Source organism: Aeromonas sp. s6, assembly GCF_040907815.1.
GTDB classification, from domain to species: Bacteria; Pseudomonadota; Gammaproteobacteria; order Enterobacterales; family Aeromonadaceae; genus Aeromonas; species Aeromonas caviae.
In genome coordinates, this window is the sequence record NZ_JBFOCN010000054.1 from 1 (window position 1) to 57,671 (window position 57,671).

At 64.7% G+C, this 57,671-nt stretch carries 42 protein-coding genes (1 of these 42 running past the window's edge); 27 read left to right on the forward strand and 15 right to left on the reverse strand.

The genetic code is table 11. The features are described 5' to 3' along the window. Positions 1 to 772 precede the first annotated feature (772 nt). The 9 genes from recR to AB5Y50_RS08485 all read left to right on the forward strand — a co-directional run bounded on the left by recR (position 773) and on the right by AB5Y50_RS08485 (position 10,662). A complete protein-coding gene (gene recR / locus AB5Y50_RS08445) occupies positions 773 to 1,375 on the forward strand; it encodes a recombination mediator RecR (protein WP_043156411.1) in 603 nt (200 codons plus the stop codon). A gap of 539 nt (positions 1,376 to 1,914) precedes the next feature. Then, on the forward strand, positions 1,915 to 3,828 hold the full coding sequence (gene htpG, locus AB5Y50_RS08450) for a molecular chaperone HtpG (protein ID WP_201926969.1): 1,914 nt from the start codon (positions 1,915 to 1,917) through the stop codon (positions 3,826 to 3,828). Positions 3,829 to 4,066: 238 nt separating this feature from the next. Beyond that, the gene (adk, locus tag AB5Y50_RS08455; protein WP_010674422.1) at positions 4,067 to 4,711 is read left to right on the forward strand and encodes an adenylate kinase; all 645 of its coding nucleotides are present in this window, start codon (positions 4,067 to 4,069) and stop codon (positions 4,709 to 4,711) included. A gap of 119 nt (positions 4,712 to 4,830) precedes the next feature. Beyond that, positions 4,831 to 5,805 (forward strand): ferrochelatase, encoded by a 975-nt coding sequence (hemH, locus tag AB5Y50_RS08460; RefSeq protein WP_010674423.1) that lies wholly within the window; start codon positions 4,831 to 4,833, stop codon positions 5,803 to 5,805. A gap of 64 nt (positions 5,806 to 5,869) precedes the next feature. Further along, on the forward strand, positions 5,870 to 6,262 hold the full coding sequence (locus tag AB5Y50_RS08465; protein WP_010674424.1) for an MAPEG family protein: 393 nt from the start codon (positions 5,870 to 5,872) through the stop codon (positions 6,260 to 6,262). Between the two features lie 175 nt (positions 6,263 to 6,437). Continuing rightward, a complete protein-coding gene (locus AB5Y50_RS08470) occupies positions 6,438 to 7,742 on the forward strand; it encodes an inosine/guanosine kinase (RefSeq protein WP_010674425.1) in 1,305 nt (434 codons plus the stop codon). 162 nt (positions 7,743 to 7,904) lie between these two features. Then, positions 7,905 to 9,533: a methyl-accepting chemotaxis protein gene (locus tag AB5Y50_RS08475; RefSeq protein WP_039038910.1), complete on the forward strand. Its 1,629-nt coding sequence runs from the start codon at positions 7,905 to 7,907 to the stop codon at positions 9,531 to 9,533. 123 nt (positions 9,534 to 9,656) lie between these two features. After that, a complete protein-coding gene (locus AB5Y50_RS08480; protein ID WP_010674427.1) occupies positions 9,657 to 10,019 on the forward strand; it encodes a DUF2750 domain-containing protein in 363 nt (120 codons plus the stop codon). A 148-nt stretch (positions 10,020 to 10,167) separates the two neighbouring features. Further along, positions 10,168 to 10,662: a hypothetical protein gene (locus AB5Y50_RS08485; RefSeq protein ID WP_103243286.1), complete on the forward strand. Its 495-nt coding sequence runs from the start codon at positions 10,168 to 10,170 to the stop codon at positions 10,660 to 10,662. Here the strand turns inward: AB5Y50_RS08485 and AB5Y50_RS08490 are convergent. Beyond that, positions 10,625 to 12,262 (reverse strand): EAL domain-containing protein, encoded by a 1,638-nt coding sequence (locus tag AB5Y50_RS08490; RefSeq protein WP_041212924.1) that lies wholly within the window; start codon positions 12,260 to 12,262, stop codon positions 10,625 to 10,627. The two genes, AB5Y50_RS08485 and AB5Y50_RS08490, sit on opposite strands and share 38 nt — an antisense overlap. Positions 12,263 to 12,450: 188 nt before the next feature. Here AB5Y50_RS08490 and glgC point away from each other — a divergent pair, with 188 nt between their 5' ends. Beyond that, positions 12,451 to 13,725: a glucose-1-phosphate adenylyltransferase gene (gene glgC, locus AB5Y50_RS08495; RefSeq protein ID WP_039038908.1), complete on the forward strand. Its 1,275-nt coding sequence runs from the start codon at positions 12,451 to 12,453 to the stop codon at positions 13,723 to 13,725. 58 nt (positions 13,726 to 13,783) lie between these two features. On the opposite strand, the gene AB5Y50_RS08500 is transcribed toward glgC, so the two are convergent. Next, positions 13,784 to 15,784 carry a hypothetical protein gene (locus tag AB5Y50_RS08500; RefSeq protein WP_041212925.1) on the reverse strand — a complete coding sequence of 667 codons (2,001 nt, stop codon included), beginning with the start codon at positions 15,782 to 15,784 and terminating at the stop codon, positions 13,784 to 13,786. A gap of 146 nt (positions 15,785 to 15,930) precedes the next feature. Beyond that, the gene (locus tag AB5Y50_RS08505) at positions 15,931 to 16,482 is read right to left on the reverse strand and encodes a lipoprotein (RefSeq protein ID WP_039038906.1); all 552 of its coding nucleotides are present in this window, start codon (positions 16,480 to 16,482) and stop codon (positions 15,931 to 15,933) included. Between the two features lie 320 nt (positions 16,483 to 16,802). Between AB5Y50_RS08505 and AB5Y50_RS08510 the strand changes: the two genes are divergently transcribed. From AB5Y50_RS08510 to amoH, 7 genes are read left to right on the forward strand one after another with little or no spacing between them, the layout of a single operon-like run. Further along, positions 16,803 to 17,990 (forward strand): isochorismate synthase MenF, encoded by a 1,188-nt coding sequence (locus AB5Y50_RS08510; RefSeq protein ID WP_043156422.1) that lies wholly within the window; start codon positions 16,803 to 16,805, stop codon positions 17,988 to 17,990. After that, positions 17,987 to 19,654: an amonabactin biosynthesis (2,3-dihydroxybenzoyl)adenylate synthase AmoE gene (gene amoE, locus AB5Y50_RS08515; RefSeq protein ID WP_043156424.1), complete on the forward strand. Its 1,668-nt coding sequence runs from the start codon at positions 17,987 to 17,989 to the stop codon at positions 19,652 to 19,654. Before AB5Y50_RS08510 ends, amoE begins: the two co-directional genes overlap by 4 nt. Positions 19,655 to 19,677: 23 nt before the next feature. Beyond that, complete coding sequence (gene amoB / locus AB5Y50_RS08520; RefSeq protein ID WP_043156426.1) at positions 19,678 to 20,586, forward strand: amonabactin biosynthesis bifunctional protein AmoB; 909 nt, start codon at positions 19,678 to 19,680, stop codon at positions 20,584 to 20,586. Beyond that, positions 20,583 to 23,684 (forward strand): amonabactin biosynthesis non-ribosomal peptide synthetase AmoF, encoded by a 3,102-nt coding sequence (gene amoF / locus AB5Y50_RS08525; protein ID WP_053288503.1) that lies wholly within the window; start codon positions 20,583 to 20,585, stop codon positions 23,682 to 23,684. The genes amoB and amoF overlap by 4 nt, the downstream gene beginning before the upstream one ends. Before the next feature lie 20 nt (positions 23,685 to 23,704). After that, positions 23,705 to 24,454 carry an amonabactin biosynthesis protein AmoA gene (gene amoA / locus AB5Y50_RS08530; RefSeq protein ID WP_043155884.1) on the forward strand — a complete coding sequence of 250 codons (750 nt, stop codon included), beginning with the start codon at positions 23,705 to 23,707 and terminating at the stop codon, positions 24,452 to 24,454. Between the two features lie 14 nt (positions 24,455 to 24,468). Beyond that, on the forward strand, positions 24,469 to 30,732 hold the full coding sequence (gene amoG / locus AB5Y50_RS08535) for an amonabactin biosynthesis non-ribosomal peptide synthetase AmoG (protein WP_043155883.1): 6,264 nt from the start codon (positions 24,469 to 24,471) through the stop codon (positions 30,730 to 30,732). Then, positions 30,729 to 32,273 carry an amonabactin biosynthesis glycine adenylation protein AmoH gene (amoH, locus tag AB5Y50_RS08540; RefSeq protein WP_043155882.1) on the forward strand — a complete coding sequence of 515 codons (1,545 nt, stop codon included), beginning with the start codon at positions 30,729 to 30,731 and terminating at the stop codon, positions 32,271 to 32,273. The genes amoG and amoH overlap by 4 nt, the downstream gene beginning before the upstream one ends. Positions 32,274 to 32,358: 85 nt before the next feature. Here the strand turns inward: amoH and AB5Y50_RS08545 are convergent, their stop codons facing one another. Next, positions 32,359 to 33,297, reverse strand: coding sequence for an iron-siderophore ABC transporter substrate-binding protein (locus AB5Y50_RS08545; protein WP_043155881.1), 939 nt, complete (start codon positions 33,295 to 33,297; stop codon positions 32,359 to 32,361). 207 nt (positions 33,298 to 33,504) lie between these two features. Here AB5Y50_RS08545 and AB5Y50_RS08550 point away from each other — a divergent pair, with 207 nt between their 5' ends. Further along, a complete protein-coding gene (locus tag AB5Y50_RS08550) occupies positions 33,505 to 34,236 on the forward strand; it encodes a 4'-phosphopantetheinyl transferase (protein ID WP_043155880.1) in 732 nt (243 codons plus the stop codon). Between the two features lie 90 nt (positions 34,237 to 34,326). Here the strand turns inward: AB5Y50_RS08550 and AB5Y50_RS08555 are convergent, their stop codons facing one another. From AB5Y50_RS08555 to AB5Y50_RS08575, 5 genes are all read right to left on the reverse strand, one after another. Further along, positions 34,327 to 35,145: an amonabactin ABC transporter ATP-binding protein gene (locus AB5Y50_RS08555; protein ID WP_010674442.1), complete on the reverse strand. Its 819-nt coding sequence runs from the start codon at positions 35,143 to 35,145 to the stop codon at positions 34,327 to 34,329. 43 nt (positions 35,146 to 35,188) lie between these two features. After that, entirely contained in the window at positions 35,189 to 36,238 is a 1,050-nt protein-coding gene (locus AB5Y50_RS08560; RefSeq protein WP_043155877.1) for an amonabactin ABC transporter permease subunit 1, read from the reverse strand. A 12-nt stretch (positions 36,239 to 36,250) separates the two neighbouring features. Then, the gene (locus AB5Y50_RS08565) at positions 36,251 to 37,267 is read right to left on the reverse strand and encodes an amonabactin ABC transporter permease subunit 2 (protein WP_043155876.1); all 1,017 of its coding nucleotides are present in this window, start codon (positions 37,265 to 37,267) and stop codon (positions 36,251 to 36,253) included. Between the two features lie 78 nt (positions 37,268 to 37,345). Beyond that, positions 37,346 to 39,319 (reverse strand): siderophore amonabactin TonB-dependent receptor, encoded by a 1,974-nt coding sequence (locus AB5Y50_RS08570; protein WP_053288501.1) that lies wholly within the window; start codon positions 39,317 to 39,319, stop codon positions 37,346 to 37,348. 60 nt (positions 39,320 to 39,379) lie between these two features. Beyond that, positions 39,380 to 40,615 carry an MFS transporter gene (locus tag AB5Y50_RS08575; RefSeq protein ID WP_043155872.1) on the reverse strand — a complete coding sequence of 412 codons (1,236 nt, stop codon included), beginning with the start codon at positions 40,613 to 40,615 and terminating at the stop codon, positions 39,380 to 39,382. A 215-nt stretch (positions 40,616 to 40,830) separates the two neighbouring features. Between AB5Y50_RS08575 and AB5Y50_RS08580 the strand changes: the two genes are divergently transcribed. Next, the gene (locus AB5Y50_RS08580) at positions 40,831 to 41,580 is read left to right on the forward strand and encodes a hypothetical protein (RefSeq protein WP_041215335.1); all 750 of its coding nucleotides are present in this window, start codon (positions 40,831 to 40,833) and stop codon (positions 41,578 to 41,580) included. Positions 41,581 to 41,589: 9 nt separating this feature from the next. Here AB5Y50_RS08580 and AB5Y50_RS08585 read toward each other — a convergent pair whose 3' ends face one another. From AB5Y50_RS08585 to AB5Y50_RS08595, 3 genes are all read right to left on the reverse strand, one after another. Further along, positions 41,590 to 42,051 carry a DUF2919 domain-containing protein gene (locus AB5Y50_RS08585; protein ID WP_043155869.1) on the reverse strand — a complete coding sequence of 154 codons (462 nt, stop codon included), beginning with the start codon at positions 42,049 to 42,051 and terminating at the stop codon, positions 41,590 to 41,592. Between the two features lie 144 nt (positions 42,052 to 42,195). Next, positions 42,196 to 43,143, reverse strand: coding sequence for a magnesium/cobalt transporter CorA (gene corA, locus AB5Y50_RS08590; protein ID WP_005301617.1), 948 nt, complete (start codon positions 43,141 to 43,143; stop codon positions 42,196 to 42,198). A 415-nt stretch (positions 43,144 to 43,558) separates the two neighbouring features. After that, positions 43,559 to 45,202 carry an electron transfer flavoprotein-ubiquinone oxidoreductase gene (locus AB5Y50_RS08595; protein ID WP_042017253.1) on the reverse strand — a complete coding sequence of 548 codons (1,644 nt, stop codon included), beginning with the start codon at positions 45,200 to 45,202 and terminating at the stop codon, positions 43,559 to 43,561. Between the two features lie 126 nt (positions 45,203 to 45,328). Between AB5Y50_RS08595 and AB5Y50_RS08600 the strand changes: the two genes are divergently transcribed. From AB5Y50_RS08600 to aroG, 5 genes are all read left to right on the forward strand, one after another. Then, on the forward strand, positions 45,329 to 46,078 hold the full coding sequence (locus AB5Y50_RS08600) for an electron transfer flavoprotein subunit beta/FixA family protein (RefSeq protein WP_053288941.1): 750 nt from the start codon (positions 45,329 to 45,331) through the stop codon (positions 46,076 to 46,078). Positions 46,079 to 46,181: 103 nt separating this feature from the next. Then, positions 46,182 to 47,111, forward strand: coding sequence for an electron transfer flavoprotein subunit alpha/FixB family protein (locus tag AB5Y50_RS08605; protein ID WP_010674451.1), 930 nt, complete (start codon positions 46,182 to 46,184; stop codon positions 47,109 to 47,111). Positions 47,112 to 47,335: 224 nt separating this feature from the next. Then, positions 47,336 to 48,424, forward strand: coding sequence for a 3-phosphoserine/phosphohydroxythreonine transaminase (gene serC, locus AB5Y50_RS08610; protein WP_010674452.1), 1,089 nt, complete (start codon positions 47,336 to 47,338; stop codon positions 48,422 to 48,424). Positions 48,425 to 48,594: 170 nt separating this feature from the next. Continuing rightward, positions 48,595 to 49,875, forward strand: a complete 1,281-nt coding sequence (gene aroA / locus AB5Y50_RS08615) for a 3-phosphoshikimate 1-carboxyvinyltransferase (protein WP_010674453.1) — start codon at positions 48,595 to 48,597, stop codon at positions 49,873 to 49,875. Between the two features lie 196 nt (positions 49,876 to 50,071). After that, positions 50,072 to 51,127 (forward strand): 3-deoxy-7-phosphoheptulonate synthase AroG, encoded by a 1,056-nt coding sequence (gene aroG / locus AB5Y50_RS08620; protein ID WP_010674454.1) that lies wholly within the window; start codon positions 50,072 to 50,074, stop codon positions 51,125 to 51,127. 86 nt (positions 51,128 to 51,213) lie between these two features. On the opposite strand, the gene AB5Y50_RS08625 is transcribed toward aroG, so the two are convergent. Further along, entirely contained in the window at positions 51,214 to 51,936 is a 723-nt protein-coding gene (locus AB5Y50_RS08625; RefSeq protein WP_010674455.1) for a TerC family protein, read from the reverse strand. Positions 51,937 to 52,052: 116 nt separating this feature from the next. Between AB5Y50_RS08625 and AB5Y50_RS08630 the strand changes: the two genes are divergently transcribed. The 3 genes from AB5Y50_RS08630 to AB5Y50_RS08640 all read left to right on the forward strand — a co-directional run bounded on the left by AB5Y50_RS08630 (position 52,053) and on the right by AB5Y50_RS08640 (position 55,318). Next, on the forward strand, positions 52,053 to 53,168 hold the full coding sequence (locus AB5Y50_RS08630; RefSeq protein ID WP_010674456.1) for an ATP-NAD kinase family protein: 1,116 nt from the start codon (positions 52,053 to 52,055) through the stop codon (positions 53,166 to 53,168). Positions 53,169 to 53,275: 107 nt separating this feature from the next. Then, positions 53,276 to 53,554, forward strand: coding sequence for a YfcL family protein (locus AB5Y50_RS08635; protein WP_010674457.1), 279 nt, complete (start codon positions 53,276 to 53,278; stop codon positions 53,552 to 53,554). 99 nt (positions 53,555 to 53,653) lie between these two features. Continuing rightward, a complete protein-coding gene (locus AB5Y50_RS08640; RefSeq protein WP_102948329.1) occupies positions 53,654 to 55,318 on the forward strand; it encodes an AMP-binding protein in 1,665 nt (554 codons plus the stop codon). A 605-nt stretch (positions 55,319 to 55,923) separates the two neighbouring features. On the opposite strand, the gene cdd is transcribed toward AB5Y50_RS08640, so the two are convergent. Both cdd and AB5Y50_RS08650 read right to left on the reverse strand, forming a co-directional pair. Further along, entirely contained in the window at positions 55,924 to 56,805 is an 882-nt protein-coding gene (gene cdd, locus AB5Y50_RS08645) for a cytidine deaminase (protein WP_010674459.1), read from the reverse strand. Between the two features lie 226 nt (positions 56,806 to 57,031). Beyond that, positions 57,032 to 57,671: the 3' portion of an LrgB family protein gene (locus AB5Y50_RS08650; RefSeq protein ID WP_041212945.1), read on the reverse strand. It continues 47 nt past the right edge of the window; only the last 640 of its 687 coding nucleotides appear in the window; its start codon lies off the right edge, out of view — the gene reads right to left on this strand; it ends in the stop codon at positions 57,032 to 57,034.

Below are 57,671 nucleotides of genomic sequence, written 5' to 3' on the forward strand. Positions count from 1 at the left end.
CGCCTTGGGATACCGTTCACCACGGGAATTTCTGCGCAGTCGGGTATCACAACCCTAAGCGGGAAAAAGTGTCTGGACCTATGGGGTCAAATCCAGGGATCACTTTTGGCCGCTATGGTAAACGGGTAAGGGAAGGTGCGAATAAGTCATATGGCACGAGAGCATTTACTGGTAACCCATTGATATTAAATGACTAAAATTTTCATTTTTTGTTCGTGGGATACTTGTTCGCACTTTCCCTAGCTCTCACCGTGCCCTAGTAACGGCCTCAACGGAGCTGGTTGTCGCGTGAGTCATACTAATCGGCCGGTGAAAAAACAGAAGGGGGAGCCGTTGAAAACCGGCGCAACGTCATAAATCGGGACCTCAAGAGGGCATTTATTGTTTGGTTTTGCTAAACGATAACTGATTGTCGAATAGAAAAACCAAACAATGTGGGCCTGGTTTCTGGCCGTGCTGGCTTGTCTGGAGGCTGGTGGGGAGTGAGTTGGGGCAATCTGGGAGGGTTTCCCGGTTTCCCCGGAATTGGTTTGGCAATCATGGCGTGATCTGGGTTGTGGGGAGAGGGGAAGGGGAGGTTGCCGCTCAGTGCTGCGCCCCGACCGGGGTGATGTTGGGCCGTCAGGCACTGTGGCGGGATCCGGCCATTGGCGCCCGGGGCCGGCTCGGGTATAGTCCTGCGCCAACAAGATAGGTTCGGATGGAGGCGTCGGCACCGCTTCAGGCAAGCGGGCCGAATCACTCCTTCGGCGCGGCTTTAAAGGATATCCCCATGAAATTCAGTCCCCTGCTCGATGAGATGATGAAGGCGCTGCAGGTCTTGCCGGGCGTGGGCCCGAAATCGGCCCAGCGCATGGCGTTCACCCTGCTGGAGCGCGAGCGCAGCGGCGGCCTGCGTCTGGCCTCCCTGCTCAATCGGGCGCTCACCGAAATCGGTCATTGCAGCCACTGCCGCACCTTTACCGAGAACGATCGCTGCGATATTTGCGCCAATCCCAAGCGCGAGGAGAACGGCCTGCTCTGTGTGGTGGAGAGCCCGGCGGACGTGGCCGCCATCGAGCAGACCGGCCAGTTCTCCGGCCGTTACTTCGTGCTGATGGGGCACCTGTCGCCCCTTGACGGCATCGGCCCCGAGGAGCTGGGGCTCGATATCCTGGAGCGCCGCCTCAAGGAGGAGCAGATCAAGGAGCTGATCCTCGCCACCAACCCCACCATCGAGGGGGATGCCACCGCCTGGTACATCGCCGACATGGCCCGCTCCGCCGGGGTGGAGGTGAGCCGCATCGCCCACGGTGTGCCGGTGGGCGGGGAGCTGGAGCTGGTGGATGGCACCACGCTCTCCCACTCCCTGATGGGGCGCCAGCGCCTGAGCTAAAGACACCACGGACCCCACCCCGGCCCTCCCCTTGGCAGGGGAGGGAGCAATGGATCTTGCCCCACTCCTCTCTTTGGCAGGGGAGAAAGCAACGAACCCCACCCCGGCCCTCCCCTTGATAGGGGAGGGAGCAATGGATCTTGCCCCACTCCTCCCTTTGGCAGGGAAGAAAGCAACGGAGCCCGCCCCATGCCCCCTTTGGCAGGGGAGGGGGCAACGGATCCCACCTCATGCTTCCCCTTGGCAGAGGAGGGAGCAACGCACCCCACCCCAGCCCTCCCTTTGGCAGGGGAGAGCAAGGCTGACCCCGCTATATGTCACCCCTCTCGATTCCAGTCTGACCCCTTCGCCAGACAGGGGACGACGGTGCACCTCCCCCTTGTGAAGGGGGAGGCCGGGAGGGGGTTGCCTGTGTGGGCCAAGCGAGGGGCCGGTGTGCAAATTTGCTCTCAAGTTTGCACGCAAGCCCCTTGATATTTGAAAGGCCAACCCCATCTAGCTTGGGAATCTGTTCAACCCGACGTTTTGAGGACTGGTCGATGACCCAAAGTGTTCACGCCGAAACCCACGGCTTTCAGACTGAAGTCAAACAACTGCTGAGCCTGATGGCTCACAGCCTCTACTCCAACAAAGAAGTATTCCTGCGCGAGCTGATTTCCAACGCCTCCGATGCGGCGGACAAGCTGCGCTTCAAGGCGCTTTCCGATGCCTCTTTGTTCGAAAACGACGGCCAGTTGCGCGTGCGCCTGGTGGTGGACAAAGAGAACAAGACCCTGACCATTTCGGACAACGGCATCGGCATGACCCGTGACCAGGTGATCGAGCACCTGGGCACCATCGCCAAGTCCGGCACCGCCGAGTTCTTCAAGAACCTCTCCGGTGACCAGGGCAAGGATTCCCAGCTGATCGGTCAGTTCGGGGTGGGCTTCTACTCAGCCTTCATCGTGGCCGACAAGGTGACCGTGGTCTCCCGCGCCGCCGGCACCGCGCCGGAGCAGGGCGTGCAGTGGGAATCACAAGGGGAAGGCTCCTTCACCGTGGCTGACGTGACCAAAGTCGGTCGCGGCACCGACGTCATCCTGCACCTGCGCAGCGATGAAGAGGAGTTCCTGGACGACTGGCGCCTGCGCTCCGTGGTCAGCAAATATTCCGACCACATCAGCGTGCCGGTGGAGATGTTCAAGGAGGGCACTCCGGATCGGGAAGAAGACGGTGAAACCATCGTCGGCACCCCGGGGGAGTGGGAGCAGGTCAACCGCGCCACCGCGCTCTGGACCCGCAACCCGAAGGACATCAAGGACGAGGAGTACCAGGAGTTCTACAAGCACGTCGCCCACGACTTCGAAGATCCGCTCCTGTGGGGTCACAACCGGGTGGAAGGGGCCCAGGAGTACACCAGCCTGCTCTACATCCCGGCCCGCGCGCCGTTCGATCTCTACAACCGCGAACAGAAGCACGGCCTGAAACTCTATGTGCAGCGCGTCTTCATCATGGACGACGCCGAGCAGTTCATGCCGACCTACCTGCGCTTCGTGAAAGGGGTGCTGGACTCCAACGATCTGCCGCTCAACGTCAGCCGTGAAATCCTGCAGGACAACAAGGTGACCGCCTCCCTGCGCAAGGCCTGCTCCAAGCGCGTGCTCACCATGCTCAACAAGCTGGCGAAAGAGGATGGCGAGAAGTACGCCAAGTTCTGGAGCGAGTTCGGCAATGTGCTCAAAGAGGGCCCGGCCGAGGATTACGCCAACCGGGAAGAGATCGCGAAGCTCTTGCGCTTTGCCAGCACCGCCGGCGAGGGCGAAGCCCAGACCGTGTCGCTCGAGGATTACGTTGGCCGCATGAAGGAAGGTCAGCAGAAGATTTACTACATCACCGCCGACTCTTATGCCGCTGCCAAGAACAGCCCGCACCTCGAGATCTTCCGCAAGAAGGGCGTCGAAGTGCTGCTGATGTGGGAGCGGGTGGACGAGTGGCTGATGAGCCACCTGACCGAGTTCGACGGCAAGCAGCTGGTCTCCGTCACCCGTGGCGAACTGGATCTCGGGGATCTGGAAGACGACGCCTCCAAGCAGGCGCAGGAGGAGGCCGAAAAAGCCAACGCCGGTCTGGTGGAGCGGGTCAAGAAGAGCCTCGGGGAGGCGGTGAAAGAGGTGCGCGTCACCCACCGTCTGACCGACTCGCCGTCCTGCATCGTCACCGACGCCCACGGCATGAGCACCCAGATGATCAAGCTGATGCGCGCCGCCGGTCAGCCGGTGCCGGAGCAGAAGTACATCCTGGAGCTCAACCCCGACCATGCCCTGGTGAAGAAGCTCGGCACCATCGAGGATGAGAGCCTGTTTGGCGAGTGGGTCTCCCTCCTGCACGAGCAGGCCCAGCTGGCGGAGCAGGGTGGCCTCAATGATCCGGCGAGCTTCGTCTCCCGTATCAACCGTCTGCTACTCCAGGCGTGATGTGATTGTGATTGGCCCACTGCATGACAGTGGGCTTTTTTTTGGCCGTTCCCCTCTGGTGCGCTGCTGCATTTTCAATCATTTTTCGTGGTCGTCGTCTGCGTCTTTGGTCGCAGAGACGGGGCGGGAGTGTGGTGATAATCTGGCCACTCACACGGGGCGAGCTTGTTAATACGGGCGAAAACGTGTAGTTTTTTGCCTTCTCAAGAATTGAATAACCAATCAACTAGGAGCGTGTATGCGCATTGTTCTGTTGGGAGCTCCGGGCGCCGGCAAGGGTACCCAGGCTCAGTTCATCATGGAAAAACACGGTATTCCGCAGATCTCCACCGGCGACATGCTGCGTGCGGCGATCAAGGCGGGTACCGAGCTGGGCCTCAAGGCCAAAGCCGTGATGGACGCAGGTCAGCTCGTCTCCGACGACATCATCATCGGCCTGGTCAAAGAACGCATCGCGCAACCGGATTGCGCCAACGGCTTCCTGCTGGACGGCTTCCCCCGCACCATTCCCCAGGCGCAAGCCATGAAGGATGCCGGTGTGACCGTGGACTTCGTGCTGGAATTCGACGTGCCGGACGAAGAGATCGTCAAGCGCATGAGCGGCCGCCGCGTGCACTCCGGCTCCGGCCGTACCTACCACGTGGTGTTCAACCCGCCGAAAGTGGAAGGCAAGGATGACGTGACCGGCGAGGATCTGGTGATCCGTGCCGACGACGAAGAGACCACAGTGCGCAAGCGTCTGGATGTCTACCATCAGCAGACCGCGCCGCTCATCGGTTTCTACGGCAAGGAAGCGGAAGCGGGCAACACCCGTTACGTCAAGATCGACGGCACCCAGCCGGTGGATCTGGTCAGCCAGCAACTGGCCGCCATTCTCGGTTAAGCCATTCTGGGCCGGCAGGACGCAGCCGTTCGCCGGCTGGCTACGAGAGTGAGAAAAGGGTCCATACCGGGCCCTTTCTTGCATTCCATTCCCACGACACAGAACGACAGGATGCTAACGTGACCACGAAAACCGGGATCTTGCTGGTCAATCTGGGTACCCCGGCCGCGCCGACCACGGCGGCGGTCAAGGCGTTTCTCAGCCAGTTTCTGCACGATCAGCGGGTCGTCGACCTGCCGCGCTACCTCTGGTGCCCCCTGCTTCACTTCATTATCCTGCCGACCCGCTCCCCCAAGGTGGCCAAGCTCTATCAGCAGGTGTGGACCGAGCAGGGCTCCCCCCTGATGGTCATCAGCCAGCAGCAGCGCGCGGCCCTGGAGCACGAGCTCAAGCGGGAAGGGGTCGAGGTGCCGGTGGCGCTCGCCATGACCTATGGCGCCCCGTCGTTGGCCGATGGCTGGCAGGCTCTCAAGGCCCAGGGGGTCAACCGGGTGATCCTGCTGCCGCTCTATCCCCAGTATTCGGTCAGTACCACCGCCTCGGTATTCGACGCCTGGGCCAGGGCGATGAAAACCGAGCGCAATCTGCCGGTGGTGCGGCTCATCCGCGATTACCATGCCCACCCGGAGTACATCCAGGCGCTGGCCATGAGCGTGCGTCGCCACTGGGAGCAGCACGGCCAGGGGGAGCATCTGCTGATGTCCTTCCACGGCATTCCCGAGCGCTACGAGCGGGAAGGGGATCCCTATGGTCATCAGTGCAGGCGCACCGCCGCTCTGCTGGCGGAGGCGCTGGGGCTGGCCCCGGAGCAGTGGACCGCGAGCTTCCAGTCCCGCTTTGGCAAGGAGGAGTGGCTCAAGCCCTACACGGACCTGACCGTGGCCGACTTGCCCTCTCGCGGCGTCAAGCGGCTCGATGTCATCTGCCCGGCCTTCTCGGCGGATTGCCTCGAGACCCTGGAGGAGATCCAGGTGCAGAACCGGGAGATCTTCATGGCCGCCGGTGGCGAGCAGTTTGAATACATCCCGGCCCTCAACAGCGATCAGGCCCATATCCGCATGATGGTTTCCCTCATCTGTCGCGAGCTGGCATGATGGCCGTTCTCATCCGGTGCCCGACGTGGCGGACGTTCGGATTCAACGATAAAGGAGTGTCCTGATGATGCATATCACGCTGATTTACGCCGGCCTGCTCGGGCTCTTGTTCCTGCTGCTCTCCTTCTGGGTGGTCAAGCGCCGCGCCCAGTTCAGGGTGATGATAGGGGAGGGGGAAGCCCCCGAGATGCTGGCCGCGATCCGCGCCCACGGCAACTTTGCCGAGTACGTGCCCCTCACCCTGCTGCTGATGGCCCTGTGCGAACTGGCGGGGGTCGGTGCGCTCTGGCTGCACCTGGGTGGTGTGCTGCTGCTGGTGGGTCGCATCCTGCATGCCATCGGCATCCAGATCCCCAGGGCTCCCAACATGCCGCGCCTCTTCGGCACCCTCTTCTTCTGGCTGTCGCTGGGGATTTTCTCGGTGCTGGCCCTGGTGCAGGGGCTCTCGGCAAGCTGAATGTCATCCCGCAACACCACCCCGTCACGGGGTGGTTTTTTGTGGCAGGCAAGTCAAACGTTTTCCTCGCAAGCCCTTGTCTATACTGACCTCAAAATTCAATCGTGCGACTTTTCGGCGTGGTGGATTGTGTTAAAATCCCGCCCCTCTTTTCCCCAGAGCACAGAAGATTGCCATGAAATTTCCCGGTCAGCGCAAGTCCAAACACTACTTCCCGGTCGACAGACGTGATCCCCTGATCCCGCAGAACTCCCAGCTCACCGAACTGGGCAAGGCCTATGTAGTGGGCATCGATCAGACTCTGGTGGATATCGAAGCCCATGTGGACGAAGACTTCCTGAACCGGTACGGCCTGAGCAAGGGCCACTCCATGCTCATCTCCGACGAGGTGGCGGAGCTGGTCTACGACGAGCTCAAGGCAAACAACATGGTGGTGAGCGAATTTGCCGGCGGCACCATCGGCAACACCATGCACAACTACTCCGTGCTGGCGGACTCCCACTCCATCCTGCTTGGCGTCATGAGCCAGGACATCCGCATCGGCAGCTATGCCTACCGCTATCTGTGCAACACCTCCTCCCGGGTCAACCTCGACTACCTGCAGCCGGTGGACGGCCCGGTCGGGCGCTGCTTCACCTTCATCACCGAAGGGGGAGAGCGCAGCTTTGGCATCAACGCCGGCAAGATGGATCACCTGGATGTGGACCACATCCCCGAGACCATCATCAAGGAGGCCTCGGCCCTGGTGATCACCGCCTACCTGGTGCGCGGCGCCGACGGCACCCCCATGAAGGAGGCCGCCATGGCCGCGGTGCGCTATGCCCGCGAGGCCGGGGTGCCTGTGGTGCTGACCCTGGGCACCCGCTTCGTCATCGACGAGAATCCCCAGTGGTGGCGCGATTTCATCAGCGAGAACGTGACCGTGCTCGCCATGAACGAGGACGAGGCGGAGGCCCTGACCGGGATAAAGGATCCCCTCGGCGCGGCCGACAAGGCGCTGGACTGGGCGGACATGGTGCTCTGCACCGCCGGCCCCATCGGCCTCTACATGGCGAGCTACACCGACGAGGACTACAAGCGCGAGACCACCCACACCCTGCTGCCCGGCGTCATCCCCGAGTTCAACATGTACGAGTTCAGCCGCCCCATGGCCCGGGACAAGTGCCGCAAGCCTGCGCGTATCTACTCCCACATCTCCCCCTACATGGGCGGGCCGGAGAAGATCAAGAACACCAATGGGGCAGGGGACGGGGCGCTGTCCGCCGTGCTGCACGACATGGTGGCGAACGCCTACCACCGCATGAACGTGCCGAACTCCGCCAAGCATCTCTCGGAATTCCTGACCTACTCCTCTCTGGCCCAGGTGTGCAAGTACGCCAACCGGGTGAGCTACGAGGTGCTGGCCCAGAGCAGCCCGCGCCTTTCCCGCGGGTTGCCGGAGAAGGAAGACAGCCTGGAAGAGGTGTACTGGGAGCGGTGATACCTCTTCCTGTCGACCACGAGAAAGGGTGCCACTGGGCACCCTTTCTTGTTTTTGGGGTTGGATCATGTTTTTGGCATCGCTTTTGCTGACATCGTGGACAGCCCGCGTCGCGGCGGCATACCTTGTGTTAAGGATATGTAGCTGCTGCGGGGCGAGGGTATGTTGAGACAATGGAGTATCGGTCGGCGTCTGTCGCTGGTGACCCTGATGGTGCTGGCGCTGCTGGGACTGTTGCTGTTCTTCTGCCTGCAGATCTATCAGCAGGGGTTGATGGGGGAGAAGAGCCGCCAGACCCAGGCCCAGGTGGAGACCGCCTACAGCCTGGTGGCGGGGCTGGAAGCCAGGGTGCGCAAGGGAGAGCTGGACGAGGCGAGCGCCAAGGCCGAGGCGCTGGCGCTGATCAAGGGGTTGCGTTACGGCAACGATGACTACTTCTGGATCAACGACAGCCACCCCACCATGGTGATGCACCCCATGAAACCCGAGCTGGACGGCAAGGATCTCTCCGGGGTGGAGGACAAGCAGGGGCTCAGGCTGTTCGTCGCCTTCGCCGATCTGGCGCGGGCCCAGGGCGCGGGGGAGGTGGCCTACTACTGGCCCAAGCCGGGGGTGGACGAACCGGTACGCAAGATCTCCTACATCAAGCGCTTCGCCCCCTGGGACTGGATCATCGGCACCGGCGTCTATGTGGACGACGTCGAGGCCCAGTACCGGGAGGTGCTGCACACCCTGCTGGGGATCGGGCTGGTGCTGGCCCTCCTGCTGTTTGCCGTGGTCGGCCTCATTGTGCGCAGCATCGTCGTGCCCCTCTCCCGCTCGGTCTCGGCCCTTGGCAACATCGCCAGGGGGGAGGGGGATCTGCGGGTACGTCTGCCGGAGTCGGGGCGTGACGAGCTGAGCCAGCTCAGCATCAACTTCAACCTCTTCGCCAGCCAGATGGCGCAGCTGGTGGCCCGCAGCCAGCAGATAGCGGATCAGAACCGGGTGCATGCTCACCAGCTGGCCGAGGTGGTGGAGCGTACCGGCGCCATCGTCACCGGACAGGAGCAGGATACCCTGCGGGTGGCCAGCGCCATGGAGCAGATGACGGTGAGCAGCCGCGAAGTGGGCCAGCACGCGGCCCAGGCCGCCGACGCGGCGGATTCGGCCCTCAATCTGGCCCAGCATGGCCGCGAGGTGGTGGTCCAGACCCGGGAGTCCATCAGCCAGTTGGCGGACGAGATGGTGGAGACGGTACAGGCGGTGAGCCGCCTCGAGCAGGAGACTCAGCAGATTGGCTCCGTGCTCGACGTCATTCGCGGGGTGGCGGAGCAGACCAACCTGCTGGCCCTCAACGCCGCCATTGAAGCGGCACGGGCCGGGGAGCAGGGGCGCGGCTTTGCGGTGGTCGCCGACGAGGTGCGTACCCTGGCGACCCGCACCCACAGCTCCACCGACGAGATCCGGCAGATGATCCAGCGGTTGCAGGAGGGGGCCGGCAAGGTGGTCAGCGGCATCAGCCAATTACAGCAGCTCTCCCGCGCGACGGCGGACAGGGCCGGCGATGCGGATGTCGCCATCAATGCCATCGATGGATCCGTCCACACCATTACTGCCATGAATGGGCAGATTGCCACGGCGGCGGCGGAGCAGAGCCGGGCGGCGGAGGAGATCAACCAGCGGCTGGTGGCCATCACCCAGCTGGCGGCGGATGCCCTGGCCCAGAACCGGCTGACCGAGCAGGCATCCGGGCAACTGGCGCTGGCCTGCGACGAGCTGGGGGCCCTGGTGGCGAAATATCGCATCTGACGGCCTTTCTCCCCGCTTTTTCGGGATAAGGCTTGAGTCTGGGGGGCTTTTGGGACACCATCTGCCCCATTCTCGGCCAGCCCTGGCCGACAGCCTGCCATTGCTTTGCAAGAGAGAGACCCCATGAGCAAACTAACTGACAATCTTGACGCCAATTTCCAGCTGTTCATCGAAGAAGTCCGCGAGTCGGGTCAGGTGTGGGGTCTGCGCTACGGTGAAGACTGGGTGGTGTGCCGCTCCGCCGAGTTCGAAGATGCGGACGTGATGCCGCTCTGGTCCGCCGAAGGGGATGCCCGCCTGCACTGCGTGGACGAGTGGGCGGATTACGAGCCGGAAGTGATCGAGCTCGAAGAGTTCCTGGACATCTGGATCAACGATCTGGACGAGGACGACGTGCTGGTCGGCCCGAACTGGAACGCCGATCTGGAAGGCCAGGAGCTCGAGCCCATCGAGCTGGCCAAGGCGCTGGTGGAACTGGACGCCTGAGTCTGCCGTCCTGCCGGATTGTGATGAACCGGCCCCCTTCGGGGGGCCGGTTTTTTTTATGGCCGCCATGGGCCATGAAAAGGCGATTTGCCTTTGCACCCGTCCCGGGGATGGGTCATCATCAACCCTTTGCCGATCGGGAGGTGCCATGTTTGTCTTTGACGTGACCACGAAGGCGGGGGCGCAGGGGAGGATCCAGGTGCAGGCGCTGGACTGGAGCCAGAGCGGCCCGGTGAGCTTTCTGTGTGACAGCGACGAGCTGGCCCTGGTGCTGCTGAGCGGGTGCCGCTGCGATGCCGTGGGGTACTTCAATCTGCTGGGGGGCTGCAAGCCACTCTACGTGGAGCAGTGGCTCACCTATTTGCAGGAGCGTGGCCAGCTGGAGAAGGTCACGGCCCGCCAGGAGAGCCCGTCCCAACCCGATTACCTGACCCGGGCCGGGCTGGCGGACGACGAGCTCAATGCCCTGCTCGGCCAGATCTACAAGGTGGCCGGGTTCAACCGCCTGCAGATCAACCGCTACCTCAAGCATCGCCACAACCCGACCATGCTGGCGACCCGTTACGATCAGAAGGAGCTGGAGCGCTATCGCCAGCTCAACGACATCATTCTGACCCTGTTGAAGCTGAAACCGTCTCCGTGAAGATCCCCATCTGACCGATCTCCGGTCCCAGCTCCTGGGGCCGGGCGATGAGGTAGCCCTGCAAGCCGTCCACATACATGCTCTGCAGCATCTGCTTCTGACCTATCTGTTCCACCCCTTCCGCGATCACCAGGCAGCCCATGCGATGGGAGACGTCGACGATCATCCGCACGAACTGCTGATTGGTGAGATCCTGCTCCAGCTCGGTGATGAGACCGGGGTCCAGCTTGATGTAGTCGGGTTTGAGCTCGCGAAACAGGCTGAAGGAGCCTATCCCCTTGCCGAAGTTGCAGATGGCCGAGCGGCTGCCGTGGCGCCTGAGCAGCTCGAACAGCCGCCTGGACCCGGTCAGGTTGCGCTCCAGGTGCTCCTCGTCGAGCTCGAACACCAGGTTGGCCCCGATGTCGGGGTCTTTTTGCAACTGGTGATCCAGCCAGATGAGAAAGGCGCTGTTTTGCAGCAGGGAGCCCGGCAGATTGAGACCCCACCGGCTGTTGCGGCCTCCGAAGGCGCGGTATTGGCGGATGACGTGGCGGATCACCATCTGGGCCAGGCGCAGTACCATGTCCAGCCGCTGCGCCATGGCGAGCAGGGTATCGCTTGGCAGCACGGTGCCGTCGCTGCTGCTGAAACGGGGATAGATCTCGTGGTAGGCGAGCATGCCGCGATGCAGGGGCTGGATGGGCTGGCAGGTGAAGCTGATGCTCTCCTGCTCCAGCAGATCGGTCAGCACCTGGGTCCAGTGACGCTGACCCTGCACCTCGACCACCTCGTCGTTCTGCTGGATGGCCCAGCCATTGACCACCTCTGTCTGGGCACGGGCCAGCGCGAGATCCGCCCGGGCCAGAATGGCCTCTATCTTCTGCTCGCTGCTCAGGCGGGTCATGCCCGAGTAGGCGGCGCTCTCGAGCTCGTGATCGTGCTGATAGCGATCGAAGGCGAGCTTCAGATCCCGTCCCAGCAGATGGGGCGGGATCTGGGCCAGGGGAGGCAGCAGGACGGCAAAATCGGCCCCCGAGATGCGATAGACCCGGTGGCCCGGGAAGCGGCTGACGGTGTGGCTGATGAGGGCGGCGATGTCCCGGATGTAGGCATCCCCGGACTGGAAGCCGCGCTGGGCGTTGAGGGTCCCGAGCTCGGTGGCGCGGATGAGCACCAGGATGGCGGTCTGGGTGTTTTCCTGTTGCAGCAGCTCGGTCAGATCGCGCCGGAAGGCGTGGCGGTTGCCAAGCCCCGTCATCTCGTCCCGGGTCGCCTGATTGTGCAATTCGGTGATCTGGCGGTGGGCATCGATCTCGGCCTCATTGAAGGATGCAAGGAGCTGGCGCAGAGCCGTTTGTGCCTGTACGCTGTCGAGCATGGCGGGATCCCGCTGCTGCAGCGCCAGCAGCCAGCGTTGCTCCTGCCTCGCCTTTTCCCCACGGCGCACGCTGTGGGTGAGAAAGAGCTGCAGGGCGAATCCCGTCAGGGTGGTCATCAGGACCAGCAGCAGGGTGAGCGGTGAGGCGGGGGGGGCGAGCAGCACTCCCTGCAACAGCAGCATGGGAATGCAGACCAGTGCGCTGACCAGCAGCAGGTTTCCCTCATGTTTATTCAACATCGTTTCATCCTTGATGATGTTCATGATGTAGAAATTCTAACCAAGTCGCTGGCGCAAAACATGAGTACTCACGCAACTCCACGATAAAGCGCCGGCGGAATGCAACTAAATGTGAGTGAAAACACTTTCATGGTCTGTAAAAAAAGCGAAGATGGGTTGAAAACAGCCCCAACAGAGCAGAGGTAGATATGTTGCTAGAACCCGTAGACACCGCCAAAGCACGGCAACTATTGAATCAGAGTATGGCCTTGGTGCTCGCAGGGGGACGGGGCAGCCGCCTGAAGCAGTTGACCGATAACCGCGCCAAGCCCGCCGTCCACTTTGGCGGCAAATTCCGTATCATCGACTTCGTGCTCTCCAACTGCATCAACTCCGGCATCCGCCGGGTGGGTGTGGTGACCCAGTACAAGTCCCACAGCCTGTTGCGCCACCTGCAATCGGGCTGGTCTTTCCTGCGCTACCAGATGAACGAGTTCATCGACCTGCTGCCCGCCCAGCAGCGGGTGGACGAGGTGCACTGGTATCGCGGCACCGCAGACGCCATCTACCAGAACGTCGACATCATCCGTGACTACGGTCCCAAGTACATCGTGGTGCTGGCAGGGGATCACATCTACAAGATGGACTACGCCGCCATGCTGCTGGATCACGTGCGCCTCGGTGCCAAGGTGACGGTGGCCTGTATCGAGGTACCACGCTGCGAGGCATCGGCTTTCGGCGTCATGGACATCGACGAGCAACGCAAGATCCGCGCCTTCGTGGAGAAACCGGCCAATCCGCCTGCCATGCCGGGCTGCGAGGATCGCTCGCTGGCCTCCATGGGCATCTACATCTTCGAGGCGGAGTACCTCTACCAGTTGCTGGAAGAGGACATCCACAACCAGGAGTCCAAGCACGACTTCGGCATGGACGTGATCCCGCGCATCGTGGGGGAGGGCAAGGCCTTTGCCCACCCGTTCAACATGTCCTGTGTCGGGGCCAAGGAGGGGCAAAAACCCTACTGGCGCGACGTGGGGACCCTGGATTCGTTCTGGGAGGCGAACATGGACCTTGCCTCCGTGGTGCCCGAGCTCGACATCTATGACGAGAACTGGCCCATCTGGACCAGCCAGAACATGTCGCCCCCGGCCAAGTTCGTGCAGGACAGAAACGGCCAGCACGGCATGACCATCAACTCCATGTTCGCGGGGGGCTCCATCGTGAGCGGCTCCTTCGTGCTCAACTCGGTGCTGTTCACCAACGTGCGGGTGCACTCCTTCTGTACCCTGGATCAGGCGGTGATCTTCCCCGGGGTCGAGATCGGGGCTGGTTGCCGCTTGCGCAGGGTGGTGGTGGACAAGGGATGCAAGCTGCCAGACGGCCTGGTGGTGGGGGAGAACGCGGACGAGGATGCACGCCGCTTCTACCGCTCCGAGCAGGGCATCGTGCTGGTGACCAAGCCGATGCTGGCCAAGCTCGGCTAACTTCGTCGACACAGACAAAAAAAGGGAGCCCTGGGCTCCCTTTCTATTGGTGGTCGATTTATTTCTCGCTGACCAGGGCCTTGCCGGCCATCACCATGGCGGTGCCATGCTTGCCACCGGCGGCGGTCACTTGCGGGACGCCATCTTCGTCGGTGTCGCTGCTGGCCCCCTCGATGACGTTCTCGCCGGAGTCGCCGATCCACTCGGCCATCTGCATGCCGCCGTTGACGGTGCCGCGGAACCAGCTCACGTAGCGCTGGGTCAGCTGGGCCAGCTCCAGCTCGGGTGCCTTCTCGGCCCCTTCGTTGCGCAGGTTCAGCATGGCAGAGCGCAGGGCGCCGGAGATGGCGGCCTGGGTCCAGGGGGTGTATTCACCCTGCTTGCCGGCGAGCCAGGTACCGGCCTTGGCATTGAAGTAGGCCTTGTCGGCGGCGATGAAGAGCTCGCGCGCCGCGGTGCGGTACTTGGCATCCGAGGTGGCCAGGAAGGCGGCGGTCAGGCCGCGGATGGCGGCGAACTGCGCGTCGATGGACTGACCGGCGTCAAGCTTGCCGCCCAGTGTCAGACCGTCATGGACCAGGCCGTTCTTGCCCTTGAGGTTGGCGAGGATGAAATCGGCCTGCTTGCGGACCAGTGCGATCGCCTGCTCACCCTGTGGGGTCTTGAGGTTCAGCTCGCCATTGTCACCGGCGGCGTAACCCACAGGCAGCGCATCCTGGGCGCGCTGGAAGATCTGCAGGGCGACCAGGGCGTAGGCGGCGTCGAAGGTGGTGACGTGCCCGGCCTGTTTGCCAGCTTGCCAGCTGTCGACCAGGGTGCCGGCCTTGGGCTCGAAGTGCAGGGCCAGCAGGTTCTTGAAGGTGAGGTTGGAGAGGTTCAGGGCCAGGGAGAAGGCATCGCTGCCCGCCACCGCCTTGCCCAGATCGTTGGTCTGGTTGGCAGCCGGAGCGGCGGCGAACGGGGCACCGTCAAACACGGCGTGGAAGGCCGGGTTCTGATTGGTGTTGGCCGTGCGCTGATCGCTGAAGGCGTAGAACTCGGAGAGGGGCCACAGCAGCATCCAGGCGTCGCGCAACTGGGCGGAGCCGTCCACGACCTCCAGCTTGCCGATGGCACCGGCGTCGTTCTTGCTGGTCTCGGTCACTTTCACCTGATGAGGGAAGTAGACAACCCCCTTGGCCGGATCGTACTGCGGGGTGATTTTGGCGCCCAGGGTCTTGCCGTCAAAGCCGAGCTGACCTTGCAGGATGGCGAGCTTGTCGATGGACTGCTCGGTCAGCATCATGCCGTTGAAGCCGTCGGCGGCAGAAACCCCCAGCTTGTGCTTGCCGTCCTGATCCATGGTGGCGGACGCGGCTTCCACCTCTTCATCGGTCTCGGCCACGTGCATGCCCCCGAGGAAGTCCTGGGACCACATCACTTCCTTGAGCAAGATGCCGCCCACGGCGGCCGGGACCAGCAGGTTGTCACTGCCGCTCCAGCGCAGGGTGGCGTAGTCGCGGAAGTAGGCGGGGACCTGGGTCTTGACGCTCTTCTCGTTGCCCTTGGCGGTCTTGATGGTGATCTGGTCACCGTTGACCGGGGTGGCGTTCACGGCCTGGGCGAACTCCGGGTTGGCGGAGGCGTAGGGCAGGGAGAGGGGATACATGCCCTGGGGAATTTCATCGGCGGGGAAGCCGACGGCCTCGGCCATGGCCAGTACCCGTTTGCCCAGGTCGGCCAGGGTGCCGCCACGGGCCTGGTTTTGCGGCCCGTTGACCAGATGGGGGCCCATGCCGGACTGGTAGTTGAGGGCGTACATTGCCTCTTCGGAGTATTCATAGGATTCGATGCCGGCGGCGAAGTCGAACGGGGTCGGCTCGTCGGCGCGGTTGGCGTCCAGCACATCCAGATCCAGACCGATGGCCTCGGCCAGCGGCTCGCCGGAGAGCTCGAATTCGGTGTAGGCCAGCATGTTGGCGGCGGTGTTGAACGTCTTGTCCTCCACCTTGACGGCAGCCTGTGCGGCGCTGCTGAGGAGTGCGCAGGCGATCGCCTGCACCAGTACGGTTTTTCTCATGTCCTTCTCACCATATTGTTGATTTTATTATGACGCTTCTCATGAATCTAAATGAGAATGGTGTGCATTATGGGGCAAAGGGCGGGGCTTGAGAAGAAAAAAACCGCGCCCCGGTGGGGTGAAGAGGAGGGGCGCGGCGGCAGGTGTCACATCAGTTTGAAGGGGATGACCAGTCGGCCCGGCTCCACCTTGAGGGCTTCGACCTTCTCCTTGATCCGCGCCTCGTTCTGGCGGCTGCCATCGAGCCGGTAGACTGGGGTCTGTGAGAGGAACAGAGAGAGGGACTGGTTGAAGGTGGGCAAGAGCGGGGAGAGGGCGGTGCCCACGTCCGCCGGCTCGGTCTTGACGGAGAGCAGCTCGAGATCGCGCAGATAGATGGCGCCCTGTTCGGCCACATAGTCCGGGCGTGCCCGCAGGGAGAGGCGGATCTTCATCTGCTGGCTGCCAAGGGGGCTTGCCACCTGCAGCTCGCCGGCGGCATCCAGCTCGACCTTGTCGGCCTGGCTGCGGCCGATGCGGCTTTGCATGTCATCGAGTCGGATCTTGCTCGACATGATGCCGGGGATCCCCAGCTGTTTCTCGAAGGCGACTCGCTCCTTGAGGTACTGGTTGATCTCCCCTTCGCTGACGCTGTACTGGGTCAGCGAGCAGGCCGCCAGCAGCAGGGCGAAGGGGAGCAGAAGCAGGTGTTTCAACATGGGAGGGTTCCATTTTCGGGGCTGTCACAAGAGGTGGCGCCATCTTAGAGGCAAAGCGGGTTGGCCGCCAGTGGGGCCGCCCTGACCGGTTTCTGTCGCATCCCCCATATGGGGATGGCAATCCGTTTTCATTCGAGTAGCGGTTTCCCTTCACCGCCAGCAGGCCCGCCCTGGCGTCATCCCCGACATACCCACAGACAAGCTCCTGTTTTAACGATGCAAAATCCCATTGACCCCGCGATTTCAAAGCGAGTATTTTACCGCCGCACAAAGTCAAACTGATAATCATTATCATTTTGAATCTTCTTTGAGGGTGTTACGTGAAGACTCGAGTAATGGACAATGGCGCACCTGCCGAGGCGAAGATGTCGCCTGATTTCTTGTTTACCTCGTGTCAGGGCACGATCAGTGCCACTGACCTGGGGCAACCCATCACCACCCCCGCCTGCGAGTGGCCCCTGCTGGCACAGCAGATAACCCTGGCCCTCGATGCCGCCAGGGCTGCCGGCCAGACCAACCCTCTGCTGATAGGTGCTTTTGCGTTTGATCCGGCAGAGGCTTCCTGCCTCTATGTGCCCGGCCGTTATGAGCGGGGCGAGAAACTGGCCCCGACAGAGCCGTCATCGGTGACCGCGGCTGAGCAGGCCCCCGAGGCCAACCGGGTCATCTCGGTGCAGAGCACCCCGCCGGCCAGCGAATTTCAGGCCTCGGTCAGTGCGGCGCTGGATGCGTTTGCACAAGGCCGGCTCGCCAAGGTGGTGTTGTCGCGCAAGCTGACACTCACCCTGCATCAGCCCGCCGACCCTAAGCGGGTGATGAGCTGTCTGATGGCCCAGAATCCCCACGCCTTCCACTTCTCCCTGCCGCTCGGCCAGGGTCGCCGCCTGCTGGGCGCAAGCCCCGAGCTGCTGCTGCGGGTCAGCGGGGGAGAGGTGTTTACCCACCCGCTGGCGGGCTCCGCCAGACGGGCGAGCGAGCCGGCGCAAGACGAGATGGTGGCTCGGGATCTGCTGGCCTCTCGCAAGGACCAGCATGAACACAAGTTGGTGATCGACGAGATCCGCCGGGTGCTGACCCCCCACTGCCGCGAGCTGGCGATCCCCGCTCATCCCTCGCTGATGAGCACGGATACCCTCTGGCATCTGGGCACTCCCATCGCTGGCCGGCTCAATGGCGGCGAGGCGTCGGTGCTCTCCTTGGCCTGCCAACTGCATCCCACCCCGGCCCTGTGCGGCTATCCCACCGATCTGGCCCGCCAGTTCATCCGCGAGCAGGAGCCCTTCCGGCGAGCCCTGTTCAGCGGCATCGTCGGCTGGTGCGACAGCCAGGGCAACGGCGAGTGGGCCGTGGTGATCCGTTGTGGCGTGCTCGATGGCCATCAAGTGGAGCTGTTTGCCGGCGCCGGCATCGTCGCGGGCTCGGATCCCGCCATGGAGTGGGCCGAGACCGGCACCAAGCTGGGGACCATGCTCAAGGCCCTGGGCCTGGATTTGGAGGTGGCACAATGACCCAGTCCAACCGCTTCCTGCCCTATACCCGCTGGCCCGAAGAGTTGGCGGAGCTGTACCGCGCCAAGGGTTATTGGCGCGGCGAGCCGCTGACCGCCATGCTGGCGCGTCAGTGCGAGCTGGCACCTGACGCCGAGGCCATCCTCTGCGGCGAGCGCCGCTTCAGTTATCGTGAGCTGGACGCCGCCTCGAGCCGGCTGGCCGCAAATCTTGCCCGCCACGGCCTGGGGGTGGGGGACACCGCACTGGTGCAACTCCCCAACGTGGCCGAGTTCTATCTGGTGTTCTTCGCCCTGCTCAAGGCCGGCATTGCGCCGGTCAACGCGCTCTTTAGCCACAACCGGCTGGAGCTCCTCTCTTATGCCGAGCAGATCACTCCGCGCCTCTTTGTCGGCTCGCTGACCCACCCGCTGTTTGCGAGCAAGGGACGCGAGAGCGAGCTGCTGACAACCATCGGTGCCGAGCTGGTGCTGCTGGATGGCGATGGGGGGGAGCTGGGGCTGGCTCGCTGGCTCGGCGAGGGGGATGAGGGGAGCTCCCCATCCGTCTCCTTTGCCCCGACCCCGGCGAACGAGGTGGCCTTCTTCCAGCTCTCCGGTGGCAGCACAGGCACCCCCAAGCTTATCCCGCGCACCCATGACGATTACCTGTACAGCGTGCGCCGCAGCAACGAAATTTGCGGCCTCGGCTCCCATACCCGCTATCTGTGCGCCCTGCCGGCGCCCCACAATTTCCCCCTGAGCTCCCCGGGCGCCCTGGGGGTGTTCGAGGCAGGCGGCACCGTGGTGCTCGCCCCCGACCCCAGCCCCATCAGCTGTTTTCCGCTGATCGCCCGCCACCGGGTCAACCTCACCTCGCTGGTGCCGCCGGCGGTCTCGCTCTGGCTGCAGGCAGCGGAAGCGGACCCCACTGCGCGCATTCAGCTCGAGAGCCTCGACTTGCTGCAAGTGGGCGGCGCCAAGCTGGGGGAGGCGGTGGCCAGCAAGATTGGGCCGCTGCTCGGCTGCCGGCTGCAGCAGGTGTTCGGCATGGCGGAAGGGCTGGTCAACTACACCCGGCTCTCTGATCCCGACGAGAAGGTCATTCACACCCAGGGCCGCCCCATGAGCCCGGACGACGAGGTGCGCATCCTCGATGAGGCGGGCAATCCGGTTGCCCCCGGCGAGCCTGGCGCCCTGCACACCCGCGGCCCCTATACCTTCCGCGGCTACTACCAGAGCCCGGCCCACAACGCCCGGGTGTTTGATGCCGAGGGCTTCTACTGCTCCGGCGATCTGGTGGTACAGGATGCCGATGGCTACCTCACCGTGGTGGGGCGGCAGAAGGATCAGATCAACCGGGGAGGCGAGAAGATCGCGGCGGAAGAGGTGGAAAACCAGCTGCTGCACCACCCTGCCATCACCCATGCGGCCCTGGTCTCCATGCCCGACAGCGCCATGGGGGAGAAGAGCTGCGCCTTCATCGTCAGCACGGATCCCGCCTTGAAGCCGCTGGCCTTGCGCAAGTTTCTGCGCGAGCGCGGGGTGGCGGACTTCAAGCTGCCCGACCGCTTCGAAACTCTGGACGCCCTGCCCATGACGGCGGTGGGCAAGATTGACAAGCAGGGGCTGCGGGCGCGCATTGCGCACGCCATCGCCGCCAACCAGCCCCTGACAACAGCATAAAACTAAAAAGGAATCATGACGTTATGGCAATCCCAACCCTGAACAATTACGCCATACCCAGCCAGTGGAAGGCCAACAAGGTCGACTGGTCTCTGGATCCCAAGCGCGCCGCCCTGCTGATCCACGACATGCAGGAGTACTTCACCGCCTTCTATGGCGAAAACAGCCCGTTGATCGCGGCGCTCACCGAGCGCCTGGCCGCCGTGCGCAAGCAGTGCAAGGCCCTCGGCATCCCGGTCTTCTACACCGCCCAGCCCAAGGATCAATCCCCTGAGGATCGCGCCCTGCTCAACGACATGTGGGGCCCGGGGCTCAACAAACGGCCCGAGCAGCAGCAGGTGGTGGCAGCCCTGCGCCCGGAGCGGGACGACACCGTGCTGGTCAAGTGGCGCTACAGCGCCTTCCAGCGCTCCGAGCTCGAGCAGATGCTCAAAGCGCTGGGGCGGGATCAGCTGATCATCGGCGGCATCTACGGCCATATCGGTTGCATGATGACCGCCTGCGACGCCTTCATGCGCGACATCCAGCCCTTCTTCCTGGCGGACGGGGTGGCGGACTTCTCCCTGGCCGACCACCAGATGGCGCTCGACTACGTGGCGACCCGCTGCGGCAAGGTGATCCGCTGCGAGGAGGTGCTGGCCCTTGCGCCGGTTGCCGCTTCTGCCGTCCAGAGCAATCCGTTGCTGACGTATGAGGGGCTCAAGGCGCGGCTGCTGAGTCATATCGACGAGGACGAAGATGAGTTTGACCCCGATGAGAACCTCATCGACTACGGTCTGGATTCGGTGCGGATCATGGCCCTGCTCACCGAGTGGCGCGCCGCCGGGGTCGAGCTCGGCTTCGTGGATCTCGCCAAGTTGCCGACCCTCAACGGCTGGTGGCGCCTGATCGAGGCCAGGCTGGCAGCCCAGGCGCTGGAGGTGACCCCATGAACCGCTTCCCCTTGACCATACCTCAGCAGGGGCTCTGGTCCGGACATCTGCTGAACGACGACAAGGCGATGTTCAACACCGCCGAGTGCATCGCCTTCGACGGCAAGGTCGAGGCGGCCGTGCTGGCCGCGGCCCTTGCCAAGGCGGTGGGGGAGTGCGAGGCGCTCAAGGGCCACTTCGAAGACGATAAGGAGGCGGTCTGCTTCGTCCCGGCCGAGCTGCCCCTGGCCTATGAAGAGGTCTCCCTCGAGCGCGATGACGAGACGCTGGCCCGCGCCTGGGCCTGGGCCGATCTGCGCCGCCCGTTCGAGTTGACCCAAGAAGCGCCCTGCCGTTTCGCCCTGCTGCGCGGCCCCGGCCGCGATTACCTCTACAGCTGCGTGCACCACATCGCGCTGGATGGCTTTGGTACCACCTTGCTGTTCCAGCGCATCGCCGAGCTGTATGCAGAGGGGCTGGCCGGTGAGATGAACTCCCCATCCCCCTTCGGCTCGTTGGCTGAGGTGCTGGCCGAAGAGGCGAGCCGTGAGCAGAGCGGCAAGAACGCCGCCGCCCGCGCCTTCTGGCAGGAGCAACTGCAAGGCTGGCCCGAGGTGACATCATTTGGCTCGTTACGGGCGCCGATTGCCGCCGAATTTATCCGCGAGAGCCGTCCGCTGCCGGCGGCGCTCTGGCAATCCCTGACCGGCTTTGCCGACGAGCACAAGCTGGGCTGGCCCGATCTGCTGCTGGCCGGCCTCTCGGCCCAGCTGTCGCTGTCGAGCGGCCAGGATAAGACCCTGCTCGGCCTGATGATGATGAACCGCATCGGCTCGGCGTCCCTGACCGTGCCCTGCATGCAGATGAACATTACCCCCCTGGCTCTCGCGCTTGGTGAAGAGCTGGATCTGGCGGGAGCCGCCGGCGCCGTGGCCAAGGCCAAGCGCGGGGTGCGCAAACACCAGCACTACCGCTACGAGCTGCTGCGTCGCGACCTTGGCCTGGTGGGGGGCGACAAACGCCTGTTCGGCCCGCTGGTCAACATCATGCCGTTCGATCACGCTCGCCGCTTCGGGCCGCTATCTGCCCATATTCTCAACATCAGCGCCGGCCCGGTGGAGGATCTCACCATCGAGGTGCAGGTCGGCGTCGATGGTCAGCCCAGACTGGATCTGGACGCCAACCCCGGCTGCTACTGTCAGGCGGATCTGGCAGCCATCGCCGATACCCTGTTTGCCCTGCTGGGACGCTGGCTGGCCGAGCCCGCCCAGACCCTGGGGACGCTCAAGGCCGACTGGCTGGCGGAGCAGCGGGCCAGGGCCCTGATCGCCGGCCCCACCCATGAAGTGATCAAGACGCGGCCTGTGCTGGAGGCGCTCTGCCACTTCGCCGCCCAGACCCCGGACAAGATTGCCTTGATTCAGCGCACGGCGCAGGGAGAGGCCCGCTTCAGCTACGAGGCGCTGCTGGCCAGAGCCGAACAGATGGCGGCCGCCTTGCAGGCCGAAGGCGTCGCCCCCGGCGACAAGGTGGGGGTCATGCTGGCCCGCACCCCCCAGGCCATCTTCGCCCAGCTGGCGGTGCTGCTGGCGGGCGCCGTCTATGTGCCCCTCGATCCCGAGCAGCCGCTGGAGCGCCAGGGCCATATTCTGCGGCTGGGGGAGGTCAAGACCCTGATCACCCAGGCCGAGTACCGCCACAAGCTGGCCAGCCTGTTTGAGGGGCGCACCCTGCTGGCGGGGGATCTGGTGAGTGGCGATCGGCTCAACCAGCCGGCCGCCGGTTGCGCCGTCGCCTACCTGATGTTCACCTCGGGCTCCACCGGCCTGCCCAAGGGGGTGGCGGTGAGCCACGGCGCCCTGGATCACTTCGCCGCTGCGGCCCGCTGCCGCTATCACCTCGATGAAGACGCGCGGATGCTGCAATTCGCCCCCTTCAACTTCGACGCCAGCATCGAGGAGGTGTTCGCCACCTTGAGCGCCGGTGCCACCTTGGTGCTGCGCACCGACGCCCTGCTCGAATCCATGCCCGCCTTCGCGGCCGGGGTGGAGCAGATGGGGATCACCCACCTCGACCTGCCTACCGCGTTCTGGAACGAGTGGGTGGTGGCGCTGACGGCGGGCCAGGCCCATATTCCTGCCGGGCTTACCACCGTCATTATCGGCGGCGAGGCGGTCTACCCCGAGCAGTTGGCCCAGTGGCAGCGCCAGGGCCGCTCCGATGTGCGCCTCTTCAACACCTACGGCCCCACCGAAACCACAGTGGTGGTGACCACCCAGGAGCTGCAGCGGGAAGACCCGAGCCAGGCCCAGTTGCCCATCGGCCTGCCGCTGCCCGGCATGCAGGCGCTCATTCTGGGGGCGGGGGAGCAACCCGCCGAGGAGGGGGAGCTGGTGCTGCTCGGCCCGCAGCTGGCCAACGGCTACGTGGGGGACGTGCAAGGTAGTTTCGATACCCTCCGTGTTGGGGCGGAGCAGATGCCTGTCTACCGCACCGGCGATCGGGTGCGATTGGTGGATGGCCGGCTGGTCTACCTTGGTCGGCGCGACAACGAATTCAAGATAAGCGGCTATCGCATCCAGCCCGGCGAGGTGGAGGCCCAGCTGCTGGCCCTGCCGGGGGTGGACGAGGCGTGCGTGCAGGGGGTGAGCATCGGCAGCGTGCGCCGGCTGGTGGCCTTCGTGGCGGGGTCGGAGCGCGACAGCCGGGTCATCAAGGCGCAGCTGGCCAAGGTGCTGCCTGCCGCCATGATCCCCACCGACTATCGCCACTATGACCAGCTGCCCCGCACCGGCTCCAACAAGCTGGATCGCAAGGCCCTGCTGGCCGCCTACCAGGCGGGCGGCGAAGCCTTGACCCTGGGCAGCGAGACCGAGAACCGGGTCGGCACTATCTGGCAGCAGATCCTTGGGCTGGCCACCATGGCGCCCACGGACAACTTCTTCGAACTGGGGGGCCAGTCCCTGCAGACCATTCAGATCGTCAACCGGCTCGGCGCCGAGTTCGGGGTGCAGGTCAAGGTCTCCGACGTGTTCGATCACCCGCGCCTGGACGACTTCTGCCGTTTCCTCGACGGCCTGCTTTCCGAGGACGAAGAGAGCGTGGAGATGGTGTGGTGATGGATAAGGAGCAACAAGCAATGGCCTTTGATTTCACTGGCAAGCGGGTCTGGGTGACCGGAGCAGGGCGCGGCATCGGCCGCGAGGTGGCGACGCAGTTCGTGGCAGCCGGCGCCTGTGTGGTGGGGCTGGATCTGGCGTTTCCCGAAGCCGATTACCCCTATGCCACCCGGCTGCTCGATATTGGCGACTCGAAGGCGGTCAACGCCTGCTGCGCAGCGCTGCTGGCAGACGGCGGGCTCGATGTGCTGGTGAACGGGGCCGGAGTGCTGCGCCTCGGCCCCACCGACGCCTTGAGCGATGACGACTGGCACGACTGCATGACGGTCAACGCCAGCGGCGTCTTCTATCTGCTGCGGGCCCTGGTGCCCCACTTCAAGGGGCAGCAGCGCGGTGCCATCGTCACCATCGGCTCCAACGCCGCCCATGTGCCGCGCATGCAGATGGCGGCCTATTGCGCCTCCAAGGCGGCGGTCACCAGCCTGACCCAGACGGTGGGGCTGGAGCTGGCCCCCTTCGGCGTGCGCGCCAACCTGGTGTCGCCGGGCTCGACGGATACCCCCATGCTGCGCGGCATGCTGCCAAGCGAGGAGGCCATGGCCCGCACCATTGCCGGGTTGCCGGAGCAGTTCAAGCTCGGCATCCCCCTGCGCAAGGTCGCCACCCCGGCGGAGATCGCCCATACCGTCCTCTTCCTGGCCTCGGATCTGGCCAGCCACATCACGCTGCAGGATCTGGTCGTCGACGGCGGCGCCACCCTGAGTGCCTGAGGCTTGAGAAACAGATGAACAATATGATTTTGCTGTTGAAACAGCTGGAACGGCAGGGGGTCAAGCTGGCTCTGAACGACAAAGGTCAGCTTATCTCCCAGTCGAGCAAGGAGGCGGTGACGCCGGCCATCGGTGCCACCATCAAGGCCCACAAGGATGAGCTGGTGCGCTGCCTGGCGGCCCGTGCCGCCTTCGAAGAACCTATCGCCGCCGAGGGCGCCCGGCAGGGGCCGCTCTCCTCGTCCCAGAGCGGGCTCTGGTTTATCGAGCAGTACGAGGAGGCCTCCCACCTCTACAATATGCCGGTCTATTTTCGCGTCAAGGGAGAGCTGGACACGGCGGCGCTGGAGTTTGCCTTCGACCACCTGTTTGCCCGCCACCCCAGCATGCGCACCCGCTTCATCAAGGACGAGGCGGGCAGGGGGGCGCAGGAGATCCTGCCCCATACGCCCTTCACGTTGCAGATTGAGGATGTGAGCGCAGAGCCCATTGCCGAGCGCGAGGCCTATGTGGCCCGCCGGGTGCGGGAAGAGATTGGACGCCCCTTCTCCTTGACCCGGGGGGATCTCAGCCGGGTGCACCTTATTCGGCTGGGCAGCCGCGAGCACGTGCTGCTGATCACCCAGCACCACATCATCTCCGACGGCTGGTCGGTCAAGAACATGTTCGCGGATCTCAAGCGCGCCTTTCTTGCCCATCAGAACCGCGAGCCCCTGCAGGTGAGCGAGCTGCCGCTCACCTACATCGACTATGCCCGCTGGTTCAACTCGGACCGTTTTCTCGATTATCACGCCGAGTTCAAGCCGTTCTGGGTCGATCGACTCGGTGGCAGCCCCGAGGTTCACGGTCTGCCGCTCGACAAGCCGCGCCCGGCCCATCAGGACAGCGGCGGCGAGCTGGTCTTCTCCACCATCGAGAGCGACCAGTGGGAGAGCTTCAAGCGCCTCTGCCAACGCCACAGCACCTCCAACTTTATCGGTCTGCACGCCCTGTTTGCCCTGCTGATGGTGCGCCAGAGCGGCGAGAAGGAGGTGGTGATCGGCACCCCGCTCGCCTATCGTGAGCGCCACGAGATCGAGTCGCTGGTGGGCTTTTTCGTCAATACCCTGGTGCTGCGCACTCAACTCAGCGGCAAGCCCAGCTTTGTCGACTATCTGCAGCAGTGCCGGGAGGAGGATCTGGCGGCCTTTGATCACCAGCTCTACCGCTTCGAGGCGCTGGCCGAGGCCATCGGCGCCGATCGCACCACCGCCATCAACCCCATCTTCCAGATCATGCTGGTCTATCAGGCCAAGGTGGACTTCAACGATCTCATCCCCGGCTGCCAGCTGGTGGAGGAGACCTCGCCTGTGCTGCCGGCCAAGACCGACATATCGGTCAAGGTGACCGAGCTGATGGACTCCGTCCGGGTGGACTGGCTGTTTGCCACCGCCCTGTTCGAGCGAGAGACCATCCAGGCTTATGCCGATCGCCTGCTGCACCTGATGCGCGCCGTGGTGGCGGCCCCCGAGACCGACATCTGGCAACTACCGCTGGAAGCGGGCACCGACCAGGCCGCGCTGGCCGCACAGCTTGCCGACTTGCCGCAAGACTACCCGAGCCGCGACACCCTGCTCTGTCATATCGAGCGGCGCGCTATTCAGTTGCCGGACGCGCTGGCGGTGAGCGAGGGCGCGCAATCGTTGACCTATGGCGAGCTGGAGGTGCGTGCCAACCAGTTGGCCCACTGGCTGCAATCCTGTGGCGTTACCCCGGGCGCCGCCATCGGCATCCAGGCCAGACGGGATGTCGCCTTTGCCATCGCACTGCTCGCCTGCTGGAAGGCGGGGGCGGCCTATGTGCCCCTCGATCCTGCCTATCCCGCCGAGCGGCTGGCCCATATCCTTGGCGATGCAGCCATCAGCCTGGTGCTGGGTGGCGTGCCGGACCCGCGGCTTGCCGAGGCGCTGGTGGGCACGGGTGCCCAGTATCACAACCTGCACCAGCTGGCGCTGGACAAGATGCCAACCAGCACGCCCGCACTGCCTCGGGACGCCGCCATGCTGGCCCAGATCATCTACACCTCCGGCAGCACCGGCCTGCCCAAGGGGGTCATGGTGGAGCAGGGCAGCCTGGTCAACCTGATGGCGGATCACGGTGATCGCATCGCCATTGATCATAACGGGGCCATGTTCAACTGCATGTCCCTCTCGTTTGATGCCGGCAACATGACCAGCTTGCTGCCCCTGTACTGCGGCGCGGCCCTGCACTTCGGCGAGCCGGGGGAAGGGGTGATCGCTGCCGCCATCAGCAAGGGCGCCAGCCATATGATTTTGCCGACCGCCCTGCTCGCGAACCTGCTGCCACCGGCGGATCTCGGTTCCCTCAAGGCCATCGGCTTTGGCGGCGAGGCGTGCCCGAGCAGCCTGGTGGAGCGTTGGGGAGAGCGGGTGGCGCTATTCAACATGTACGGCCCGACCGAGTGCACCGTCACCGCGCTCTGCGCGCAGCTCACTCCGGGGGCGCCCATCACCATAGGTAGCCCCGTCAACAACCTGAAGGCGCTGATCCTGGACGAGGCGGGTAACCTCTGCCCGGTGGGGGTCCCAGGCGAGCTCTGCCTGGCGGGGCTGGGGCTGGCCTGCGGCTATCTCAATCTGCCAGAGCGTACCCAGGAGGCCTTTATCGAGCTGGCGCTGGCGGAGGATCGTACCCATCGCCTCTATCGCACCGGCGATCGGGCCCTGCTGCGCCGCGACGGCAACATCCAGTATCTGGGCCGGATAGACGAGCAGATCAAGCTGCGCGGCTATCGTATCGAGCCGGGTGAGATAGAGACCCGGCTTGCCGAATTGTGCCCGGTCATCCGCCAGATCAAGGTGGTGGTGCAGGAGGGTCGCCTGCTCGCTTACGCCTGTTTGCAGGCCGGGGCAAGGGAGCCCGACGGCGACGCCCTGCTGCAGCGAGCCGGCGAGTGCCTGCCCGAATACATGGTGCCGGCGCGCCTCTGCTGGCTGCCCGAGATGCCGCTCACCCCCAACGGCAAGCTGGACTTGCGCCGCCTGCCTGCCATCGTCTGGCAGCAGAGCAAGGGCGAGCCGCAAAACGAACTGGAGCAGACCGTGCTCGCCATCTGGCAAGGGGTGCTCAAGCAACCGCTCGGGGTAGAGGATGACTTCTTCCGTCTGGGCGGTGACTCCATCCTCAGCATCCAGCTCACCACCCGGCTGCGGGATGCGGGGCTGCACTGCAGCGTGAAGGACGTGTTCGAAGCCAAGACGGTGCGCCGCCTCTGCCGCCAGCTCGGCCAGCAGCAGGCCGTCAGCCACAGGAGCGAGCAGGGCAGCCTGACCGGCGAGTTTCCGCTCCACCCCATTCAGCACTGGTTCTTCGAGCAGGGCTTTGCCAAGTCCGGTCACTGGAACCAGGGGGTGATCCTGCGCCTGCCGGCCGGGGTGGACGATGAGGCTCTGCGCGGCTGGCTGAATGCCCTGCGCCAGCACCACGATGCCCTGCGTCTGGCGGTGACCCCGACCGGCCAGCGCTATCTGGCCGAACTGCCATTGCCGCCGCTGCCGACCCTGGATGCCGCCAATCTCGATGAGGCTGAGCTGCAAGCCCGCCTGACCGAGCTGCAGGGAGAGCTCGACCCTGCCACCGGCCACACCCTGGCCTGGGCCCGCCTGCGCAATCTCTCTCTGGAAGGTGCGCGGGAGGGCGAGACGGTGGAGGGGCTCTTCCTCGCCTTCCATCACCTGGTGATCGATGCCGTCTCCTGGCGCATTCTGGCCGAGGATCTGGCCCGGGTGAGCAGGGGCGAGCCGCTGCCCGCCAAGGGCAGCAGCTATCGCCAGTGGGGCGAGGGGCTCGCGGCCTACGCCAAACGGGAAGAGGAACAGCTTGGCTTCTGGCTGGCTCAGGGGGAAGGCAGCCAGGGTCACCTGCTGGAAACGGCGCGCGCCGCCGATGGCCGCGCCGCCGCCAGCCTGCTGCAACTGAGTCAGGAGACCACGGCTCGTCTTATCGACACCGCCAACCAGGCCTACTTCACCCGGGTGCCCGACCTGCTGCTGGCGGCACTGACCCGCACCCTGAGCGAGCTGGGTTATGGCGCACGTCATTGCGTGATGCTGGAAGGGCACGGCCGTGAGGCCATCGATGCGGAACTCGACGTGAGCCGTACCCTGGGCTGGTTCACCAGCACCTACCCGCTGGCACTGGCGGATGCCAAGGAGTGGGACGCGCTGGTCTGCGCCACCAAGGAGCAGCTGCGCGCCGTGCCGGACAAAGGGGTGGGCTTCAACGCCCTGCGACTGCACCACCCACGTGGCTGGGCACTGCCCGAAGCCCTGATCGTCTTCAACTATCTGGGGGTCAGCCATCAGGGCGAGGCTGCTCAGCCCTGGCAGCCTCTGTCGATGGCGCCGGGGGCACCCAGCTCCCCTGACAACCTGCCGCGCGAGCTGGTCAGTCTGCACGGTGGCGTGTTTGATGGCCGCCTCACCCTGCGTCAGGTGGGCGCCCTCAACCAGCAGGCGAGCGACGCCCTGATGGCGCGGCTGGCGGACAACCTGACGGCACTGGTGGAGCACTGCTGCGCGGTGAAGGCCCCGCGCCATACCCCGAGCGACTTCCCGGGGCTTGGCCTCTCGCAAAGCGCGCTCGATCGGGTGCTGAACGGGCGCGAGGTGGAGACCCTGCTGCCCATGACCTCGCTTCAGCAGAGCATGTTCCATCACAGGGCGCTGGCGCCCCGGGATCACGCCTATCACCTGCAGACCGAGATCGCCTATCACCAGCCGCTGGACGTGGCGGTCTACCGTCAGGCCTGGCAGGGGCAGATTGCCCGCAGGCCGGCCCTTCGCAGCGAACTGGTGCTGGCGGACGGGGTTGCGCTCCAGCGCATCCTCAAGCATGCCGAGTTGCCATTCCACTATGAGGACTTGTCTGAAGTGGAAAATGCAGAGACACGGGTCCAGGCCTACCGCGAGCAGGATCTGGCCCGCCCGATCCCGCTGGAGCAGGCGCCCCTGCTGCGCCTTGTCTGCTTCAAATTGGCTCCCGATCACCACAAGGTGATCTTCAGCGCCCATCACGGCGTGCTGGATGGCTGGAGCGGCCCCGTGTTGCTGGGTTCCTTGCATCGCGGCTATCAGGCGCTGATGAATGGCCTGTTGCCGCAGCGCGAGCCGGATACCGCCTGGCTCGAATTTGGCCGCCATATCGCCAGCCAAACCCGCAGCGCCGAGACCTACTGGCAGGGGCGGGGCGAGCTCTTGGCAACGCCTAACGATCTCGCCTGCCTGTTCGGGGTGACGCTGGACGCTGGCGCAAGCGGGCGCCATACCCAGCAGCGACCGGCGGTGTGCGCCACGTCGTTGCCGGCCGAGGTGGCGACCTTGCTCGCCCATCGTGCCCGCGAGCTTGGCGTGACCGCGGGCCTGTTGGCCCAATATGCCTGGCACCGTCTGCTGGCACGCTGCTCTGGCGATGCCGTCACCCTGGTGGGCAACGTGACCCCGGGCCGGGATTACCCCATCGAGGGGATCACCGCGAGCGTCGGGCTCTATATCAACAGCCTGCCGTTGGCCCTGGTGTGGCACACCGAGTTGACCCTGGCCGAGCATATCGCCCGGTTGCAGACCGACCTGATGGCACTCAATGAGCACGGCACCCAGTCGCTGGCGGCACTGACCAAAGGCCGGGCACGTCTGTTCCAGAGCCTGTTCGTGTTCGAGAACTACCCCATGCCGGCGGCCCCTGCCGCCCCCGAACCTCACCAGCTGGTGCCGCGCTTTGGCGCCGTGGTGGAGAAGGTGGAGCTGCCGCTCTCCTTGGTGGTCAGCAGCCGGGGCGAGACGCTCCAACTGCGCCTCGAGTTCGATGGCGAGCAGATCCCCGAGGCCCGGGCCGAGGCGGTGCTGGCTGACTGGCTGGCCGAACTCGCCTGGCTAGCACAGGCGGATCTGAGCCAGCCGGCCAGCGTGGCGGCGGTACAGTCCCCGGTGATGCCGCAGGTGGTAGCCACCAGGGCGGAGCCCAGCCTGGCTCAGCCGCCGGCCGAGGCCCGCGTGCTGGTGGCCCTGTGGGAGCGCCAGTGCGGCGTGCCCGGCATTTGGCAACAAACCCTGATGGATCTGGGGGTAGATTCGGTGCAGCAACTCGCCCTGCTGGCGGCCCTCAACGAGGCGTTCGCGCAGGATCGGGCGCCACTTACCCTGCAGACGCTCAAAGCCCACCCATCCCCCAGCCGGCTCTATCGGCACTGGCTGGTGCGCCAAACGGAGGCCGCGCTATGACGGTGACCATCAAGCATAAGGCTCCGCTCGTGCAAACCCGGCCGGCCCCCCGTGAGGGCGCGGCCAACCTGGGTGCGCGGCTGGCGGCCTGTCTGGCCGCCAGCCCGCTCGCCCCCGCCATTCGCATGGGCGGGGAGGGCATCAGTGAGGGCGGATCAGATGAACAGTGGCTTAGCTACGGCGCGCTCAATGCCAGGGTCGGCGAGATTGCCGCCCGTTTGCAGGGGCTGGCGGTGGGGGAGCGGGTTGGCCTCTATCTCTCCCGCAGCCCCGATCTGGTGGCCAGCCTGCTGGCCTGCCTGCGCCTCGGTCTCACCTTCGTGCCCCTTGAGCCGGACTTTCCGGTGGAGCGGCTGCAGGGGATCGCCCGCCAGGCGCGCCTGTCGGCGGTGATCTGCGACGGCGACAGGCCAGCTCCCGCCTTCGGCTGTCCGCTGCGCACCCTCGACGGGCCAGCAGCGGCAGGGGGTGTTTCCTGGCCCCAGGTGGATGATGCCCTGGCTGCCTACATGATGTTCACCTCGGGCTCCACCGGCGAGCCCAAGGGGGTGGTCATCAGCCGGCGGGCCCTGCTCTGCTTCCTCGACGGGATCCGTGAGCGGCTCGGGCTTTCACCTGGCTGCCACTGGCTCTTCATCACCACCCCGGCCTTCGACATCTCCCTGCTGGAGATGCTGGGGCCGCTCTGGGGCGGTGGTCGGCTCACGGTGGCCGGCGGCGAGCACAACAAGGATCCCCTGGGGATGCTGGCGCTGCTCGAGGCCGATCCCTCCATCAACTGGCTGCAGGCCACCCCGGCCTGCTGGCGTATGTTGCTCAAGGCTGGCTGGCAGGGGCGCAATACCCTCACCGCCCTGTGCGGTGGCGAGGCGCTGGACTCAGGGTTGGCCGAGCAGCTCTGTGCCCGCACCCGGCGGCTGTGGAACTGCTATGGGCCGACCGAGGCTACCGTCTGGTCCCTGGTGAGCGAGGTGCGCTGGCCGCCGGTTGGCGGGCAGATCACCATCAGCCACAGCCTGCCCGGCTATCGGCACTGGGTGCTGGACGAGGCGGGGCAGCCGGTGGCAGAGGGAGAGTGCGGCGAGCTCTGCATCGAGAGCCCGGCCCTGTGCGAGGGGTACTGGCGCAAGCCGGCCTTGACCAGCGCCGCCTTCCTGCGCCTTGCCACCCATTGCCTCTATCGCACCGGTGATCGGGTGCGCCTCCTTGGGGCGGACCGCTTCCTCTATCTGGGGCGGCGCGACGATCAGATCAAGCTGCGCGGTTTTCGCATCGAGCTCGGCGAGGTGGAGGCGGGACTGCGCCGCCAGGCCGGGGTGCAGGAGGCAGCGGTGCGTCTGGTGGGAGAGGGGGACGAGGCCATGCTGGTGGGCTACGTGGAGGCGAAAAGCGGGGTGATCCTCAATCGCCTCGCCCTGCGCAAGGGGTTGCAGGCGACGCTGCCGCACTACATGGTGCCGGCGCGGCTCATCCTGCTGGATGCCCTGCCCAAGACCGGGAGCGGCAAGCTCGACAGAAAGGCGCTGCCATTGCCCGAGTAGGCGGCCTTGCCGGATGGTAAGAGCGATGGATAAAAAAGAAGCCCGCATCATGCGGGCTTCTTTTTGGCTGTAAACCGAGGGGGGATTAGTGAGCGATGGGGGCGGCATCCGGTTTGGTCAGCAGGCGCTCGACGTCGTCGATCACCTTGAGGGCCGCCTGGGGGCCGCCGGTGGAGGTCCAGAGTGACCCGTCCACGGCGCCGAAGCGCTTGCCCTTGATGGCGCCGAGCTGCTGGAAGGCCGGGGTCTGCTCGGCCTGCTTCATGGCATCCACCGCATCCCCGCTGGTGCTGAGGGTGCCGATCACCAGCCAGTCACCGTCCAGCAGGTTGAGGGATTCGAGGCTCAGGGCCGGGGAGTGGGGGCTCTTGTCACCGATCTGGTGGGAGGGGCGGGTGAGCCCCATCTCGGTGACCACGCTGCTGGCAAAGGTGCCGCCGTGCATGTAGCTCGGCCCCTTGGGGTTCCAGCGCACTATGCTCATCTGTTCCCCCTGATGCTGGGCAAGCTTGCTGCGGGCCTCTGCCAGGTGGGCCTCATACCGGGTGAGGAAGGCCTTGGCCTCGGCCCCCCGGTTCATCGCGTCGGCACTGCGACCGAATACGGTTTTCCAGGGCTCGCCCCAGTTGCCGGTGACGACGGTGGGGGCGATCTCCTTGAGCAGGGCGAGGAGCTCGGGCTTGGTCTGGCCGGTGAGGATGAGGTCCGGCTCCAGATCGATGAGGGTCTCCAGATTGGGGTTGTCCAGATCGCCGACCACGGCGATCTCCTTGCCCGCCTTGTCCAGCAGATAGCGGGGCAGGGTGGACTGGCCGCGCCCATTGACGGTGCCCACCGGCTGCACCCCCAGAGTCAGGGCGCTGTCGAGATCGAGTTCGCTCAACACGACGACTCGCCGGGGCGCATCGGGGACGCTCTGGGGCTGGCCGTTGGCATCGATGACCTGGCGGCTGCCCGCCTGGGCCTGGAAGCCCGTCAGGCTGGCCAGCATGAGCAAGGTGGCCAGCGGGGAGAAGATCTTCATGGTGACATCCTTATGGGTGAAATCGGCGGCACTCTCGGCCCATGATGGGCGGGCCCTGTGGGGCGTGCCTGCCTGTCAGCCTAAAACCGGGGCCCAAATGGGCGGGGACATGCTACCACAAAGCAAGTGAGAAGCGTTGTCATTTGTATTTGTGGCATGACCTCGGCTTGCTTTGGTACCATCGCAGGCCCCTGTCAGGAGCCTTGCATGTTGCCTCGTTGTCCCTCACTCGATGGATCCTTTGTCCGTCAATCCGATGCCTTGTGCCTGCCGGGCCTGGAGACGCTGCCTCTTCATCGGGTCAGTTTTGATCCCGCCGCCTTCTCGCCGGAGTGCTTTGGGGCCCAGGGCATCATGCTGCCTGCTTCATTGCAGGGGGCTGCCCCCAAGCGCCTCGGGGAGTTTCTGGCGGGGCGTCTCGCAGCCCGTGAGGCCCTGCGTCCCTTCGGTCTTGCAGGATGCTGCGTGGCCATCGGAGCGGCCCGGGAGCCACTCTGGCCTGAAGGGGTGGAGGGGAGCATCAGCCACAGCCGGCTGGCGGGAGAGGGGGTGGCCCTGTGTGCTGTGCGCCCGGGCCAGGAGGGAATCGGGCTGGATCTGGAGGCCTGGCTCGATGGCGACCAAGGGGCGCAGCTCTGGCCCGGCATCATGGATGGGGAGGAGTGGGGACGGCTGGAGGCGGGGGCTCACGACGCCCAGCTGAGCCTGGCAGAGGGACTGACTCTGGTTTTTTCCGCCAAGGAGAGCCTCTTCAAGGGGCTCTATTCCCGGGTGGGGCGCTACTTTGACTTTCTCGATGCCCGCTGGCTCGCCATGACGGCGCAGACTCTCACCCTGGAGCTCAAATGCCCGCTGACACCGACCCTGCCAGCCGGCTGGCGCGCCACCCTGCACTGGCAAGCCCTGCCGGGGGGCGTGCTCACCGTCTTGCTGCTGTGAGCACGATGCCAGCGCCCGGATAACGCCAACGCAAAGCCCAGAGAAAGAAACCGCCATCAGGCGGTTTCTTTCTCTGGCACAGGGTATGGCTCAGGCCGACACGCCATGGTCGGCGCGCAGGCGGGGCACTTCGTCAGCGCGTCGGCGGGGCACGATGACAGGGGCCCCGTCGCCGGGGGCGTGCAGTATGTCCACATCGGTCTGGTAGAGGCGATCGATGAGGGGCTTGGTCACCACCTCCCGGGCCGGGCCCATGGCCTGGATGGCGCCATCCCCCAGGGCAATCAGCTCGTCACAGTAGCGGGCGGCGGTGGCGAGATCGTGGATGACGATAAGCACCGTCTTGCCCTCGGCGGCGACCCGATGGATGGCCTCCATCACCTCGGTCTGGTGGCCGATGTCCAGCGCGCTGGTGGGCTCGTCCAGCAAGATGATGTCCGCATCCTGTGCCAGCACCATGGCGAGCCACACCCGCTGGGCCTGACCGCCGGACAGCGAACTGGCGCTCTGGTGCCAGATGGCATCGAGCTGCATCCGCTCCCGGGCCCAGTCCACCATGCGGGCATCTTCCTCGCTCCACTGATTGAACCAGCCCTGATGGGGATGGCGGCCATATTGCACCAGCTGCTCCACCAGGATACCGGGGGGGACCAGGGGGCGTTGGGGCAGATAGGCGAGTTCCCGAGCCAGGGCTTTGGCGCCATAGGCACCGAGTGGCTTCTCCTTGAGCAGGATCTCCCCGGACCGGGGCTGCTCCTGTCCCGCAAGGAGCTTGAGCAGCGTGGATTTGCCACCGCCGTTGGGGCCGACGATCCCCACCAGCTTGCCCCGGGGGAGGGAGAAGGAAATCTCCTTGAAGATGGTCTTTTGCGGGTAGCCGAACTGGAGTCGGTTCACGGTGAGCGTCATCGGGCGGCCCTCGGTCTGTATTGAAAATGGATGAATGCCATGGTCAGTCGGCCTTCTGGCGATCTTTGAGCAGGATGAAGAGCAGCAGCAGGCCGCCGAGAATGCGGGTCATGATGCCGGTGGCCACCTCGTGGGGGCTGGCCAGCACCCGCACCAGGGTGTCGCTGGCGAGCAGCATCAGGGCGCCGCACAGGGCGGCAATCCAGAGCGGCACGATGCGATCCCGGCTGAGCCAGGAGGCAAGGATGGGGGCCGCCATGGCGATGAAAACCACGGGGCCACCGATGGCGGTGCCAAGGGCTGCAACGATGATGGCCTGGGCCAGCACCCCGAGCTGCACCCGGTTCACGTTGACCCCGAGGGTGCTGGCCGTCACCGGTCCCAGGCGCAGCACGCCGAGGGAGCGGGAGAGACAGACGGTCCAGGGACAGATGAGCAGGAGCAGCAGGCTCACCGGTAGCAGGGTGCCATAGCCCTGACCGACGAAGTTGCCCATGTTCCACAGATAGAGGCTGGTGAGGTGCACCAGGGACTGGGTGGACATGACGAACTGGCCGAGGGCGTTCATCAGCTCCGAGACCCCGATGCCGATCACCACGAACAGGTAGCCCTGCTCCCCCGGCTTGTTGCACAGGGCATAGAGCACGGCGGCGGCAAACAGGGCGCCGAACGGCGCGGCCCACCAGGGCCAGGTGCCCAGCGTCAGATAGAGGGAGAAGATGATGATGGCAAGGGATGCCCCCTCGTTGACCCCTATCATGTCCGGGGTGGCGAGGCGGTTTCGCACCAGGGTCTGCACCAGGCAGCCCGAGAGTCCCATGGCGGCGCCGGCCACCAGCACCGCCAACAGGCGCGGCAGTCGGATCTTGAAGACGGTTACCTGATCGAGTCGGCTTCCCTCCCCGAGCAGGGTCTGGATCACCCCCATCATGGTGATCTTGCCGGAACCCAGGGTGAGGGCCAGCAGGGAGAGCAGGGTGAGGGCGACCAGGAGCCCCAGGGTGATGAGCCAGGCGCGGCGGTGCAGCAACAGGGTGTGGCTGCCAAGGCGAAGGCAGAGGGTGCCGCTCGGGAGTGAGAGAGAGTTCTTCATGGGCGTGGCACCTTATTTGACGGCCAGCAGGGAGCGGAAGCCGCCGCTGCGCACCACCAGGATGAGCACGGGCGCCCCGATGAGCGCCAGAATGACGCCGTTGGGCAGCTCGTAGGGCTGGATAAGCCAGCGGGCCAGCACATCGGCACCGAGCAGAAAGAGCACCCCGAACAGGGCGGAGAAGCGCACCTGGATGGCGAGGCGAACCGGCTCCACCAGGCGGGCGCAGTAGGCGGCGAGGAAGCCGACAAAGCCGATGGGACCGGCGATGGCGATGGCGCAGGCGGTGAAGAGCGTTGCGGCCAAGAGCACGCCGATCCGCACCCGGGTGGGGCGGATGCCGAGGGCCCTGGACTGGTGATCCCCCATCTGCATCAGGGTGAGAGGGCGACAGAGCGCCAGGGTCAGCAGCAGGGCGGCCAGGGCGAATGGGACCACGGTGAGTACCGCTTCCAGACTGGAGGCGGCAAGGGACCCTAAGTTCCAGAAGCGGAACTGCTCCAGCACCACCCGGTTGGAGAGCAACAGGAAGTTGGAAAGACCGCCGAAGGTGGCGGAGAGGGCGACCCCTACCAGGATGAGCTTGAGGGGGTTGGAGCGCCCCACCATGAGGCCGAGGCCCAGCACGATGAGGTTGCCGAGCAGGGCCCCCATGCCGGACCAGAGCAGATACCCGTAGGCGGATTCGACGCCAAACCAGGTGAGGCCGATCACCAGAGCAAAGACGGCGCCGGCATTGACCCCGAGCAGGCCGGGTTCGGCCAGAGGGTTGCGGGTGGCACTTTGCAGCATGGAAGCCGCCAGGGAGAGTGACGCCCCCACCACCAGGGCTGCCAGGGTGCGGGGCAGGCGCAGGGTATGGACTATCATGGCGAGCTTTTCATCGGCCACAAAGGCGGGATCGCCCAACAGGAAGCCGGCGACCTCGCGGCCACCATAGACACCGGCCCCGGTGGCCAGTGACAGACAAATCAGCAGGAAGAGGAGCAGCACGCCGAGCCAGAACAGCCGAGCTTGGTATCTGAGCACTCAATGACTCCTTGAATTCGGGGAGGCAGAAACGCAAAAAGGGAGCCCCGCGACCGGGGCTCCCGCATACAGGATGGATTACAGCTTGTAATCGACCCCTGCGTAGACGGTGCGACCTTCCAGGATGAAGTCGGCGTCGGTCGCCACCTCGTCACGCTGGGTGTTGGTGAGGTTGGTGATGCCGAGCTTGAAGTCCAGGGCCGGCGTGACGGTCCACTTGGTGTTCACGTCCAGGGTCTGGTAGTGCTTGGAGGTGAATGCCTGGGCGTTGCGGGCCGGCACCTTGATCACCTGGCTGCCGACATACTGCCAGGCCAGGTTGGCGCTGACCACGTCGCTCGCCTTCCAGTCCAGGCCGATGTTGCCGGTGTGATCCGGGGTCTTGGCCAGATCGTCACCCGTGCTCTTGTCTTCGGAGTCCAGCAGGGTCAGGTTGCCGGTCAGCTGCACGTTGTCCAGCACGTCGAACCAGCCGGTCAGCTCCAGCCCCTTGATACGGGCCTTCTTGACGTTGAGGTAGGTCATGACGGTCGGACGGTAGCCCGGGCCCCACTGATCGCTCTGGATCAGATCCTCGATCTCGTTGTGGAAGCCAGTCACGCCTGCACCGAAGCGACCGGCGTTGTAGGCGGTGCCAAGCTCGTAGCTGACGGAGGTTTCCGGCTTCAGATCCGGGTTGCCTATCACCTTGCAGGCGCCGCGGCAGGCGGTGGTGGCGAATCCTTCGCTGGACTGGGCCAGGGTCGGGGCCTTGAACGCCTTGCCAGCGCCGCCCTTGATCACCCACTCGTCACTCAGGGAGTAGAGGGCGTAGGCACGGGGGCTGAACTCGTTGCCATAGGTCTCGTGGTGATCCAGACGGCCGGAGAGCGTCAGGGCCAGATCCCCAAAGCCGAACTCGTCTTGCAGGTAGAGGGCGCTCTGGCTCGCATCCACGCTGCCGTTCTGGATGCTGCGGCTGTGCTCCAGCTCGGTCTTGCGGAACTCTGCACCCGAGGTCAGCAGGTGATCCCCGAGGTAGCCGCTCAACTGGCCATCCACCGTGTTGTTGGTCTGGGTGATGTCGGCGGCACCACCGTTGAGCTGGGAGTCATCCATCAGATCGGTCTGCTCGAAGTAGTAACGAGCGCGGCTGTCGAAGTGTTCCCAACGGCCGTTATGGGTCAGCCCCAGGCTCAGGCGATCGAGTTTCTGCACGTTGTGGGGGGTGGCCGGTGCGGTCGGGGCACGGGGCACGTTGTTGAAGTAGCTGTCCATGTCGTTCTGGTTGTAACCCAGATCGAAGTCGATGTCCTGGTTGTCGGCCACCAGCCACTTCAGGCTGGAGAGCACGTTGACCACTTCCCGTTTCTCCAGGGCGTCGGCATCCGGGTTATTGGACTGATCGCTCTTCCAGCGATCCCGCTGATAGCCTTCCACCACCACGCTGCCCAGCAGCTTGTTGTCGATGAGGGCGCCGGAGACGAAGGCGCTACCCTGGTTGGCATCCCCGCCATCCCCCTTGGTGGGCATGGTGTGGGTGTAGCCGACGGCCGCTTCGGTGTTCTCCTTGGCCTGGCGCAGGATCACGTTGACCACGCCGCCGAGGGCATCGGCCCCGTACAGGGAGGAGACGGGACCGCGGATCACTTCGATGCGCTCGATGGCGGCCATGGGGATGGAGCTTAAGTCGAAGTCGTTGCCAAAGGAGCTGCCCAGGGTCTCGCGGGCGTTGACCCGCTTACCGTTGACCAGCAGCAGGGTGTAGTCACCGCCCATGCCGCGGATCTTGATCTCGTTGCGACCCGTGGGGTTGGTGCCGATGATGTTGACACCGGGCACGTGCTTGAGGGCATCGCCGATGTTGTTGACGTTCATCTTGTCCAGATCGGCGCGGGTGACCACGGAGACGCTGGCCGGGGCGGTCAGCTCGGTGTGCTTGGTCTGGGTGGCGGTGACCACCACCGTCTCGTTGGCCTTGACGGACTCGGCCTGGGCCAGGCCCGGTACGGCCAGCAGACCAAGGGAGAGCAGAATGGGGTTCAGTTTAAAGAGGCCGTGCTGCAACTGCATTGTCAAAAACTCCATGGATATAACTGAGGTTATGGGGTCCGGATTCTTCTGATCCGGTGCTCACTGACTTCCTTGTCTGGCGGTGCCAGAGGCAGGATTATTGTTATCTCTTGTGCGCTTCAGGCCCCGGATGAGGAACCAGACACCGGCGCAGGCCACCAGGGTGCACGCAATGTTGATCCAGGCCAGGGTGGGGAAACCGTGCAGGGCGCCCCCCTCGTCGGAGACCAGATATCTGGCGGAGAACAGGCTGCCGAGGCCCGCGGCCACATTGGTGACCGAGCCCTGGAAAGACATGAAGGCGGCGCGCTGGTGGGGGGCCGGAATGGCCGCCGTGACCGCGAGGGTGGTGCTGGCACGGGCGGAGCTCAGGGCCATGAAGAGGGTGAACAGCAGATAGAGAGGCAGGCCTGCCGGCAAGGCAAAGCCCACCAGGGTGATCAGGGCCAGGGCCAGGCTGGTGAGCAGGATGGCGCCCTGGGCGCGGCCCTGATCGATCCAGCCGCCGCACAGGCGCATGGTGGCCATGCTGGCAAGGCCGCCGCACAGATAGAGGCTGGCGATCTGCTCGCGCGGGAAACCCAGGTTGAACTGGAAGTAGTTGGCAAAGTGCGGAATGAGCAGGAAGTGGCCGAACATCTGCAGGCAGAGGATGAAGAGGGCTCCCTGGCAGAGCGGTGACCCCAGCAACTGGCGCATCCCCTGGCCTGCCGGGGCCCGGTTGACCGGCAGGGACGGCAGCCAGATGGCACACAGCAGGGCCAGCAGCAGGCCGCCTGCACCAAACAAGAGGAAGGGGCTCTGCCAGCCAGACCACTGGGCCAGCACGAGGGCCGCGGGCACGATCAGAATGGCGGCCAGGGAAAACGCCATACCCACGTAGGCGAGACGGCGGCCCCGCTCGGCGGGCGGTACCAGATCCAGCACCGTCGCCATCAAGATGGCCCCCAGGGGGCCGGCCACGCAGCCGGACAGGATGAAAAGCAGCAGCAGTGTCTGGCTATCCTCGGCCAGGGCGCAAGCCATCAAGAGCAGGAAGCGCAGGACCAGCAGTACCAGCAGAGCGGGTTTGCGGTTGACCCGATCGAGCCAGGGGGCGGCCAGGAGGCCCAGCAGAGCGGCGCCCAGGGTGGCGCCGCCGCTGAAGTAACCTGTCTGCTCCGGGAGCATCCCCAGGCGGGTTACCAGTTCCGGGCCAAGGGGCATCACCATCATCATGCAGCCCATGGAGAGCATGTTGATGAGCAGCGCCAGGTGGATGGCGGCAGGGGTGGATGCGACGGATTCTGGCTTCATCAGAGGCTGACTCGAAAAAATGAGTCCGAATTGTATCCGAGGGTTTTTGTTGTGACAACAAATGATAACCATTTTTATTTGTATTGATTGGTATCTTAACGAGTCTTTATCAGGTGCCTCTGTGTGGGGTTGCATACCAGGCCCGTTGCAATCGGGGCGCCATGGACCATGATGGCAGGAAGCGAGAGGGTGGCGGTGAACGCCGGGAGGAGAAGATGCGCGCTGGATCAGGGTATTGGGGGCTGGGGTGCTGCCTGTTGCTGGCATTGCCCTTGAGGGCCGAAGTGAAGGTCATACCGGTATTCGAGGCGGATGCCGCGGTGCAGACGCTCAAGGAGATCTACCCGGATCTCGGGGTGAGCGCCATGGGCAACCAGCTGGTACTGAGCGGAACCCCCGCCCAGTTGCAGGAGGCCGAGCGTACCCTGGCGCAAGTGAACCAGCCGCCCCAAAGCCTGCTCATCGAGTGGCGGGTGGATGGCGCCTCCAGCAGTCAGCAGGCCGGAGTGGGGCTGGGCCTGGATGCCAAACGGCAGTGGCTGCTGGAGGGGGATGCCCGGCACTATGAACGCAGCCAGAGTGACAACTGGCAGGTGCGTGGCCTCTCCGGGCGGCCCGTGTTGTTGCAGATGGGGTCCTATCAGCCGGTCACCTTTTACCAGTGGCAGGGGGGAAGGGTGGTGGGCATGATGCCGCTGATGAACGGTCTCTACGCCACCGCGACCCTGATAGGGGACAGGGTGCAGGTGGCCCTCAGCAGTGAACAGGCAAGAGTGGAGCGGGGCAACATACACACCGGCCAGAGTGCCACCGAGGTGAGCGGCGCCCCGGGCCAGTGGCTGACGGTGGGGGAGCTTTCCACAACCCAAGGCAGCCGGGAGGCCGCGATCGCCAATCCATCAGGCATGGGCAGGGCCAGCGGTAGCGAGCGCCAGACTCTGCAGATCCGGGTCACGCGCCAGTGAACCAGCCTGTCAGTGGGGCTGATCCAGGGCGTAATCCCGCAACTGGCGGCTTCGCAGCAGATACCAGAGCGCCCAGAGGCTGGCGATGAGCACCAGGGCGGTGGGCCAGTTGAACGACCACTGCTGCAGATTGAGGCTGTGCAGTTGCATCACTAGGCCGCTCGCGGTGGAGCAAAGCAGCAGAGCGCGGCTGTGGCGTCTGAGCCAGGCTCTGGCACTGTGGGTCTGGCGATGGGTGCCGCCGCAGGCGAGCAGCGCCAGCATGGCGGGCACGTCCGTCAGCAGGCTGATATAGAGGGTGAGCTTGTCCGGGTAGAAGAGGGTCAGGATGGCGCTGCCACTCTCCCGGGTGACCCCCGCCATCAGAAACAGCCAGACCGAGCGGGTCAGCAAGAGGGCGATGGGCCAGAACCAGAGCGGGGGGCGCAACTGGCCGTGATCGTCGTAACGGTGTTCGGGGTAGAGGGTCATGGTGGACCGGTATCCATTCATGCAGTGCGAGTGATGAAGGGGATATGGGGCACAGGGCAGGCCATTGCAAGGCCGGCAACGGCCGGGAATTAATCGGGGGGCCATGCCCCCCAATCCGCAGTCTTTAGTTGCCGGGTTCCGGCGTCACAGCCAGCCTTTTCTCTTGAAGAAGAGACCGGTGCCCAGCGATGACATCACCATCAGCACCAGGGAGAGGGGGTAGCCGTATTCCCAGGCGAGCTCCGGCATGCGACCGAAGTTCATGCCGTAGATGCTGGCGATGAGCGTCGGCGGCAGGAAGATCACCGCGGCTACCGAGAAGATCTTGATCACCTTGTTCTGTTCCAGATTGGTCACCCCCATGGAGGCCTCCAGCTGGAAGTTGATCTTGTCGAACAGGAACTGGGTATGGGGCAGCAGGGATTCCACATCGTGCAGCATCTCGTCGATCCACTTGTTCTGCTCCCCCGTCATGCGCTGGCGCAGACTGCGTTTGAGGAAGCGCAGGGCGCGGCGGGTATCGTGCAGGGAGAGACGGATCTGGCCGTTGGCCTCTTCCTGGGCCATCAGCTCCTTGAGCATGGGGTTGATCTGGTCCGGCTCGAAGATCTGATCGGCGGTGTTCTCCAGGGTCTTGTAGCCATCCTCGATCAGGTCTGAGAGGTACTCCACCTTGAGGTTCTGCACCTCCAGCAGGATGTCGAGGGCGTCTTCGACCTCCAGCCTGTCCTGGCGCATGTAGTGGCGCAGCAGACGCACCAGGCCGATGTCATCCTCGCGGATGCTGATCAGCAGGTTGTTGCGCAAGGTAAAGGAGACGTGCACACCCTTGGTGTCGCGACCGATGCGCTGGGGAAACAGGGAGTGGATGTGCAGACCGTCGGTGTCCCAGTAGAAGCGGGCGGATGCCTCGATGTCATCGAGCTCCTCCTTGTCCGGCACCTCCTCCAGGAACAGGCCCGTCAACCATTCTCGCTCCGCTGTGTCCGGCTTGTAGGCATCCAGCCAGACGGTGTTGTCGGGAACGATGTCATCCGGCCCGAGCGTGACTATGTCCAGCACCTTGTTGTTGAGAATGTAGGCGGTGATCATCTGTCCCCCCTTAAGAAGTCATGGGTAATCAGGGATGGTTGCACAGGTTCATGCGGCCTTAGATCGCACGGAAAGCGATCCCATGAAATAGCATAACGAGGCCGATGGACAACCTGAATGCGGCGAACTATACAGGGGCGGGACCCGCTTGTCAGGGCCTATTCATCAGGGGTTCAGCCTGTTCGCTCAAAAAAGCGGCGAGGTCGGATCAGCCGTGGCGACCCCGATGCGGGCGATCCCGGCGTCGCCTTCTTTGTTCGCCCTGGTGTGGGGGAGGGCCCGGGCTCACCGGCGGGAATGGCGGGTTGCTGGTCGCCCTGCGACAGCCCCCGGCCAAGCGCAGGAAACGGTCTCCGGGCGGTGTTCCGGGGCTGCGTCTCCTTGTTATCTGCTCTGGTGTGCGTGGGCAAGCCTGTTACAGATTGGGGTAGTTGGGGCCCGAGCCGCCCTGGGGCGGCGTCCAGACGATATTCTGGCTGGGATCCTTGATGTCGCAGGTTTTGCAGTGAATGCAGTTGGCGGCGTTGATCTGCAGCCTTGGCCGGGTATCCCCATCAAGAATCTCGAACACCCCCGCCGGGCAGTAGCGCTGGGCGGGTTCGGCCCAGGTGGGCAGGTTGACCTCAACCGGAATGCGCGCGTCCTGAAGGGTCAGGTGACAGGGTTGATCCTCGTCGTGGCTGGTGCTGGCCAGATAGACGGAGGAGAGCTTGTCGAAGCTGAGCTTGCCGTCGGGTTTGGGGTAGTCGATGGGCTGGCAACGGCTGGCCAGGCGCAGCTGGCGGTAATCCGGTTCCTTGTCCAGCAGAGTAAAAGGAGAGGTCAAGGCAAAGAGTCGCTGCTCCAGCCAGTTGAAGGCGCCGCCGAGCCAGGGGCCGAAGCGGTGCAGGGCGGCCCCAACGTTGCGGGCCCTCTTCAGCTCCCGGGTCAGCCAGCTTTGCAGCAGCGCGTCCTGAAACTCGGCCAGATCCCGTCCCCCTTCATCCCCTCCTCGCAGTGCCATGGCGACCGTCGCGGCCGCCACCATGCCGGACTTCATGGCGGTGTGGATCCCCTTGATGCGGGAGAAGTCCAGGGTGCCCGCGTCACAGCCGATGAGCAGGCCGCCGGGAAAGTGCATGCGCGGCAATGAGTGCCAGCCTCCCTTGGTGATGGCCCGTGCGCCGTAGCTGATGCGCTCGCCCCCCTGCAACGTTGCCGCGATGAGGGGGTGGTGCTTGAGACGCTGGAATTCGTCAAAGGGGCTAAGCCAGGGATTCTGGTAGTTGAGATCGACGATAAGGCCAACCGCCACCTGATCCTGGGCCAGATGATAGAGATAAAAGCCCCCCTGACTCTTGTTGCCCTTTCCCTCACCAAGGGGCCAGCCGCTGCCATGGAGCACCCGCCCAGGATGGGATTGTCCCGCAGGCACCTGCCACACCTCCTTGAAGCCGATGGCGTAATGCTGCGGCTGGGCGCTATTTTCCAGATGGAATCGGGCGATCAGCTGTTTGCCGAGGTGGCCGCGCGCCCCTTCGGCAAACAGGGTATAGCGGCCATACAGGGCCATGCCGGGCACGTGATCCGGCTTGGGGTTGCCCTCCTTGTCGAGGCCAAGATCGCCGGTCACCACCCCGCGTACCCGGCCCTCCTCCACGATGAGGGTGCTCGCCGCAAAGCCCGGGTAGATCTCGACACCGAGGGCCTCGGCCTGCTTGCCGAGCCAGCGGCAGAGGGTGCCGAGGCTGATGATGTGGCTGCCGTCGTTGTGCATGCGGGGTGGCACCGCCCAGTGGGGCAGCTGCAGGGAGCGGCTGTCGCTTTGCAGCAGATGGACCTGATCATCCGTCACCGGCACGCCGAGGGGGGCCTCCTGCCAGCTCTCTGGCAGCAGCTCCCTGAGGGCGACGGGATCGAGCAGGGCGCCGGAGATCAGGTGGGCGCCGATCTCGGCCCCCTTCTCCAGCAGGCAGACCGAGAGGGCCGGGGCCTGCTGCTTCAATGCGATGGCGGCGCTCAGGCCTGCCGGGCCGCCACCGACGATGACGACATCAAATTCCATTGCTTCGCGTTCCATCTTGCCTCTGTGCTCGACTTGGCCTAGGGTAGTGTTGGTAGTTTACGTAAACGTAAACCACTTTGTCAGCAGAAAAGTGAGTGACGACAAGGTGGATCCACACAACAGGTATGAGGGATGACCGCCATGAAGCTGTTGGTCGCAGTCAAACGGGTCGTTGATTACAACGTCAGGATCCGGGTCAAGGGGGATGGCTCCGATGTGGAGCTCGCCAATGTGAAGATGGGCATCAACCCGTTTTGTGAAATCGCGGTGGAGGAGGGGGTCAGGCTGCGGGAAGCCGGCGTGGCATCCGAGCTGGTGGTGGTGACCTTCGGCCCCGAGGCGGCGGCCGAGCAGTTGCGCCATGCCCTGGCGCTGGGGGCGGATCGGGCGCTGCACTATGTTACCGACGAGACCCTGACTCCGCTCACCGTGGCCCGGGCCCTGCAAACGGTGTGCGGGCAGGAGCAGCCCGATCTGGTGCTGCTCGGCAAACAGTCCATCGATTCCGACAACAACCAGGTGGGGCAGATGCTCGCCGCCCTCAATGACTGGCCGCTTGCCACCTTCGCCTCCGCCATCAGGCTGGTGGAGGGGGAATTGCAGGTGACCCGCGAGATAGACGGTGGCCTCGAGACCCTCGGCATGGCGCTGCCCGCCGTGGTGACCGTGGACTTGCGCCTCAACGAGCCTCGCTTCGCCTCCCTCCCCAACATCATGAAGGCCAAGCGCAAGCCGCTGGAGAGCCAGCCGTTCGCCGCCCTCGGGGTAGTGCCGGCCGACCAGACACGGCAGCTCGGGGTAATGCCGCCGCCGGTGCGCAGCGCCGGCATCAGGGTGGGCTCGGTGGACGAGCTGCTGGACAAGCTCAAGCACGAAGCCCGGGTGCTCTGATGGGCAGGGGCATGAGAGGGATGCCTCCCGCAGGCGTGAGCGCCATGCATGGGGCAACGGCCCCGGGGAGCAAGGGATCAATGGATGACATGAAGGTGCTGCCATGAGCGTACTTGTGATTGCGGAACATCATCAGGGGCGGATCGCCGACAACCTGGCCCAGCTGGTCACGGCGGCGGGGCGCCTGGGGGGCGAGGTGCATCTCTTGCTGCTGGGGCAGGGGCTGACGGAGGCGGGGGAGCAGGCCGCCGCCCTCACGGGGGTAAACCGGGTGCTGCTGGCGGAACATCCCATGCTGGCGGAGGGGCTCAACGACGGGGTCGACAGACTGCTCGCCGAGGTGGCCAGGGACTACCAGCACTGCCTGATGGCTGCCAGCAGCCAGGGCAAGGATCTGCTGCCGCGAGTGGCGGCCAGGCTCGGGGTGGAGATGATCGCCGAGGTGACCGGCATCGAGGGGCCCGACACTTTCCTGCGTCCCATCTATGCGGGGAACGCCATCGCCCGGGTGGCGAGCAGCGCCCCCGTCAAGGTGCTCACCGTGCGGCCCACAGCGTTCGCCAAGGCCGGGTCCGGGGAGGAGCGTGCCCTGATGGAATCGCTGCCGGTGGCCGAGGTGCGCTGCCGTACCCGGCTCATCGAGCGGCGTGCGGTGCGCTCCGCCAGACCCGAGCTCGGGGCGGCCCGGGTGGTGGTCTCCGGCGGGCGGGCACTCGGCTCGAAAGAGCACTTTGCCCTCATCGACGCTCTGGCGGACAAGCTGGGGGCTGCCGTCGGGGCATCGCGGGCCGCCGTGGATGCCGGTTATGTCTCCAACGACCTGCAGGTGGGGCAGACCGGCAAGGTGGTGGCCCCCGAGCTCTACATCGCGGTGGGCATCTCGGGCGCCATCCAGCATCTGGCGGGGATGAAGGAGTCCAAGGTGATCGTCGCCATCAACAAGGACGCCGAGGCCCCCATCTTCCAGGTGGCGGACTACGGTCTGGTGGGGGATCTCTTCACCCTGCTGCCGGAGCTCACCGCCAAGCTGTAAATTTGCCACAAAGGGGCGAAGAAAGCCGTCCGTGCTGTCTCGCCCCCGTTTCCATGCATATTCTCTGCAAGCCCTGGCCCGTTCAGGGCTTTTGTCTGATGGGGGCCCGGTGGCGCCGGGGCAAAAGGTTGCGCTGGATCCCAAAAAGCCTTTGCCCCCACGGGGGGCTGTCGTGTAAAAACGTTCGAGTCACTGATCACACACATCCATTCACGGAAAGCGTCATGAGCAAACAGATTTACAACTTCTGCGCCGGCCCCGCCATGTTGCCGGTTGAAGTCATGGAGCGCGCCCAGCGCGAATTTTGTAATTTCCAGGGGCTGGGAGCCTCGGTCATGGAGCTTTCCCATCGCGGCAAGCCCTATATGGCGGTCGCCGAGAAGGCCGAAGCGGACCTGCGCGACCTGCTGGCGGTGCCGGACAACTACAAGGTGCTCTTCATGCACGGCGGTGGCCGCGGCCAGTTCTCCGCCGTGCCCATGAACCTGCTGGGTGGCGCCAACAAGAAGGCGGATTACCTGGTGACCGGCGTCTGGGCCCAGAGCGCCGTGGATGAAGCCCAGAAATACGGTGACATCCAGACCTTCCAGGGGGTGGCCAAGAACGAGCAGGGAGTCTCCCACCTGCTGCCGACGCCGGCGTTTCGCGCCGATGCCGCCTATGTGCACTACTGCCCGAATGAAACCATCGATGGCATCGAGATGTTCGACATCCCGGCCACCGGCGATGTGCCCCTGGTGGCGGATCTCTCCTCCACCATTCTCTCCCGTCCCCTCGACGTGAGCCGCTTCGGCATCCTCTACGCCGGTGCCCAGAAGAACATCGGCCCCTCTGGTCTGGCCATCGCCATCGTGCGCGATGACCTGCTAAATCAGGCCCGCGCCGATGTGCCGTCCATCTTCGACTACCAGCTCACCGCCAAGAATGACTCCATGTTCAACACGCCCCCCACCTACGCCTGGTACCTGGCCGGTCTGGTGTTCGAGTGGCTCAAGGAGCAGGGTGGCCTGGCGGCGATGGAAGCACGCAACAAGGAGAAGGCCGACTTCCTCTACGGCTACCTCGATCAGTCGAGCTTCTATGGCAACAAGGTGGATGTGGCCTGCCGCTCCCGCATGAACGTGCCCTTCCAGCTGAAAAACGAGGCCCTGGACAAGCTGTTCCTGGCGGAGTCGGAAGCGGCCGGTCTGCTGGCTCTCAAGGGACATCGCATCGTCGGTGGCATGCGCGCCAGCCTCTACAACGCCATGCCCCTGGAAGGGGTCAAGGCCCTAGTCAGCTTTATGGATGATTTTGCCAAACGCCACGGTTGAGGCGTGTCTCCCCATTGCCAGACGCCGGGGACTCCCCGGCGTCTGTTTTTCAGACCCATCCTGACCCAGGCTGCCGTCTCCCGCGGTCGTGCCACTGTCGAACTTGCCGCGGGGGACGCGGGCTGTTAACGTCCGGTCAGGTGATTTAATTGAGATCGAACAGGAAGTCTATGAATTCGTTGCGTTTGGAACCCATTTCTAGTGTGGCCGGGGTGGTCAATCTGCCCGGCTCCAAGAGTGTCTCTAACCGGGCCCTGCTGCTGGCGGCCCTGGCCCGGGGCACCACCCGGCTGACCAACCTGCTCGACAGCGATGACATCCGCCACATGCTGGCGGCGCTGACCCAGCTCGGCGTCAAGTACAAGCTCTCCGCCGACAAGACCGAGTGCACCGTGCACGGTCTGGGTCGCAGCTTCGCGGTCTCGGCACCGGTCAACCTGTTCCTCGGCAATGCCGGTACTGCCATGCGCCCCCTGTGCGCCGCCCTGTGCCTGGGCTCCGGCGAGTACACCCTGGGCGGCGAGCCGCGCATGGAAGAGCGCCCCATCGGCCACCTGGTGGATGCCCTGCGCGAAGCGGGTGCCCACATCCAGTACCTGAAGAAAGATGGCTATCCGCCTCTGGTGGTGGATGCCAAGGGGCTCTGGGGTGGCGATGTCCACATCGACGGCTCCGTCTCCAGCCAGTTCCTGACGGCGTTTTTGATGGCGGCCCCCATGGCGGCCGGCGACACCCGCATCCACATCAAGGGGGAGCTGGTCTCCAAGCCCTACATCGACATCACCCTGCACATCATGAAGCAGTTCGGGGTGGTCATCGAGCACGACGACTACAAGGTGTTCTACATCAAGGGCAACCAGACCTATGTCAGCCCGGGGGACTTCCTGGTGGAAGGGGATGCCTCCAGCGCCTCCTACTTCCTCGCGGCGGGCGCCATCAAGGGCAAGGTGCGGGTTACCGGCATCGGCAAGAACAGCATCCAGGGGGACATCCACTTCGCCGACGTACTGGAGAAGATGGGGGCCCGCATCACCTGGGGCGATGACTTCATCGAGGCCGAGCAGGGGCCGTTGCACGGCATCGACATGGACATGAACCACATCCCGGATGCGGCCATGACCATCGCCACCACGGCGCTGTTTGCTGAGGGCACCACCACTATCCGCAACATCTACAACTGGCGGGTGAAGGAGACCGACCGCCTGCACGCCATGGCGACCGAGCTGCGCAAGCTGGGCGTGGAAGTGGAGGAGGGGCACGACTTCATCACCGTGATCCCGCCCGCACAGCTCAAACACGCGGCCATCGACACCTACAACGATCACCGCATCGCCATGTGCTTCTCCCTGGTGGCACTCTCCGATACGCCGGTCACCATCAATGATCCGGGTTGCACCTCCAAGACCTTCCCGGACTACTTCGACAAGCTGGCCAGCGTCAGTCAGGCCTGAGCCCTTTCGGCCCGCTTCGTGCGGGCCTTTTCATCTCTGCCCCCGCTTTTTTCATGCCTCCTAGCAGCATTATGCAAACTTGCAAGGTGCGATAATAAAATTCCTTGTCGAAGAATGTAATTTTCTATTTACACCGACCCGGCACAGGGCTAGATTGAGATCTCTTTATCGCAGTCATCTAGCAGGAAACTTGGTCATGCAGCATCAAACCGACGACGTTCGTATCAGTGAAATCAAAGAGTTATTGCCCCCGGTTGCGGTGCTTGAGAAGTTTCCGGCGACCGACACCGCCTCGGCCACCGTGTTTGAATCCCGTCAGGCCATCCACAACATCCTGGCCGGCGACGATGATCGCCTGCTGGTGGTGATCGGCCCCTGCTCCATCCACGATCCGGTCGCCGCCCTGGAATACGGCAAACGCCTCAAGGTGCTGCGCGACGAGCTGAAAGATCAGCTGGAGATCGTGATGCGGGTCTACTTCGAAAAACCCCGTACCACAGTGGGCTGGAAGGGGCTGATCAACGATCCCTACCTCGACAACAGCTGCCAGATCAATGACGGCCTGCGCCTGGGTCGCAAGCTCTTGCTGGATCTCAACGACATGGGGCTGCCGACCGCCTCCGAGTTCCTCGACATGATCACCCCGCAATACGTGGCGGATCTGATGAGCTGGGGTGCCATCGGTGCCCGTACCACCGAATCCCAGGTACACCGCGAGCTGGCCTCCGGTCTCTCCTGCCCGGTGGGCTTCAAGAACGGCACCGACGGCACCATCAAGGTGGCCATCGACGCCATCGGCGCCGCCAGCGCCCCGCATCACTTCCTGTCGGTGACCAAGTACGGCCACTCCGCCATCGTCTCGACCGCTGGCAACCCGGACTGTCACATCATCCTGCGCGGTGGCCGCGAGCCCAACTACAGCGCCCGTCACGTGGATGAGGTGGTGAGTGGTCTGGACAAGGCGGGTCTGCCCCAGAAAGTGATGATCGACTTCAGCCACGCCAACAGCAGCAAGCAGTTCAAGAACCAGATGCTGGTGGCCGAGGACGTGGCCGGTCAGCTGCGTACCGGCAGCAAGGCGGTGTTCGGCGTCATGGTGGAGAGTCACCTGGTGGAAGGGCGTCAGGATCTGGTGGACGGGTGCGAGCTCACCTTCGGCCAGAGCATCACCGACGCCTGCATCGGCTGGGCCGATACCGAGGTGCTGCTGCGCAACCTGGCGGACGCCGTGGCCGCTCGCAACGCCCTCTGAGCCCAAGGCGCCCCGTTGGCGGGGCAATAAAAAAGCGCGACCCTGGGTCGCGCTTTTTGTTTGGCCATCTCTCGGCAGGTCGCGGTTTACTTGGCCCGCTCCTGGTGGCCGCGCAGGCGGATGTTGATCATCTCCACCACCAGCGAGAAGGCCATGGCGAAGTAGATGTAACCCTTGGGAATGTGCAGATCCAGCCCTTCGGCCATCAGCGCCACCCCGACCAGGATAAGGAAGGAGAGGGCCAGCATCTTGATGGTGGGGTGGGTATCGACGAAGTCGCCGATGGCCTTGGCGGCAAACATCATGACGCCGACGGCGATGATGATGGCCAGCACCATGACAGGGACATGATCCGCCATGCCCACGGCGGTGATGACGGAGTCCAGGCTGAAGATGATGTCGAGGATGGCGATCTGCACCAGGGTGGACAGGAAGCCCGCGGTCTTGCTCACCACACCCGCCTCTTCGGCGGCCCCTTCCAGGCTCTGGTGGATCTCGTGGGTGCTCTTGGCGATGAGGAACAGACCCCCCACCAGCAGGATGAGATCCCGTCCCGAGATGGCTTCCCCCAGCACGGTGAAGAGGGGCTCGGTGAGGCGCATCACCCAGGCCAGGGAGAGCAGCAGCAGGATGCGGGTGCCCATGGCGAGCCCCAGCCCCAGGATGCGCGCTTTCTGGCGCTGGGCTTCCGGCAGGCGACCCACCAGGATGGAGATGAAAATGATGTTGTCGATGCCGAGCACGATCTCGAGCAGGGTCAGGGTGGCGAGCGCGACCCAGGCGGAGGGGTCAGCAATCCATTCCAGCATGATTGAACCTTGGTTGAACAGTGATTGAGGTAGAAGCCGCGCATTTTAGCAGGGGGTCATGGCTTGTCCCAGTGGCGGGAAAAGATAAAATGGCGGCGATCCAACAGGAGGGAAACATGTTTCGATTAGGGCTCATCATCAACCCCGTCGCCGGCATCGGCGGGGCCGTCGGTCTCAAGGGCAGTGACGGTATGGTCGCCGAGGCGCTGGCGCGCGGGGCCGTCCCCAAGGCCCGGGAGCGGGCCCGCCAGGCCCTGTTGCCCCTGTGCGAGCTGACCACGTCATTCGAGCTGCTGACGGTGGCCGGTGAGATGGGGGAGACGCTTGCCGCAGAGCTCGGGCTGCCCCATCGCATCGTCCATCGGCCTGCCGGGGCGCAGACGAGCGCCGAGGATACCCGGGCCGCCGCCCTGGCCCTGCGCGATGCCGGGGTGGATCTGCTGCTCTTCGCCGGTGGCGATGGCACCGCCCGTGACATCTGCGCGGCGGTGGGGGAGTCCTGCCATGTGCTCGGCATCCCGGCGGGGTGCAAAATCCACTCCGGGGTCTACGGGGTGACGCCGGCGGCAAGCGGCCGGGTGGCGGCCAGAATGATCGCAGGGGAGCTTCTGAGCCTGGTGGATGCGGAGGTGATGGACATCGACGAGGAGGCGTTTCGCGCCGGCAAGGTGCGCGCCCGCCACTACGGGCAGCTGCTGGTGCCCGGGGATCTGCGCTACGTGCAGGCGGTCAAGCAGGGGGGGCGGGAGTCCGAGGAGCTGGTGCTCGCCGATCTTGCCGCCGGTGTGGTGGAGCAGATGGAGCCCGATACCCTCTACCTGATGGGGTCGGGGAGCACGGTGGCCGCCTGCATGGGTGAGCTGGGTCTGGAAAATACCTTGCTCGGTGTGGATCTGGTGGAAAATGGCCAACTTATCGGGCAGGATCTCAGCGCCGCCGAGATCCTGACCCGGATCCGCGGCCGTCGCTGCCGTCTGATCATCACCCTGATCGGCGGTCAGGGACATCTGTTCGGGCGCGGAAATCAGCAATTGAGTCCAGACGTGATCCGGGCCGTCGGGCGCGAGCATATCCAGGTGCTCGCCACCAAAGCCAAGCTGGCGGCGCTAGAAGGCCGTCCGCTGCTGGTGGACACCGACGATCCGGCACTGAACCGGTCGTTGAGTGGTTATCTGCGCATAACCACGGGATACAAGGATCAGGTCATCTACCCGGTGGCCAACCCGGAATAGGACATCAAGGATGCGGCTGGCCTGGCGCCAGAGAGCCGCGATCAACCGGATCGCGGTTCCACTCCCCGAATTTTTTGCCGGCAACCCCGGAAATGAGGCTGCGTTAAATGACGATTCACGATTTTGAACACAAGTTGTTGGGACTGATCGACGCCATGGTCGCCACGGCCAGCGAAGACGAGCTGTTTGCGGGCGGCTATCTGCGAGGGCACATCTCCCTTGCGGTGGCGCGCGCCGAGCTGGAGGGCAAGACCCTGGTGCGGGACGTCAAGAGCTATGTGCTGCGCAGCCTGAACGAGGCCATCTTGCAGGGTGAGCTCTCCGAGCAGGACGAGGTGCTGGTGCAGGAGATGTGGAAGCGTCTGCAGGCCCAGGCGGAAGCTTGATCCCATTCGCAGTTCAAACACAAGTTTAAGTAATCTGCTTCCCTGAGTGTTATCAAAAGGTTAATAATGAGGCTCGCCTTTTGTTTCAGGGATTAAACCATGGCCTCCACCTCACGCATTGCCACCAGACTGCCGCTCGAGATGCTCTATCACTGGGAGCGGCAGTGTCCCGACCGAATCTATCTGCGTCAGACCATCCACCGCGAATACGTTGACTTCACCTGGGGTGAGGTCGCCGACGAGGCGCGGCGCATGGTGACGGCACTGCGCGCCCTGGGCCTGGAGCCCGGTGACAAGGTGGCCCTGCTCTCCAAGAACTGCGCCCAGTGGTTCATTGCCGATCTGGCGATGCAGATGGGGGGATACGTGAGCGTGCCCATCTACCCCACCGCCAACGTCGACACCATCGAATACGTGCTGCGCCACAGCGAAACCAGAGCGATCTTCGTCGGCAAGCTGGACGACTGGAAGAGCCAGGAGGCGGGGGTGCCCGGGGATCTGCTGCGTATCGCCCTGCCTTACGACACCATGCCGGCCGCCCACCAGTGGGACGATCTGCTGGCGCAATACGACCCCATCCCGGACACCCCGGTGCAGGCGCCGGATGCCCTGTTGAGCCTGGTCTACACCTCCGGCAGCACCGGCAAGCCCAAGGGGGCCATGCTGAGCGTGGAGCGCTACGCCTGGTCCTGCGAGAAGCTGGTGGAGGCGGTCTCCCTCACCGCCGAGGATCGCGGCTTCTCCTACCTGCCCCTTGCCCACATCACCGAGCGGGTCTACATCTACGGCGGCAGCCTGTTCAGCGGTGCCACCATCGCCTTCCCCGAATCCCTCGACACCTTCATCGAGGACGTCAAGCGCTGCCGTCCCACCGTCTTCATCTCGGTGCCGCGGCTCTGGGCCATGTTCCGCATCAAGATCCACGAGAAGCTGCCCCAGAAAAAGCTGGCGCTGCTGCTCAAGATCCCCCTCGTCTCCAGCCTCATCAAGAGCAAGCTGCAAAAGGGGCTGGGGCTGGATCAGGCGCGGGTGCTGGGCTGCGGCTCTGCGCCGGTGGCCCCGGCGCTGCTGGAGTGGTATCACAGCATCGGCATCCATATCACCGAGGCCTGGGGCATGACCGAGAACCACGCCTACTCCACCCTCAACTACCCGTTCCGGGCGGACAAGATAGGCACCGTCGGCAAGGCCGGGCCCGGGGTGACCATCAAGATCTCCGACGAGGGGGAGATCCTCTGTCGCTGCGACGGCATGATGGTGGGCTACTACAAGGATCCCGAGCACAGTGCAGAGGCCATCGACGCCGAGGGCTGGCTGCACACCGGTGACATGGGCAAGCTGGACAGGGAGGGTTACCTCACCATCACCGGCCGCATGAAGGATGTCTTCAAGACTGCCAAGGGCAAGTACGTGGCCCCGGTGCCCATCGAGGGGATGCTCGGGCAGGAGCCCATCATCGAGCAGCTCTGCGTCATCGGCTACGGCATGCCGCAGCCGGTTGCCCTGGTGCAGCTCGCCGAGAGCGCCATGAAGGGGGACAAAGCCGGGGTGGAAGCCCAGCTGGAGGCCGCCCTCAACCGGGTCAACGACAAGCTGGAATCCCATGCTCGCCTGCGGGGCATCCTGGTGGTCAAGAGCCCCTGGAACATCGAGAACGGGGTGCTGACCCCCACCATGAAGATCCGCCGCCACCTGCTGGAACAAAAATACGCGGACATCGGCGAACGCTGGTCCGGCAGCCAGCGCATCCTGTGGGAGTCCTGACAGGGGTCGGTACCGCCATATCGGCCACATCAATGACAGCGGGGGAGCCAGTGGCTCCCCCGCTGTATTTCAGGGGGAAGCAAGCCGACAGGGGGCTGGGGCATTGACCCCTTCCCCGACGTTTCCCGCCGCCGCCATACCGCCCCGCGTCGAGGGAACGGCAGGGAAAGGTATTTGCAAAATCCATGGAGAGGCGGGATCCCAGTGGTTTGGCAAATGCATCTTGGGGTCACACACGGGGGCTGCAAGGGGCGGGGGCGGGGCATTGACCCCTTCCCCGACGTTTCCCGCCGCCGCCATACCTCTCCGCATCGAGGGAACAGCATTTGCAAAATCCATGGAAAGGCGGGATCCCAGTGGCTTGGCAAATGCATTGTGGGGTCACACACGGGGACCGCAAGGGGCGGGGTGGGGTCTTGGCCCCTTAACCTGGGCTTCCCGCCACCGCAGAGGAGGTCTGCCAATAAGGTCATCGGAGGGAGGCCGCCCTCACATGGGGCAAGAGGGCATCTGATGCACGGCGCCAGAGGCGCAGAGAAAGGGGGTGAGGGGCAGAGAGCAAGAAGGGGAGCCGCAGCTCCCCTTCCCGTTGGCGGATGCCGGGGTCAGACGGCTTTGTACTCAAGCTCGACCGAGCCCAGCGCCTTCAGGGTGGACTGGGCGGAGTCCCGCTGGCTGATCTGGCCATCCTTGCTCTCCAGCAGCACGGCGCGGCGCACGGTGGCGAGATCCTCGCCACCCAGCACAGCGTGGGCGCAGGCCATCTGCATCGGCGGCAGGCTCGGGTTGAAGGCGGCGTTCTCGGCATAGCGGCCGCAGAAGATGCGCCCGTCCTCGAACTGCAGCGCCACCGCGGCATAGCCCTGGCTGTAGGGGGCATAGCTCTGGCGGGCGGCGGCGAGCGCAGCCTGCCACAGGGGGTCGTCGCTCTCGAGCACCAGCTCGTCATGGGCCTGGGGGCTCATCAGGGCATCGGTGATCTCGAGATCGGCGGGGCCGAAGGAGTGGGGCAGGAAGGATTGCAGCTCGCTGAGATCGTCCGGCAGGGAGACCTTCAGGGTCTTGGCGGTGCTCAGCTCGTTCATGAACTGGCGGCAGTGGCCGCAGGGGGTGTAGTTCACGGTGATCTCGGAGATCCCGGTCTCGCCACCCAGCCAGGCGTTGGAGATGGCGGACTGCTCGGCGTGGACCGAGTGGAACAGCCCCTGGCCCGCGAACTCCATGTTGGCGCCAAAGTACCAGGTGCCGCTCAGGCCGCAGGCGATGGCGCCGACGAAGAACCTGGAGATGGGGGCCACCGAGCAGGCGGCCGCCAGCGGCAGCAAGGCCAGACGCAGGGCCCTGTCATCCAGCCCGGTGGCGGCTTTCAGGGTCGCGACCTGGTCCGGGGTGAAACGGGCCTGGAAATCGTCCCCCAGCATGGGCAGCAGGGCGGCCTGGAGCGGGGCGGAAAGGGTCTCGAATGGCTTGGCAAAGCGGGGATGCATACTGTGTCCTCAAAGGCCAATTGGGGGGCCATTGTAGGGAGCAAGCGCGGCGAATTGTGTGAGCGCGCTCACGTCTTGATGGGCAAAGGGGCGGGGATGGTAAAGGAAACGTTTGTCTTTCGCAATCTGTGCGCCAGCTCCCGGCATCAGGGAGGCGAGGGTATCGGATGGAAACGGTGAAAGGGCACAGAGGCCATGGCCGCAGGGGCGGCCACGGCAGCGGGGATCAGGTCAGCCAGTGGTAGAGGGCGAACAGCAGGGGGGCGATGGCCGCGGTCAGCACACCGCACACCACCATGGCCAGCGACGAGAAGGCGCCCTGGGTCACCCCCTGCTCGGCGGAGGCGGCGGTGCCGATGGCGTGGGCGCAGGCTCCCATGGCGAGTCCCTGGGCCTCGGGGTCGGTGACCCGCATCAGCTTGAGCAGGGGATAGCCCGCCAGGGCCCCCAGGATCCCCACCACCACCACCACGGCGGCGGCGATGGCGGGAATGCCGCCGAGGGACTGGCTGACGCTCATGGCGAGCGGCGTGGTGATGGACTTGGTGGCGATGGAGGCGAGCAGCGCCGGATCCGCCCCCATCAGGTGGCCGACTCCCAGGGTGGTGCAGACCGAGATGAGCACCGCGGTGAGGGTACAGGCCAGGATGGGTGTGAGCTTGTCGCGGATCTGGCGTGCCTGCTGGTACAGCGGCAGGGCCAGGGCCACCACGGCGGGTTCCAGCAGGGCGGTCAGGGGCGAGGCCCCCTGCTGGTACTGATCCAGAGGCAGATCGAGCCAGAGCAGCAGGCCGATGATGACGGCGGTGGGGATCAGCACCGGATTGATGACGGGCCAGGGCAGGCGGCGGTAGAGGGCCCGGGTC

Bases quoted from the DNA above. Each gene is read 5' to 3' on its own strand.
- recR (WP_043156411.1), top strand. From the start codon at position 773: ATGAAATTCAGTCCCCTGCTCGATGAGATGATGAAGGCGCTGCAGGTC.
- htpG (WP_201926969.1), top strand. From the start codon at position 1,915: ATGACCCAAAGTGTTCACGCCGAAACCCACGGCTTTCAGACTGAAGTC.
- adk (WP_010674422.1), top strand. From the start codon at position 4,067: ATGCGCATTGTTCTGTTGGGAGCTCCGGGCGCCGGCAAGGGTACCCAG.
- AB5Y50_RS08465 (WP_010674424.1), top strand. From the start codon at position 5,870: ATGATGCATATCACGCTGATTTACGCCGGCCTGCTCGGGCTCTTGTTC.
- AB5Y50_RS08470 (WP_010674425.1), top strand. From the start codon at position 6,438: ATGAAATTTCCCGGTCAGCGCAAGTCCAAACACTACTTCCCGGTCGAC.
- AB5Y50_RS08475 (WP_039038910.1), top strand. From the start codon at position 7,905: ATGTTGAGACAATGGAGTATCGGTCGGCGTCTGTCGCTGGTGACCCTG.
- AB5Y50_RS08480 (WP_010674427.1), top strand. From the start codon at position 9,657: ATGAGCAAACTAACTGACAATCTTGACGCCAATTTCCAGCTGTTCATC.
- AB5Y50_RS08485 (WP_103243286.1), top strand. From the start codon at position 10,168: ATGTTTGTCTTTGACGTGACCACGAAGGCGGGGGCGCAGGGGAGGATC.
- AB5Y50_RS08490 (WP_041212924.1), bottom strand. From the start codon at position 12,262: ATGTTGAATAAACATGAGGGAAACCTGCTGCTGGTCAGCGCACTGGTC.
- glgC (WP_039038908.1), top strand. From the start codon at position 12,451: ATGTTGCTAGAACCCGTAGACACCGCCAAAGCACGGCAACTATTGAAT.
- AB5Y50_RS08500 (WP_041212925.1), bottom strand. From the start codon at position 15,784: ATGAGAAAAACCGTACTGGTGCAGGCGATCGCCTGCGCACTCCTCAGC.
- AB5Y50_RS08505 (WP_039038906.1), bottom strand. From the start codon at position 16,482: ATGTTGAAACACCTGCTTCTGCTCCCCTTCGCCCTGCTGCTGGCGGCC.
- amoE (WP_043156424.1), top strand. From the start codon at position 17,987: ATGACCCAGTCCAACCGCTTCCTGCCCTATACCCGCTGGCCCGAAGAG.
- amoB (WP_043156426.1), top strand. From the start codon at position 19,678: ATGGCAATCCCAACCCTGAACAATTACGCCATACCCAGCCAGTGGAAG.
- amoF (WP_053288503.1), top strand. From the start codon at position 20,583: ATGAACCGCTTCCCCTTGACCATACCTCAGCAGGGGCTCTGGTCCGGA.
- amoA (WP_043155884.1), top strand. From the start codon at position 23,705: ATGGCCTTTGATTTCACTGGCAAGCGGGTCTGGGTGACCGGAGCAGGG.
- amoG (WP_043155883.1), top strand. From the start codon at position 24,469: ATGAACAATATGATTTTGCTGTTGAAACAGCTGGAACGGCAGGGGGTC.
- amoH (WP_043155882.1), top strand. From the start codon at position 30,729: ATGACGGTGACCATCAAGCATAAGGCTCCGCTCGTGCAAACCCGGCCG.
- AB5Y50_RS08545 (WP_043155881.1), bottom strand. From the start codon at position 33,297: ATGAAGATCTTCTCCCCGCTGGCCACCTTGCTCATGCTGGCCAGCCTG.
- AB5Y50_RS08550 (WP_043155880.1), top strand. From the start codon at position 33,505: ATGTTGCCTCGTTGTCCCTCACTCGATGGATCCTTTGTCCGTCAATCC.
- AB5Y50_RS08555 (WP_010674442.1), bottom strand. From the start codon at position 35,145: ATGACGCTCACCGTGAACCGACTCCAGTTCGGCTACCCGCAAAAGACC.
- AB5Y50_RS08560 (WP_043155877.1), bottom strand. From the start codon at position 36,238: ATGAAGAACTCTCTCTCACTCCCGAGCGGCACCCTCTGCCTTCGCCTT.
- AB5Y50_RS08570 (WP_053288501.1), bottom strand. From the start codon at position 39,319: ATGCAGTTGCAGCACGGCCTCTTTAAACTGAACCCCATTCTGCTCTCC.
- AB5Y50_RS08575 (WP_043155872.1), bottom strand. From the start codon at position 40,615: ATGAAGCCAGAATCCGTCGCATCCACCCCTGCCGCCATCCACCTGGCG.
- AB5Y50_RS08580 (WP_041215335.1), top strand. From the start codon at position 40,831: ATGCGCGCTGGATCAGGGTATTGGGGGCTGGGGTGCTGCCTGTTGCTG.
- AB5Y50_RS08585 (WP_043155869.1), bottom strand. From the start codon at position 42,051: ATGACCCTCTACCCCGAACACCGTTACGACGATCACGGCCAGTTGCGC.
- corA (WP_005301617.1), bottom strand. From the start codon at position 43,143: ATGATCACCGCCTACATTCTCAACAACAAGGTGCTGGACATAGTCACG.
- AB5Y50_RS08595 (WP_042017253.1), bottom strand. From the start codon at position 45,202: ATGGAACGCGAAGCAATGGAATTTGATGTCGTCATCGTCGGTGGCGGC.
- AB5Y50_RS08600 (WP_053288941.1), top strand. From the start codon at position 45,329: ATGAAGCTGTTGGTCGCAGTCAAACGGGTCGTTGATTACAACGTCAGG.
- AB5Y50_RS08605 (WP_010674451.1), top strand. From the start codon at position 46,182: ATGAGCGTACTTGTGATTGCGGAACATCATCAGGGGCGGATCGCCGAC.
- serC (WP_010674452.1), top strand. From the start codon at position 47,336: ATGAGCAAACAGATTTACAACTTCTGCGCCGGCCCCGCCATGTTGCCG.
- aroA (WP_010674453.1), top strand. From the start codon at position 48,595: ATGAATTCGTTGCGTTTGGAACCCATTTCTAGTGTGGCCGGGGTGGTC.
- aroG (WP_010674454.1), top strand. From the start codon at position 50,072: ATGCAGCATCAAACCGACGACGTTCGTATCAGTGAAATCAAAGAGTTA.
- AB5Y50_RS08625 (WP_010674455.1), bottom strand. From the start codon at position 51,936: ATGCTGGAATGGATTGCTGACCCCTCCGCCTGGGTCGCGCTCGCCACC.
- AB5Y50_RS08630 (WP_010674456.1), top strand. From the start codon at position 52,053: ATGTTTCGATTAGGGCTCATCATCAACCCCGTCGCCGGCATCGGCGGG.
- AB5Y50_RS08635 (WP_010674457.1), top strand. From the start codon at position 53,276: ATGACGATTCACGATTTTGAACACAAGTTGTTGGGACTGATCGACGCC.
- AB5Y50_RS08640 (WP_102948329.1), top strand. From the start codon at position 53,654: ATGGCCTCCACCTCACGCATTGCCACCAGACTGCCGCTCGAGATGCTC.
- cdd (WP_010674459.1), bottom strand. From the start codon at position 56,805: ATGCATCCCCGCTTTGCCAAGCCATTCGAGACCCTTTCCGCCCCGCTC.